35 protein-coding genes and 1 pseudogene (1 of these 36 cut by a window edge) are annotated in these 50,266 nt (G+C 70.4%); 20 read left to right on the forward strand and 16 right to left on the reverse strand.

What is annotated here, in order from left to right:
- Positions 1-1,537, forward strand: partial view of an AAA family ATPase gene (locus tag AB0C30_RS09510; RefSeq protein ID WP_357941383.1) — the 3' portion only. It extends 1,361 nt beyond the left edge of the window; 1,537 of the gene's 2,898 nt are visible here — the last part of the coding sequence; its start codon lies beyond the left edge, outside the window; its stop codon occupies positions 1,535-1,537.
- Here the strand turns inward: AB0C30_RS09510 and AB0C30_RS09515 are convergent.
- Entirely contained in the window at positions 1,534-2,088 is a 555-nt protein-coding gene (locus AB0C30_RS09515) for a hemerythrin domain-containing protein (RefSeq protein ID WP_357941385.1), read from the reverse strand. The two genes, AB0C30_RS09510 and AB0C30_RS09515, sit on opposite strands and share 4 nt — an antisense overlap.
- A gap of 193 nt (positions 2,089-2,281) precedes the next feature.
- Between AB0C30_RS09515 and glnII the strand changes: the two genes are divergently transcribed.
- A complete protein-coding gene (glnII, locus tag AB0C30_RS09520) occupies positions 2,282-3,301 on the forward strand; it encodes a glutamine synthetase (protein WP_357941387.1) in 1,020 nt (339 codons plus the stop codon).
- Positions 3,302-3,365: 64 nt separating this feature from the next.
- On the opposite strand, the gene AB0C30_RS09525 is transcribed toward glnII, so the two are convergent.
- Together AB0C30_RS09525 and AB0C30_RS09530 are read right to left on the reverse strand one after the other, a co-directional pair.
- A complete protein-coding gene (locus tag AB0C30_RS09525; protein ID WP_357941389.1) occupies positions 3,366-4,784 on the reverse strand; it encodes a CehA/McbA family metallohydrolase in 1,419 nt (472 codons plus the stop codon).
- A gap of 107 nt (positions 4,785-4,891) precedes the next feature.
- The gene (locus AB0C30_RS09530; RefSeq protein ID WP_357941391.1) at positions 4,892-6,427 is read right to left on the reverse strand and encodes an aldehyde dehydrogenase family protein; all 1,536 of its coding nucleotides are present in this window, start codon (positions 6,425-6,427) and stop codon (positions 4,892-4,894) included.
- A gap of 346 nt (positions 6,428-6,773) precedes the next feature.
- Between AB0C30_RS09530 and AB0C30_RS09535 the strand changes: the two genes are divergently transcribed.
- Entirely contained in the window at positions 6,774-7,361 is a 588-nt protein-coding gene (locus AB0C30_RS09535; protein WP_357941393.1) for a TetR/AcrR family transcriptional regulator, read from the forward strand.
- The gene (locus tag AB0C30_RS09540; protein WP_357941395.1) at positions 7,355-8,116 is read left to right on the forward strand and encodes an alpha/beta hydrolase; all 762 of its coding nucleotides are present in this window, start codon (positions 7,355-7,357) and stop codon (positions 8,114-8,116) included. The genes AB0C30_RS09535 and AB0C30_RS09540 overlap by 7 nt, the downstream gene beginning before the upstream one ends.
- Before the next feature lie 69 nt (positions 8,117-8,185).
- Here AB0C30_RS09540 and AB0C30_RS09545 read toward each other — a convergent pair whose 3' ends face one another.
- From AB0C30_RS09545 to AB0C30_RS09565, 5 genes are all read right to left on the reverse strand, one after another.
- Positions 8,186-9,451 carry an MFS transporter gene (locus AB0C30_RS09545; protein WP_357941397.1) on the reverse strand — a complete coding sequence of 422 codons (1,266 nt, stop codon included), beginning with the start codon at positions 9,449-9,451 and terminating at the stop codon, positions 8,186-8,188.
- 90 nt (positions 9,452-9,541) lie between these two features.
- Entirely contained in the window at positions 9,542-10,021 is a 480-nt protein-coding gene (locus tag AB0C30_RS09550) for an Rrf2 family transcriptional regulator (protein WP_357941399.1), read from the reverse strand.
- A 136-nt stretch (positions 10,022-10,157) separates the two neighbouring features.
- Positions 10,158-10,559, reverse strand: a complete 402-nt coding sequence (locus tag AB0C30_RS09555; RefSeq protein WP_357941401.1) for a PIN domain nuclease — start codon at positions 10,557-10,559, stop codon at positions 10,158-10,160.
- Entirely contained in the window at positions 10,556-10,780 is a 225-nt protein-coding gene (locus AB0C30_RS09560) for a type II toxin-antitoxin system VapB family antitoxin (protein WP_225289512.1), read from the reverse strand. Before AB0C30_RS09560 ends, AB0C30_RS09555 begins: the two co-directional genes overlap by 4 nt.
- 179 nt (positions 10,781-10,959) lie before the next feature.
- On the reverse strand, positions 10,960-12,468 hold the full coding sequence (locus AB0C30_RS09565) for a serine/threonine-protein kinase (RefSeq protein WP_357941403.1): 1,509 nt from the start codon (positions 12,466-12,468) through the stop codon (positions 10,960-10,962).
- A gap of 551 nt (positions 12,469-13,019) precedes the next feature.
- Between AB0C30_RS09565 and AB0C30_RS09570 the strand changes: the two genes are divergently transcribed.
- From AB0C30_RS09570 to AB0C30_RS09600, 7 genes are all read left to right on the forward strand, one after another.
- Complete coding sequence (locus tag AB0C30_RS09570; protein WP_357941405.1) at positions 13,020-17,009, forward strand: LamG-like jellyroll fold domain-containing protein; 3,990 nt, start codon at positions 13,020-13,022, stop codon at positions 17,007-17,009.
- 21 nt (positions 17,010-17,030) lie between these two features.
- On the forward strand, positions 17,031-23,063 hold the full coding sequence (locus AB0C30_RS09575; RefSeq protein WP_357941407.1) for an RHS repeat-associated core domain-containing protein: 6,033 nt from the start codon (positions 17,031-17,033) through the stop codon (positions 23,061-23,063).
- 140 nt (positions 23,064-23,203) lie between these two features.
- Positions 23,204-25,216, forward strand: coding sequence for an erythromycin esterase family protein (locus AB0C30_RS09580; RefSeq protein ID WP_357941409.1), 2,013 nt, complete (start codon positions 23,204-23,206; stop codon positions 25,214-25,216).
- Between the two features lie 14 nt (positions 25,217-25,230).
- Positions 25,231-25,878 (forward strand): dienelactone hydrolase family protein, encoded by a 648-nt coding sequence (locus tag AB0C30_RS09585; protein ID WP_357941411.1) that lies wholly within the window; start codon positions 25,231-25,233, stop codon positions 25,876-25,878.
- Between the two features lie 106 nt (positions 25,879-25,984).
- Complete coding sequence (locus tag AB0C30_RS09590; RefSeq protein WP_357941413.1) at positions 25,985-26,314, forward strand: hypothetical protein; 330 nt, start codon at positions 25,985-25,987, stop codon at positions 26,312-26,314.
- A gap of 22 nt (positions 26,315-26,336) precedes the next feature.
- Positions 26,337-33,758: a zeta toxin family protein gene (locus AB0C30_RS09595; RefSeq protein WP_357941415.1), complete on the forward strand. Its 7,422-nt coding sequence runs from the start codon at positions 26,337-26,339 to the stop codon at positions 33,756-33,758.
- Between the two features lie 2 nt (positions 33,759-33,760).
- Positions 33,761-34,312: a hypothetical protein gene (locus AB0C30_RS09600; protein ID WP_357941417.1), complete on the forward strand. Its 552-nt coding sequence runs from the start codon at positions 33,761-33,763 to the stop codon at positions 34,310-34,312.
- A 1-nt stretch (position 34,313) separates the two neighbouring features.
- Here the strand turns inward: AB0C30_RS09600 and AB0C30_RS09605 are convergent, their stop codons facing one another.
- Entirely contained in the window at positions 34,314-34,652 is a 339-nt protein-coding gene (locus tag AB0C30_RS09605) for a hypothetical protein (RefSeq protein WP_357941419.1), read from the reverse strand.
- Between the two features lie 248 nt (positions 34,653-34,900).
- Here AB0C30_RS09605 and AB0C30_RS09610 point away from each other — a divergent pair, with 248 nt between their 5' ends.
- Entirely contained in the window at positions 34,901-35,965 is a 1,065-nt protein-coding gene (locus AB0C30_RS09610; RefSeq protein ID WP_357941421.1) for an FxsB family cyclophane-forming radical SAM/SPASM peptide maturase, read from the forward strand.
- Positions 35,962-36,786 (forward strand): hypothetical protein, encoded by an 825-nt coding sequence (locus tag AB0C30_RS09615; protein ID WP_357941423.1) that lies wholly within the window; start codon positions 35,962-35,964, stop codon positions 36,784-36,786. Before AB0C30_RS09610 ends, AB0C30_RS09615 begins: the two co-directional genes overlap by 4 nt.
- Before the next feature lie 15 nt (positions 36,787-36,801).
- Here the strand turns inward: AB0C30_RS09615 and AB0C30_RS09620 are convergent, their stop codons facing one another.
- Positions 36,802-38,031 (reverse strand): transposase, encoded by a 1,230-nt coding sequence (locus tag AB0C30_RS09620; protein WP_357941425.1) that lies wholly within the window; start codon positions 38,029-38,031, stop codon positions 36,802-36,804.
- 86 nt (positions 38,032-38,117) lie between these two features.
- On the opposite strand from AB0C30_RS09620, the gene AB0C30_RS09625 reads away from it, so the two are divergent.
- On the forward strand, positions 38,118-38,357 hold the full coding sequence (locus AB0C30_RS09625) for a hypothetical protein (RefSeq protein WP_357941427.1): 240 nt from the start codon (positions 38,118-38,120) through the stop codon (positions 38,355-38,357).
- Positions 38,358-38,430: 73 nt separating this feature from the next.
- Here the strand turns inward: AB0C30_RS09625 and AB0C30_RS09630 are convergent, their stop codons facing one another.
- Genes AB0C30_RS09630 through manD form a run of 4 tightly spaced genes read right to left on the reverse strand, consistent with a single transcriptional unit; the run spans position 38,431 to position 43,546 of the window.
- Entirely contained in the window at positions 38,431-39,468 is a 1,038-nt protein-coding gene (locus AB0C30_RS09630; RefSeq protein WP_357941429.1) for an L-idonate 5-dehydrogenase, read from the reverse strand.
- A complete protein-coding gene (locus tag AB0C30_RS09635) occupies positions 39,465-40,847 on the reverse strand; it encodes an MFS transporter (RefSeq protein WP_357941431.1) in 1,383 nt (460 codons plus the stop codon). Before AB0C30_RS09635 ends, AB0C30_RS09630 begins: the two co-directional genes overlap by 4 nt.
- 27 nt (positions 40,848-40,874) lie before the next feature.
- Positions 40,875-42,341, reverse strand: coding sequence for a mannitol dehydrogenase family protein (locus tag AB0C30_RS09640; RefSeq protein WP_357941433.1), 1,467 nt, complete (start codon positions 42,339-42,341; stop codon positions 40,875-40,877).
- Positions 42,338-43,546, reverse strand: a complete 1,209-nt coding sequence (gene manD, locus AB0C30_RS09645; protein WP_357941435.1) for a D-mannonate dehydratase ManD — start codon at positions 43,544-43,546, stop codon at positions 42,338-42,340. The genes AB0C30_RS09640 and manD overlap by 4 nt, the downstream gene beginning before the upstream one ends.
- 115 nt (positions 43,547-43,661) lie before the next feature.
- Between manD and AB0C30_RS09650 the strand changes: the two genes are divergently transcribed.
- From AB0C30_RS09650 to AB0C30_RS09675, 6 genes are all read left to right on the forward strand, one after another.
- A complete protein-coding gene (locus tag AB0C30_RS09650) occupies positions 43,662-44,372 on the forward strand; it encodes a GntR family transcriptional regulator (protein WP_357941438.1) in 711 nt (236 codons plus the stop codon).
- Between the two features lie 46 nt (positions 44,373-44,418).
- On the forward strand, positions 44,419-45,390 hold the full coding sequence (locus tag AB0C30_RS09655; protein WP_357941440.1) for a MerR family transcriptional regulator: 972 nt from the start codon (positions 44,419-44,421) through the stop codon (positions 45,388-45,390).
- A 17-nt stretch (positions 45,391-45,407) separates the two neighbouring features.
- Complete coding sequence (locus tag AB0C30_RS09660; RefSeq protein WP_357941442.1) at positions 45,408-46,796, forward strand: amino acid permease; 1,389 nt, start codon at positions 45,408-45,410, stop codon at positions 46,794-46,796.
- A gap of 89 nt (positions 46,797-46,885) precedes the next feature.
- Positions 46,886-47,686 (forward strand): PAS domain S-box protein, encoded by an 801-nt coding sequence (locus AB0C30_RS09665; RefSeq protein WP_357941444.1) that lies wholly within the window; start codon positions 46,886-46,888, stop codon positions 47,684-47,686.
- A complete protein-coding gene (locus AB0C30_RS09670) occupies positions 47,670-48,137 on the forward strand; it encodes a hypothetical protein (protein WP_357941446.1) in 468 nt (155 codons plus the stop codon). Before AB0C30_RS09665 ends, AB0C30_RS09670 begins: the two co-directional genes overlap by 17 nt.
- Before the next feature lie 68 nt (positions 48,138-48,205).
- A complete protein-coding gene (locus AB0C30_RS09675) occupies positions 48,206-48,691 on the forward strand; it encodes a DinB family protein (protein WP_357941448.1) in 486 nt (161 codons plus the stop codon).
- A gap of 11 nt (positions 48,692-48,702) precedes the next feature.
- Here the strand turns inward: AB0C30_RS09675 and AB0C30_RS09680 are convergent, their stop codons facing one another.
- Positions 48,703-50,052, reverse strand: coding sequence for an FtsX-like permease family protein (locus AB0C30_RS09680; RefSeq protein WP_357941450.1), 1,350 nt, complete (start codon positions 50,050-50,052; stop codon positions 48,703-48,705).
- Positions 50,049-50,266: pseudogene (locus AB0C30_RS09685) on the reverse strand (ABC transporter ATP-binding protein); the annotation flags it as partial. The gene AB0C30_RS09680 and the pseudogene AB0C30_RS09685, both read right to left, overlap by 4 nt.

The raw sequence follows: 50,266 nt of genomic DNA on the forward strand, positions 1-50,266 counted from the left end.
GGCCGGACGGGTCCGCACGTACCAGGGCTATTTCGACAAGGTCGACCACGAGCTGACCGAGCAGCAGATCGACAAGCTCGCCACCATCACCCCGTACGCGACGGGTGCCACGATCAAGGACCTGGTGAACGAGTCGCTGATCACCGCGATCCGCGACGGCCGGGAGGTCATCTCCTGGTCGGACGTCCTGCGCGCCAAGCGGCTCAAGCAGCTCGGCCCGCCCGAGGACGTCGAGTACATCGAGCGGGAGCGGCACGCCGTGGCCGTGCACGAGGCGTGCCACGCCGTGGTGGCCTACGTGACCCGCTTCCACCTGGAGATCGACATCGCCACGATCGAGAAGGGCGCCGACTACCTGGGCATGGTCGCCTCGATCAAGCCCGAGGACCAGTTCACCCGGTGGAAGTCCGAGTACGAGGCCGACATCATGGTCTCGCTCGCCTCTCTGGCGGGGGAGCGGATGTTCTTCGGCGAGGACAACTCCTCCGGGGTCTCCAGCGACCTGCACTCGGCGACGTTCCTGACGGCGCTCATGGAGTCGTACTGGGGGATGGGTTCGGGCGTCACCTCCCTTCCCGCGCTGCAGGAACTGGAGATCCACGGCGGCAAGGCGATGCCACGGCGCGGCGGTGGTGGCGGCCCGATCGGCATCACCGAGCGGGAGCCGAGCCGGGGCCAGGCCGAGCTGGCGCCTGACGTGCTGGGCGAGCGGATCGAGTTCAACCTGGTCCGGCTGCTGGAGAAGACCGAGCGGCTGCTGGAGGAGCATCGCCGGGACGTGCTCTGCCTCGCGCACGCGCTGGAGACGCACAAGACGCTCAACGGCGACGACGTGGTGGCGATCATCGAGCGGGCTACCGGGCCGCTCATCGACGGCACGATCTACGCCTCCGACGAGCTGTACCAGGAGTTGGAGGAGTACCACCGGGACGCGGCCAGGGCGCACAAGGAGCACAGCCGGATCGAGCGCGACCTGCCTGGGCAGGCGGAAGAGCCTGCCTACCAGCCCAACGGCCAGACCGCCGGGTGGCCGGTCGGGCCGGTTCTTCAACCCGAGCCGGTAGGGACTGTCCTGGCCGCCGAGCCCGTGGTGGTGACCGCCGAGATCGTCGCCGAGCCGGGCCGGCCCGAGTTCGTGCCGTGGGCGCCTGACCCCGCGCCCGTCTACGCGGCGCCGTCGCCCCAGCCGGTCGAGCCGCCGCCACCCAGGCGCCGGGCGTGGGTCGTCGTCGCCAGCCTGCTGGCGCTCGTCGTGCTCGCGCTCCTCACCGGCCTGGTCCTGACGGGCGCGACCCCGGTCGCCGGGATGGCCTCGCCCGGACTGCTGCTCGTCCTGTTCGTGGTCGTGGTGGCGGTGATCGTGGGCGCGGGCCTGGCGCTCATCGCCATCAAGGCCGTACGAGCGGCGCAGGCCAAGGCGGAACACGAACGCGACCAGGCCCACGCCAGGGCGCAACTGCTGGCCGCCGCGATGGACCCCGACACGGCCATGCGGCTGCTCGGCTACGACGGCAGAGGAACGGACAGGAGGCCCTAGACCCGTATATCCAGCCGGCCGATCGGCTCGACCAGCTCCTCCTCTTCATAGGTGAAGTGCGAGGACAGGACGGCGGCCAGCTGCTCGGCCTCGGCCCGTACCCGGTCGAGGCCGGTGTCGCCGGCCACCAGGTCCACACACGCCTGGTCGAGCCGGGTCAGCAGCCCGGCGATGACCTCGTGCTCCTCCTTGAGCTTTTCGATCACCGGCCCGAGTGAGCCGTCGCGCTCGAGTATCGCCGGGTACATGGCCTCGTCCTCGATCGTGTGATGGACGGTCAGCAGCCGGCAGAACGTCGCGCAGAACGCGCCCAGCGTCCAGTAGTTCTGGCGCATGGTCAGCTGGTTGATCACCGAGCGCAGGGCGGCCGCGTCGAGGGCGCCCGCGGCGACCTGGTCGAGCGCGTCCAGGACCTGCCGCATCTCCTGGCGGTAGCCGTTGTGCACGTCGATCAGGTGCCGGCCGAGCTGCCGCTGTCCCGGCGTGAGAGCCTCGGGATCGTGCTTGTGGCCGCGTGGCCTGCGCGCCTCGTCGAGGTCGGTCACTGTCACTGGCGCTCCAGCCCGGCGGCCTCCGGCGCGGACCACAGGTCGTACATGAAGATCCCCCCATTTTGTAATAAATGATCTTATAGCCCGGTGGACTCTCCGTACTGATTAACACGACGTTCACATTCGGGCAAAAACCGGGAAACGGTTGACCGCAAGACTCGGCGTGGCTGTGAGACACCCTGAAAGGACCGACGTGAGCTACAAGGCTGAGTACATCTGGATCGATGGCACCGAGCCCACCGCCCTGCTGCGCTCGAAGACCAGAATCCTGGCTGACGGAGCCGAGCCGCCGGTCTGGGGTTTCGACGGTTCCAGCACCAACCAGGCCGAGGGTCACTCCTCGGACCGCGTGCTCCGTCCGGTCTTCACCTGTCCCGACCCGATCCGTGGCGGTTCCAGCGTGCTGGTCCTGTGCGAGGTCGAGGAGATCGACGGCGCCCCGCACAAGAGCAACACCCGCGCCCTGCTCCGCCCGATCGCCGAGCAGTTCGCCGACCAGGACTCCTGGTTCGGCATCGAGCAGGAATACACCTTCTTCAAGGGCAGCCGCCCGCTGGGCTTCCCCGAGGGCGGCTTCCCCGCCCCGCAGGGCCCCTACTACTGCGGCGTGGGCGCCGACGCGATCTTCGGCCGCGAGATCGTCGAGCTCCACCTCGACCGCTGCCTCGCCGCCGGCCTCGCGATCTCCGGTATCAACGCCGAGGTCATGCCGGGTCAGTGGGAGTTCCAGGTGGGCCCGGCCGGTCCGCTGGAGGTCTCCGACCACATGTGGATCGCCCGCTGGCTGCTCTACCGTACGGCTGAGGAGTTCGGCGTGGAGGCCACCCTCGACGCCAAGCCCGCCCGTGGCGACTGGAACGGCGCCGGCGCGCACACCAACTTCTCCACCAAGGCGATGCGCGAGGGCTACGAGCCCATCATCACCGCGTGCGAGGCCCTGGGTGAGGGTGACAAGCCGATGGAGCACATCACCCAGTACGGCGTGGGCATCGAGAGCCGCCTGACCGGCGCCCACGAGACCGCCCCGTGGAACAAGTACAGCTACGGCGTCTCCAACCGCGGCGCCTCCGTACGCATCCCGTGGCAGGTCGAGGTGGACAAGAAGGGCTACATCGAGGACCGCCGCCCCAACGCCAACGTCGACCCCTACGTGGTCACCCGCCTGCTGGTCAACACCTGCTGCTCGGCCCTGGAGAAGGCCGGCCAGGTCTGATCTCGGTAAGCGAGTAGAGAGGAACGCGGGCACCCCCGATATGGGGCCCGCGTTCCTCCGTCTCTCACGCCAGGCGGGACTGGTAGACCCTGCGGGCCTCCTCCACGACCGCCAGGTAGTCGGCGCTCACCCGGTTCCTGATGAGCTCTTCGAGCAGTTCCAGCCAGCGCAGGCAGAACGTCACATCCTCTTCCCTGGCCACCCGGCGGCCCTCGACGTCGAGGTAGACCGGGCTGGTGTGCGCCCGTACCTGCCCGCCGCCCTCGGCGACCGCCACCACATAGGTCGGCCAGATCACGGTCAGCTCCGCCGCCACCTCGCCGGTCGGGCCCGCGGCCAGTTCGCCGTCGGCGGTCAGCAGCCGTACGTTCTCCACCAGCGGCCCGATCACCCGCCCGACGACGCGCACCCTGCTGCCGGGGGCCAGGTCGAGGGTGGCGCCGGGGCCGTGGCCCTCGATGGACAGCTCGAGGAAGGGGCCGGTTGTGGCGAACGTGCGGCCGCACCGTACCGCGTCGGCGTAGGACTCGGCGGTCAGCGGCCCGGTTACGTGCGCATAGGTGCGTTCGCGGCCGATCGGCCCGAGCCTATGGCCCGTACCGGCTACGGCGGCGACGCGGTTGCCCGCGCCGATCAGCCTGCGGTAGGCGCGGTCCGAGCCGATCGCCGAGCAGAAGCTGTCGACCAGGCCGAGCGCCGCGTCGACCACCGACAGCCGCGCGTCGTAGCCCGGATCGCCGTCGCCGACGAGCTGCTCGGGTGTCTCGACCGGACCGCGGAAGGCGTTGGCGTAGCCGATGAGCGCGCCTCGTTCGCGCAGCTTGCGGACGTTGTCGTAGCCCTCCTCGGGGCCGAGCGCGTGGTGGGCGAGATCCACCCTGGCCACGTGCGTCTCGTCCGACCACGGCAGATCGCGCCCCGACCAGCGCTCGACGGCGTCCTGGTCACCCGGCAGCAGGTTGATCACGTGCAGGTCCTCGCCGTGCTGCGAGTCGGCCACCCACTGGGACGGCCGGTTGAGGGGGACGTCGAGGTCGGCGCCGTACCAGCACGGCTGGTTGAGGGGGACGTGGAGGTCGGCGCCGTACCAGCCGCGGGCCGCCGCGTCGTAGATGCGGCGCGGCGCCAGTTCGACCAGCGTCTCGCCGTCGCCCGGCACGAGGGTCGTCTCCGCCCAGTCGTACTCCATGCCTCTGGCCGCCCTGACCGTCAGCGGTTCGCGTGGGACGTCGAGCACCAGGTCGTCGCCGTGGAAGTACGGCAGGCCGTCGAGGTCGCGGGCCGGCGGGGTGTCGCGCGGGAACCAGCCCTTGCCGTCGGCGCTCCAGACGCTCCAGCGGCAGGGGAAGCCGGCCCGCAGCCGGATCGTCTGCTGGGCGGTTTGTTGAGCAGCCCCTTGGGTCGTCCGTCGGGCAGTCCGCGCCTTGGTCGACGGCACCGTGGTGGTCGGCGCCTCGGTTAATGGTGTCGGATCGTCACGCATCGGCTTCTCCCTGTAATCGAAGGCGCCGTTATCGTGACACGACCATCACCCGCCGGGAAGCGCGTGCTTCCCGGCGGGGTGGTTTTCTTCCCTCAAAGTAGAAGGACCTAGAGCCGGAAGTTCATATCCGGTGCGATGTCCGCGACGTCCATCTGGGCTTTCTGCAGGTGGCCGGAGTGGTCCCAGTTCATCGCCTGCCAGCGGGTGAACTGGTCGAGCACCCACATGCCGGACTGGCGGCTGCCGTTGCCGGACTTGCCGTTGCCGCCGAAGGGCAGGTGCGCCTCGGCGCCGGACGTCGAGTTGTTGACGCTGACCATGCCGGCGGAGATGCCCTCGCGGAACTTCCACGCGTGGCGGGCGTCGGTGGTATAGATCGAGCTGGACAGGCCGTAGCCGGGCAGGTTGGCCAGCTCGATGGCCTCGTCGATCGTCTCGAAGGTCGTCACGCCCACGATGGGCCCGAACGTCTCCTCCAGGAACAGCTGGTCGGTTGCCTTGACGCCATCGACCACGACGGGGTGGTAGTAGAGGCCGCCGTCGCCGGTGAAGTCGCGGCGCGGGGCGTCGTCAGTAATTTTCCCGATATTTCCGGACACGACGCGGTGGTGGGGCTGGATCCAGGTCAGGTACTCCTCGTACCGATCCGCGAACTTCTGGTCCAGCAGCGGGCCCGCCAGCACGTCCTGCTCCGGGGCACCGATCTTGGCGTTCTGTACGGCCTGGGCGAACCGCTCGACGAACTCATCGTGCACGCTCTCATGCACGATGACCGTGCCCAGGCTGGTGCAGCGCTGACCGGCCGTACCGAAGCCGGAGAACAGCGCCCCCTCGACGGCCAGATCGAGATCGGCGTCCGGCATGATCACCATCGGGTTCTTCCCGCCCAGCTCCAGGCAGGCCGCCTGCAGATGCCGCCCGGTGAGCTCCCCGATCTTCCTGCCGACCTCGCTGGACCCGGTGAACCCGACCTTGTGCACCGTGCCCTCCTCAAGGGCCAGCTCCAGCCCCTGGAAGGTCTGGACGCCGTCGGCGAACACGATGTTCAGCACCCCGTCGGGCAGCCCGGCGGCGGCGAACAGCTGGTACATCGCATGCGCGGACGCCGCCGCGTACTCGGCCGGCTTCCACACCACGGCATTGCCGCAGAGCAGCGCCGGAACCAGATACCAGGACGGCACCGCGACCGGGAAGTTGCCGGCGGTGATCACCGCCGCCACGCCTACCGGGTTACGGAAGGTGAAAAGCTTCTTGTCCGGCATCTCCGACGGCACGGTCTGCCCGTACAGCCGGCGGCCCTCGCCGAGGAAGAAGTCACACGTGTCAACGATCTCCCGCACCTCACCCAGGGCTTCGGCGTACGGCTTGCCGATCTCCCGGGTGACCAGGTGCGCCAGCGCCTCGGCATTGGCCTCGACCAGCCGCCCGATCGACGCGATCACCCGCCCCCTCACCGGAGCCGGCACCTTGGCCCACTCCCGCTGCGCCTCCTTGGCGGTGCGGCAGGCGTCGGCGAAGGTCTGGGCATCGACCAGGCCGACGCGGGCGACGACCTCGGCGATGCGTGCGGGGTTGGTCGATTCGTACGTGTCGGTGCCGGCGGCATCCTTGCCACCCACAACGGAGACGATCTGACGAGTCACCGGAGCCTCCTCATTTGGTCCTCAGCCACAGCCCATCATCCCTCAAGCACGGACTTCGCTGCGCTCAGGCTGTTTCCCCTGCTCGCAAGCATGGGCTTCGCTGCGCTCAGGCGGTTTTCCCAGCTGAACAGGCATGGCCTTCGCTGCGCTCAGACTGTGCTCATTGGGGCCCCGGCCCCTCGTGCTCCCCGGGGGTTGACCGTCTGGGGCCAGGAAGTGCCTGGCAAGGTCATCAGCACGTCCTTTGACCGGCGGGCCTCTCAGGGCGCAGGTGGCGGCTTGCGTCGGGCTGCTCGCCGAGCGCTACACTGTGAACAAAAAACCAATCTGTTCATATGGAGATACTGTGCCATCGGCATTCTCCGCGGAAGAGCGGTCGCGGATCACCGAGCAGCTACTCGACACCGCCACCCGCCTCTTCTCGACCCAAGGGTTGCGCAAGACGTCCCTGGAAGAGCTGACCGCTCCTGCGGGCATCGCCAAGAGTTCGCTGTACGCCTTCTTCGCCTCGAAGGAAGACCTGTACTTCGAGGCGATGCTGAGGCAGAGCGAGGAGGTACGGCGGCGCGTGATCGACGAAGGCCTCAACCGCGGCAGTGACACTCGCGACGCGCTGCGGCGCTTCCTGCACGCCACCGTCGCCGAACTCGACACCAATCCGCTCTACCGCCGCTTGATGTCCCACCCCCAGGAAATGGCCGCTGTCGCGGCCAAGCTCACCCCTGAGCGCATGGCCGCCGCGGCGGGCGGCCCGATGGCCGACCTGCTCCAGTTCCTCAACGCCCATCTGGAAGGCGACCCTCAGATACTGCTAGGCGTCCTGCGCGCGGTCCTGCTTACCCCGCTGCACGCCGAACAGCTGGGCGCCGAGATTTACCCGGCCGTGATGGACCGCCTGATCGACGCGGTCACAGAAGGGATCACCACATGCTGAACGGCCTGCCCTACCTGTCGGCCGGTGAAGGATCGCCCCTGGTCGTCCTGCTCTACACCCCGCAAGCGGCCAACCCGACGGGCCTGGCGCGCTGGTCCACGATGCGGATGGTACGACCGTTCACCAAGGAATTCACCGTCTATGTTGTCAACCGCCCGCCAGGGCTGCCACCGACCACGACGATGCCCGACCTCGCCGCCGTCTATGCGCAAGCGATCAAAACCACCTTCGAGGGCCCGGTGAACATGCTGGCCATCTCCACCGGCGGCTCCATCGCCCTGCAACTCGCCGCCGACCATCCCGACCTGGTCGACCGCCTGGTCCTCGCGGGCACGGCCTGCACTCTCGGCCCGGTCGGCAAGCGAGCCCAGCGCGCCTACATCGAACGCGCACGCCAAGGCAGGCGGCCAAGCCCCGCGCTGGCCGAGATCGTCACCGAATCGGCCACTGGGCAAAGACTGCTCAAAGGCCTGCTGTGGCTGTCAGACAGCGGCCAGAAAGACCACGCGGACGCCGTCACCGTGCTCAACGCCGAGGACGGCTTCGACCTGTGCGGCCGGTTGCACGACATCAAGGCGGCCACGCTGCTGATTCAGGGAGGCAAGGACCTCGTCTACCCTCTGGAACTGGCCCGGCGGACAGTCGAGGGCATTCCCGGCGCTCAACTCGTCGTCTACCCAGGCCGCAGCCATAGCGGAACATTCACCGACAAGCGCTTCGCCCCCGACGCGCTGGCCTTCCTGACAGGTACTTGATCACAGCCGGCCATCGTCCGCACCGAGCGCGCCGAGAACCAAGCGCCCACAGACTGAGCACCAAGCCGGTCAGGGGGTGTCTTCGGATTTCTTCCCCCGAGCTTTGCCGGCGGTGGCCAGGAGGTAGGTCAGGGCGAGGATGGCCAGGGCGGTGGCGGTGGCGTACATGGTCGTGGTGCCCGAGGAGATAGTCAGTCCGCCGAGGAGGGTTCCGGCGCCGATGCCCACGTAGATGGCGGAGGAGTTCAGAGCCACGACCAGCGGAGCCTCGTGGGGGGCGACGGCGATCAGCCGGTGCTGTTGCGGCGGTGTCTGGCACCAACTGCCCGCGCCCCAGGCCATGGCGAGTAGGCCGACCATGGCCAGGGAGGTGGTGTGGGTGGCGGCCATCGCGCCGAGAAGGCCCAGGCCCGTGGCCATCGTCAGGTAGCCGGTGGTCAGGACGCGGACGCTGCCCCAGCGGTCGGTGGCGTATCCGGCGGTGAGATTGCCGGCGACGGCGCCCACCCCGTACAGGGCCAGGACCCAGACGGTGGCCGAGGGGCTGATCCCGACGGCGTACAGGGCGGGGACGCTGTAGGCGTACACCGTGTAGGCGGCTGCCATGCCGAGCACGGTCAGCGGGAGAATGGCGCGGACTGCGGGGTTGCCCAGGACGGACAGTCGGGTGCGTAGCGGGACCGGCGGGTTGGCGGGCAGGGTGGGCAGCAGGAGGGCCACGCCGATCGCGGTGATCAGGCAGAGGCCGGCGACCAGCGTGAGGGCGGAGCGCCAGCCCAGCCAGTGGCCCGCCAGGTCGCCGAGCGGCACGCCGAGTGCGGTGGCGATGGTCAGCCCGCCGATGACCACGGCCAGTGCTCGGGCTCGTCGTTCCGGGTGTACGAGGGTGGCGGCGACGGCGCCCGCGTTCGGGGTGAACGCGGCGGCTCCTGCGGCGGCGGCGATCCGGGAGGCCATCAGCAGCGCGAAGTCAGGGGCCATGGCGGAGCCGAGGTTGGCCAAGCCCAGGATGAGCAGGGCGGTGACCAAGAGCGCGCGGCGTGGGGCGCGGGCGGTCGCGGTGGCCAGGAGCGGGGACAGTAAGGCGTAGGCCGCGGCGAAGACCGTGACGGCCTGTCCGGCCGTGGCGGTGGATATGTCGAGGTCGGCGGCGGTGCTGGGCAGGAAGCCTGCCATGACGAAGGCGTCGGTGCCCACGGAGAAGGTGCCCAGGGCCAGGACCAGGACCGGGCCCAGTCCGCCCTGCCGGAATGGGCGCTGGTGGGCCGCCCTGCCCCGGCCGACACGATCGGTAGGTGCGGCGGCTTGGCCGCCCATTATCGAGACATTTGGCATCCCGATTCTCCTTCGTAAGAGAGCCTGGCCGATCGGCCAGGCTGTGTTGTCAGTCGTAAGAGAGCCCGGCCGATTGACCGGGCCGAGCCGTCAGCTGCCGAGCCGCTGGTGGAAGCGTTGTACTCGGCGGGGGGCGCCGGCAGGGCTGGCGGCGATGAGGTCCGCGAGCGTCTGAGCGGCCAGCTCTCGCCGCCAGGCCAGCTCGGCGCGGCGCATCGCGGTGGCGATGCCGCATGGACGCTCGAACTCCCGGGCCGGGGTCTCCGCGCCGGCGCCGCGCTGCCGGATCTCGGTGCAGCGGAACGCCTCGGCCGACCCTTCGATCGCGCTCACGACGTCCATGAGCGTGATGCGCTCGGGCGTACGGGCCAGGCGGTAGCCGCCGCGCGCGCCTGGGGTGGACGCCAGGATGCCCGCCCGGACCAGCGGCTGTAGCCGCTTCTTGAGGTAGGCGGGCGGGAGTTCGAAGATCTCCGCCAGTTGGCTCGTGGCCACGGGAGCCTGTTCTTCCAGCCATGCCAGTGCCAGACAGCAGTGCAGGCCCCACTCGACGCCCTCGCCCATGAACATATCAGGGATATTACATGTCCCGATTCGCCGGCCTCGTCGCGGATGCGGGCGCATGTCCCGGAACGGGTCCGGGGCGCGATCAATTAACCGGCGAAGGGCGATATAGGGCGGTTTCGCGGCGACAGGGGACGATCGGTCAGCTGATCCAGCGCGCCGGCTGTCCGGTCAGGCGGGAGATGGTGTCGAAGTCGGCGTCCGCGTGCAGCACGGTGAGCTTGTGGTGCCGGGCCGTTACCGCCATGAGCAGATCGACCGGCGAGGCGCATTGGTGCCAGCCCTTGTCGGCGAGTTCGCGCTGCAACTCGCCGGTCTCGTTCCAGGCCGATTCGGGGATGAAGTAGTACGGAAAGGTCTCGTGGAGGAGATTGCCGACCTCATAGAAGGCGGGTCGGCCGCCGACGGCGCGAAGATACTCCTGTCTGACCGGCTCACAGATGCCGACGAGCCCGGCGGAGACGGTCTGGTCCCATTCTGTCCCGACCTGGCGGCGGTAGAAGCGGACCAATGCGCTGGTGTCGATGAGGTAGAGCTCCGTCACGCCACGCCCTGTTGCGCGCTGTCACCCTTGTCGATGACGGAGAAGTCGATCTCTCCAGCGGCCACCATCTCGCGCATGCGAGCCACGGCCGCCGCCCGTCTGCGTCGGTCGACGATCTCTCGTAGGGCGGCGTTGACCGTGTCCTTCTTGGACGAGGTGCCGAGGAGCTTCGCGGCCTCGGCCAAGGCTTCGTCGTCGAGGTCGATCAGGGTCTTGGTCATGACACCACCTCGCCTGTATATACGAATCAGAATTAGTATATCAGCAGCGGGCTTTTGTGGCCGTTCGCCGCAACGGGTCGCCCTGCGGACCATCGCGATCGGCGTGGATGTCGACGTGTGGTGATCGAGTGAGAAGCGGCAGGTCGACAGAATCGGCTACTGGACGTGCGGATACCGGGCTACCGATATCTGTTGACGGACGCCGCGACGAGCTTGGCCGCTCGATCGGCAGTGGCGTGACCGGGCTGCCGGGCAGAGACGTCGATGACCACCGAGACGTTCAACAGGCGGAAGGCGGTGTGGGTTTGGTAGGGCGCGAACCCCCAGGTGCGCCGTTGGGAATAGCTGTACGCCTCGTCGCCGACCTTCGGCCCTTTGCGGAGCTTGGTCCCCGGGTTGCGCTTCGGTTCGTCCTTCATGTACTTGACCAGGCCCTCGTAGTAGAGACCGGCTGCCGAGGCATTGGGCAGACGGAACGCCATGACGCGCAGGCCGGTGCCGTCCGCCGCGGACCAGCCGCAGGAAGAGTCGAGCACGTACTGGCGCTTCATCGCAGTGCCGAACAGCGAGCGCGTCTGGGCGTTGGTCAGCAGGTCACATGCCTCGAAGTCGCGGGTGATCAGCGGTGTGGCCGTCGTCGGCGACGACGGGCTGAACCTCGGTGTCGCAGAGTAGGTGGTCCGGGGTGTGAGCGCGTAGCCGAGTAGGCGGACGATGTTCGGAAACAGGATCGGCACGACCACGACCCCCGCTGCCACGGTCAGCACCACCGCCAGCGCGGCCCCCACGAGGACCTGGGGTCGGACGAGTCGAGGCGGGCGCTGAGGCGAGCGGCCCGGCAAGGTCCGCTCTTGTCTCGGAGCCGGGCCCGTCGCGGGATCTCCGCGCGAGATGGCCTCCAGCCACCCGGCCACCTCGTCCGGGGGACAGCGGCGTTCCGGGTCCTTGTCCAGGATCGCGGCCAGCACGGGGGCGAGCGGGCCGGCCAGACGGAAGGGGGCAGGCTCCTGCATCAGCACCGCGGCCAGCACCGCGGCCTCGTTCGGGCGGGCGAACGGCGGGCCGCCCTCCACCGCCGTGAACAGGGTGGCGCCGAGCGACCACAGGTCGGCGAGCGGGCCGTCGGCCTCACCTCGCAGACGCTCCGGGGCGATGTAGCCCGGCGAGCCGGTCAGCATCCCCGTCTGCGTGAGCCCGGTGTCTCCGGCGACGGTCGCGATGCCGAAGTCGGTCAGCAGCACCCGTCCGTCGTCGGTGAGCATGACGTTGGCGGGTTTGACGTCCCGGTGCAGGATGCCCGACGCGTGCGCCGCCGTGAGGGCGTCGAGCATCCGCAGGCCGATTTCGGCCACCCGGTGCGGCGGCAGCGGGCCGTCGTCGCGTACGGCCCGGTCGAGGGAGCGGCCGCGGACCAACTCCATGACGATCCACGGCCGGTCGTCGTCGAGGACCACATCGTGCACGGTGACGATGGACGGGTGGGAACGCAGCGTCGCCGCGGCGCGCGCCTCACGGAGTGTGCGTTCGGTCAGCTCGGCTCGCGATGCCTCGTCGAGGTCCGACGGGAGCCGCACCTCCTTGATGGCCACTTCCTGACGAAGGAGCTCGTCCGTCGCCCGCCAGACCGTGCCCATGCCGCCCTGGCCGAGCTGCGACAGCAGCCGGTAGCGACCCGCGAGCCGCCTCACAGTGCCATTGCCGACGTTCCGGACTTTCCGACCATCCGTCGTCTCCTGTCGATATCCGGCTCAGCGCGGGCACATCAGATAGTAAAGGGATCGGGTCGCGAGCGTCAGCGAATGGTGATCAGAGCCGGACTGGACGTAACCACGGCCACCAACCGAGCCACCAGCCGAGCCGGAAAGCGGCTACCGGGACACGACGTGTCCCGTACGTCCTGAGATCACCGCGAGTGATGTCACGGCCCCCGGCCAGGCCTGGTGCATAAGGCAGGACAAAGTCCGCCAAATGTCCGGTGTATGCCCTGGCTCAAGGATCTTCGGCGGCTGACACTGAGCCTGGCCGAAACGTGCGGCCTCTTCTGTCGAACCGGCAGCTCAACAGGGCCGTTTCAGGCTGCCCCCGATTACCTTTTGGAGACACAGTGTGGCGATGTTTGCGTGCTCCGCTCGTGGGATTGACGGCCGTATGCGCCGGCTTATTACCCGTGGCGGCACCGGCTGGCGCGAGCGCGTCGGCGGTTACGGCGAGTTCAACAAATTTCACCGTCAACGATCCGGTGGGCTCCGCGTCCTGGGCGGTCGGTGAGGCGAAGCGGTCCGGTAAGCGGGTCGCGGTGACCGCGGAGCAGGCCGAGAGCCGGGACGTCTACGCCAACCCGAACGGATCGTTCACGGCCGAGCTGCGGACCATCCCGGTCCGCGTCAAGCGGGACTCCGGGTGGGTGCCGGTCGACACGGCGCTGCGGCAGCGGGCCGACGGCGGGGTGGAGCCGGGCGCGACCACGGTTCCCGTCGTCTTCTCCGGCGGCGGCGACCAGCCGCTCGTACGACTCGGGCAGGGCAAGGCACAGGTCGAGCTGCGCTGGCCGGCGCCGTTGCCGAAGCCGGTGGTGAGCCGCGATTCCGCGACGTACCCCGGCGTCATCCCGGGGGTGGATCTGCGCATGACCGCCACCGCACAGGGCTTCACCGAGGTGCTGGTGGTGAAGGACAAGGCCGCGGCGGCGAATCCGAAGCTGGCCGAGCTGACGTTCGGCCTGGCGGCGAAGGGCGTGTCGGTACGCGACGACGGGCACGGGAACATCGGCGCCTACGACGACAAGGGGAAGCAGGTCTTCGGGTCCGGCGCGCCGATGACGTGGGACTCGACGCCGTCGGCCACCAGGCGGGCCGTGGGCGAGCTCGAGCTGGGCAAGGACACGCTGGTCCTGCGGCCGGACAAGAAGCTGCTGACCGATCCGGCGGCGACGTTCCCGATGTACATCGATCCGGACTTCGCCGCCGGCCAGACGGGGTTCGCCATGGTGCTGTCCGGCCATCCGTCGCAGGCCTATTGGGGCGGTGACGGGGAGAACCTGGCCAAGGTCGGTTACTGCAACTGGGCGGGCTGCAACGGCATCGGGGTGGCCCGTTCGTACTTCCAGTACGACGCGTCGTTCATGGTCGGCAAGCACGTTCAGGTGGCGGAGTTCAACGCCTTCGAGAACTACGCCCCCTCATGCTCGGCCCGGCCGGTCGAGGCGTGGGGGACGAACCCCGTCAGCGCGGGGACGACCTGGAACAACCAGCCCTTCGCCGGTGGCGGCCCGATCGGCCTGGGGACGGTCAACGTCGCCTACGGCTACAGCTCCGCCTGCCCCGGCAACTGGGTCGGGTTCGACGCGACCGCCGCGGTCAACGCGGCGGTGACGTACAACAACGGCCTCACGGCGATCATGCTGAAGGCGGCGAACGAGGGCGACGCGTACGCCTGGAAGAAGTTCAACACCAACCCCAGCCTGGTCATCACGTACAACAGCTACCCCAGCACGCCGACCGGCCAGACGGTGGAGAACACCGCGTGCGCCGTGCAGCCGAACGAGCCGTACATCAACCCCTACATCGACAACGACCCCAACAAGGGACCGCGCGGGCCGCAGATGTCGGCGGTCGTCTCCGACCCTGACGGCGGCCCGGTGCAGGCCCAGTTCGAGTGGTACACGAGGTTCGGCGCGCGGCTCGGGGTGGCCGCCACGGAGTACAAGGCGTCCGGCTCCACCTTCACCATGGACGTGCCGACGGCGAACGCCGCGGACGGCGCCAATCTGGCCTATCGCGTACGGGGCGCCGACGGCGTCGACTTCGGGCCGTGGGGACAGTGGTGTGACGTCACCATCGACAGAAAGGGCCCGGACAAGGCGCCGAAGGTCACTTCGGTGACCTACCCCGAATGCCCGCCACCGGACTACGACCCCTGCCCCAGAGGCGGCGGCATCGGACGCACCGGCGGATTCACGCTGAGCGCCGACGGCGTCAGTGACGTGAAGGGGTTCGAGTACTCCCTGTACGGCCAGGAGAACACCTTCTCCTCCGTCACCGCCAGTTCGGGCAGCGCGAACATACTGGTCACACCGCCGGAGGACGGCTCATTGGACCTGTACGCCCGCAGCGTCGACCGCGCGGACAACCTGGGGCCGCTGTACCGCTACCACTTCATCGTCGGGCCGGGCACGCCGCCGAGGGGACACTGGAAGCTCGACGGGTACGTCGAGACCAAGGCCGTCGACGAGTCGCCCGCCCAGCACGACGCGACCATCTCCGCAGCGGCGCGCTGGCGGACCGGCCGCCATGGTGACGCGCTCTGGCTGGACGGCGGCACCGCTTACGCGGAGACCACGGGCGGCGCCACCGTGGACACGGCGAAGACGTTCAGCGTCTCGGCCTGGGTGAAGCTGGACCGGCTCGACACCGCCTACCGGACGGCGGTCAGCCAGGACGGCACCCGGATCAGCGGGTTCTTCCTGCAGTACAACCCGAACACCAAGAAGTGGAACTTCATGATGCCGGCCTCCGACGCCGACGCCGCCGCGCGTCACGTCGCGGAATCGGCGGGCCCGGCGGTCGCCGGGCGGTGGACCCATCTGGTCGGCGAGTACGACGCCGCCGCCAAGGAGATCAAGCTCTATGTGGACGGCGTCGCCGGCGCGCCCGCCGCTCACACCACACCGTGGAGCGCGAGCGGGACGGTGCAGCTGGGCCGGGCCCGATACGCCGCCGGGCCGGTCGACTACTGGCCGGGCTCGCTGGACGAGGTGCGCATCTACGACCGGACCCTGGCCACCGAGGAGATTCACGACCTGGCCGGCAGCCCGGCGGCCGAGGAGCTGTTCCTGCCGCTCGACGACGGGACGGGCACGACGGCGCAGGAGGTGTCCGGCGGCTACCGGGTCGGCGCCCTGGGCAGCGCCGCCTCCTGGACCACCGGCAAGGTAGGGAGCGGGGCGCTGCGGTTCGGCGGCGGCACCGAGACGCTGGCGACCGGCGTGCCGGTGCTCCGTACCGACGCCGGTTTCACCGTCACCGCGTGGGCCAGGCTGGACGCGGCCGACGATCAGTGGCGGACGGTCCTCAGCCAGGACGCCGGCCAGGGGAGCGGCTTCCAGCTGCGCTATCGCGGTGACACCCACAAGTGGTCGTTCGCGCTGCCGCAGTCGGCGACCGACACCCAGCTGACCGCCCTCAGCGCCGATTCGGGCGAGAGCGCGCAGGCCGGAGCGTGGACGCATCTGGCCGGGGTCTACGACCCGGCGGCCCAGGAGATCCAGCTCTATGTCGACGGCGCGAAGGTGGCTTGGAAGAAGGCCACGGCCACGGTGAACGCCACCGGCGCCTTCCAGATCGGCCGGGGCCGGCAGAACAGCGCGGCGGCGACACCGTTCGCCGGAGACGTCGACGACGTGCACGCGTGGACCGGCGTTCGTACCGCCGACCAGATCAAGGCGGACAAGGCGCAGCCCGTCACCAAGCGACGCAGCCTCTACGGGGGCCAGATCGCCCGGTACGTCAACCTCGCCGGGCCGCACATCGTGACGGACGGGCCGGTGCCGGCGGGTTCGCACTTCGAGTTCTCCCTCGGCCTGCCGGCCGGGGCGGACGAGCCCAACACCCGCGTGATCTATTCGTGCCGTAGCGGGACGGCGGACTACTTCCTCAACCCGGACAACTGCGGCACCTACCTCAACCTCGGCAGCGTCGGGCGCTTCTACATCACGCCGCCCGCCGGTGTGCCCACGCGCCTGGTCTACCGGTGCCAGTTCCCCGGCGTGGGACATTTCGCCTCCACGGACCCCGGGTGTGAGGGCCAGACGAAGGAGTTCGAGCTCGGCTACACGCGCGCCTACACCCACCTGATCAGGCACAACACGACGGGCTACCCGTACGACCACGCCAGCGATACCGCCCGGCTGCCGGCGAACTACCGTCCGGAGGGCAACATGGGGACCCTGTCGATGACCCAGCTGCCCGGTACCACGGCGTTGATGAGCTGCCAGGACGGCACCGACACCTTCACCTCCGCCGACGCCGCCTGTGAGGGCAAGACGGTCGTGCGCAGGCTCGGTTTCATCTGGACCAGCGCGCCGCAGTCCGTGCCCGGGGCGCCGAACGCCGTCGGCGTCGAGCTGTTCCGCTGCCGGGCGAGCTGGGGCGACCTGTTCGACTCACGTGATCCCAAGTGCGAGGGACAGACGCAGGACCGCTCCCTCGGTTTCGCCGTCACTGGACTCTGACCCGGAAAGGGATCTCGACTGATGCGCCGTAACCGATGGCGGCTGTGGCCGATCACGGCCTTGGCCTGCTTGTTCGTCGTGCTCATGGCGAGCACTCCGGCCGGGGCGACACCGGCCCAGGTCGTGGATGTCATGGCCCTCCAAGGGCCGATCAAGCCGAGCGAGCCGGACAAGGTCGAGTCCGTGCCCGGCGCGGACTTCGCGCCGCCGGCCGCCCGGCCCGACCCGGAGGCGGCGTCCGGCCGCCGGCCCGCCGCCAAGGCGGACTGGCCGGAGACGGGGGCCGCCGAGGTCACACTGTCGGGTCGCTCAGCGGCGGCCGCCAAGACGAGGGCCGGGTCGCTGCCCGTGTGGGTGGCGGCCACGGGGCGGCCTGGGCCGGGGCGGGTGAAGGTCGAGGTGCTCGACAGGAGCGCCGCCGACAAGGCCGGCGTGTCCGGGCTGCTCGTGTCCATCAAGCGATCGGATGGCAAGGCCGAGCGTGGGCCGGTGACGGTCACGGTCGACTATTCGGCCTTCAAGGACGCGTACGGCGCTGACTGGGCGTCCCGCCTGCGGCTCGCCCCGGCCTCAGGCGATCAGACACCGGTCACCGCCGTACGCAACGACCTCAAAGCCGCGACGGTGTCGGCCGAGGTGTCGGTCGGCGACGCGGGCGGCACGTTGGCGCTGACCGCGGCGCCGAACGGGCCGAAGGGCGACTACAAGGCCACCTCACTGTCCCCGTCGAGTCAGTGGCAGGTCTCGACCCAGAGCGGCGACTTCGCCTGGTCGTACCCGATGCGGACGCCACCGGTGCCCGGAGAGCTCGACCCGCCCCTGGCGCTCTCCTACTCCTCCGGCGCGGTGGACGGGCACACCGTGGCGACCAACAACCAGCCGTCGTGGGTGGGTGAGGGCTGGAACCTGGCGCCCGGGTTCATCGAGCGGTCGTACAAGAGCTGCGCGGAGGATCTCGGCGGGAACAACGGCCAGACCAAGACCGGCGACCTGTGCTGGGAGACCGAGAACGCCACCCTGTCCTTCGGCGAGCAGTCCGGGCCGCTGGTCTACCAGAACGGCGTGTGGCGGCCGGAGGACGACGACGGCACCCGGGTCGAGCACCTGTTCCGTGCCGATCCCCAGGCCAACGGCGACGACAACGGCGAGTACTGGAAGGTCACCACCAGCGACGGCACGCAGTACTTCTTCGGCCTGAACCGGTTGCCCGGCTGGGCGACGGGGCGCGAGATCACGCAGTCGGCCTGGACGGTGCCGGTGTACGGCAACGACACCGACGAGCCGTGCAAGGCGACCACGTTCGCCGCCTCGGCGTGCCAGCAGGCCTACCGCTGGAACCTCGACTACGTCGTGGACGCCCACGGCAACTCGATGAGCTACTTCTACAACCAGGAGAGCAACCGGTACGCCCAGAACAACGGCGCGAGCACGGGCACCTACACCCGTGGCGGCACCCTGGCGCGCATCGACTACGGCACCCGCGCCGGCCAGGAGTACTCCGGCCCGGCGCCGGCCCGGGTGGTGCTCGACTCCGCCGACCGCTGCGTGCCCGGCCAGAACTGCGCCACCCACACCACCGCCGTCTGGCCGGACGTGCCGTGGGACACCGACTGCGCGTCGATCGCCTGCGCGGACAGGTACTCGCCGACGTTCTGGTCCACCAAGCGCCTGGCGAAGGTGACCACCCAGGTGTCGACCGGCGGCGGGAACTACCGCGGCGTCGACCAGTGGGAATTCGCCTACACCTATCCGCCGGCCAACGACGGCACCGGCGACAAGGCGCTGTGGCTGAACAGCGTCACCCAGACCGGACTGGCCGGTACGGCGATCAAGCTGGACGCGGTGACGTTCGACGGCACGATGATGGCCAACCGGGTCAACTTCGTCGCCGACGGCCTGCCCGCCCTGAACAAACCCCGGATCACCAGCATCGTCTCCGAGTCCGGCGGCGCGATCAACGTGAGCTACGCGCCGCCCGACTGCGCCACCGGCGCCCTGCCGACGGCGGCGGAGACCAACATCAAGCGCTGCTTCCCGCAGCGGTGGACGATGCCGCCCGCGACCACGCCGGTCAACGACTGGTTCCAGAAGTACGTGGTGAGCAAGGTCGTCCAGGACGATCTGGTGACCGACACCAAGGACATGGTGACCAGCTATGACTACGTCGGGGGCGGCGCCTGGGCGTACAACGACAACCCGCTGGTGCCCGAGAACCAACGTACCTGGTCGGACTGGCGCGGGTTCCAGAAGGTCACGGTCCGTAAGGGCGACCCGGCCAACGACGAGAACAAACCCGAGTCCAAGACCCAGTACCTGTACTTCCGCGGCATGAACGGCGACCGGCTCAACACCGGCGGCGGCGCCAAGCAGGCCAACGTCACCGACTCCGCGGGCGTGGCGCTGGCCGACGCCGAGCCGCTGAAGGGCTTCCTGCGCGAGCAGATCACCTACGACGGCGTCAACGAGGTCACCGGCGCGATCAACGACCCGTGGACCCGGCTCACCGCCACCCAGGGCAGTCTCCAGGCCAATCAGGTGGAGACCGCCCGGACGGAGACCCGCGAACGCTACACCACCGGCACCTACCGGGTGACCCGCGTGGAGACGACCTACGACGACTACGGCAACCCCACCAAGGTCAACGACCTCGGCGACGTCGCCGTGACCTCCGATGATCAGTGCACCGTCACCACGTACGCGCAGAATGTCGCCTTGATGCTGGTGGAGCTGCCGAGCAGGACCACGACGGTCGGGGTGGCCTGCGGCACCGACCCGTCCTACCCGGCCGACGCCATCTCCGACACGCGGCTGTCGTACGACGGGCAGGAGTTCGGCACGGCGCCGCTCCGGGGAGACGTGACCAAAACAGAGGAGGCCAAGTCCTACAACGGATCCACGCCCGCCTATCGGGTGAGCGACACCTCCACGTTCGACTCCTACGGCCGGGTCAAGGAGGCGCGCGACGCGCTGCTCCGGCTGACCACGACGTCGTACACCGAGGTCAACGGGCTGACCACCGAGACCAAGGTGACCAACCCGCTCGGCCACACGGTGACCACCACCCTCGACCCGGCGTGGGGGAGCACCGTCCAGGAGAAGGACGCCAACCAGCGGACCACCTCGCTGACCTACGACGCGCTCGGCCGGCTGGTGAAGGTGTACCAGCCGGGCCGTACCGAGGCGGGCGGTGACACCCCGAACACGCGCTATGAGTACGGCCTGCGCCGGAGCGGCGGGCCGAACTGGGTGCTCACCAGCACGCTGGGCCCCAACGGCAACCGCGTCGTGACGTACGCGCTGTACGACGGCTTCCTCCGCCCCCGGCAGACCCAGGCCGCCAGTCCCGGCGGGGGCCGGATCCTGACAGACACCTTGTACGACTCGCGCGGCCTCGTCAGCGTGAAACGGGCCGCCTACCACCACGCCGACGCCCCCGGGACGACGCTGTACCAGCCGGAGGGCGGCAACGTGCCGAACGCGCTGGTCACCACCTACGACGGCGCGGAACGCAAGCGGGCCGAGATCACCATGACGCTCAAGCCCGATGGCACCATGGGCGAGCGATGGCGCACAGAGACGTCGTACAGCGCCAACTGGGTCAGCGTCATCCCGCCCGAGGGCGGGACCGTGACCACCACGTACACCGACGCCCGCGACCAGGTCTACGCGCTGGTGCAGTGGCAGGGCAGGACCCTGAGCGGCCCGAACGACGTGACCCGCTACGCCTACACCAAGGCCGGCGACCTGGCCAAGGTCACCGACCCGGCGGGCAACGTGTGGCGCTACACCTACGACGTGCTCGGCCGCAAGACCAAGGCGGAGGACCCGGACAAGGGCCCCTCGACCATGACCTACGACGACGCCGACCAGTTGCTGACCACCACCGACGCGCGCGGCAAGACCGTCGTGTCGGTGTACGACGACCTCGGCCGCGCAGCGGAGACCCGGTTGACCTCGGCGACCGGGACGCTGCTCACCAAGACCGTCTACGACACGCTGGCCAAGGGCGCCTTGACCTCCTCGACCCGGTACGTCAACGGGCAGGGCTATGTGAACGCCGTCACCGGCTACGACGCGGCCGGACGCCCGGAAGCGACGTCGGTGACCATCCCGGCGGCGGAGAACCAGCTCGCCGGCACCTACACCACGACGTTGACGTACGCGGCCGACGGCAGCCCCGCGACCAAGACCCTCCCCAAACTGGGCGATCTCCCGCAGGAGACGCTGACCTACGGCTACGACGACCTCGGCCGGCCGGACACGGTGGCCGGCGACCTGACCTACGTCACGGACACCGAGTACAACGAACTCGCCGAGATCGCCCAGCGTGAGCTCGGCCCGGCCGGGCAACGGCTGTGGAGCACCACCTACTACGAGGAGGGCACCCGCCGGGTCACCGAGACCCTCACCGAACGTGAGAAGTCCAACGGCGTCATGGTGAACGACCTCACCTACGGCTACGACCCGATGGGCAACGTCACGCGCATCACCGACCGCACCGTGGGCGCGGCGAAGGACAGTCAGTGCTTCACGGTGGACTACCTGCGCCGCGTCACCGAAGCCTGGGCCCAGGGCACCGACACCTGCGCGACCACCCCGTCGGCGTCCGTGGTCGGCGGCCCCGCGCCCTACTGGCAGCAGTACGGCTACGACCAGACCGGCAACCGGCGCACCATGACCGCGAAGGGTCTCGGCGGCGCCGCGGACGTGGCGACGACCTACTCCTATCCGACCGCCGGCGACGGCGTGGTCCGGCCCCACGCGGTCACCGCCACGACCACCGGCTCGACGAACGCGGCGTACGCCTACGACGCGGCCGGCAACACGATCACGCGGCCGGCGGCCGGCGGCGCACAGACCCTGACCTGGGACGACGAGGGCCTCCTGGCGTCGATCACGGCCGGCGGCAAGACCACCTCCTACCTGTACGCCGCGGACGGAGACCAGTTGATCCGCCGCGACCCCGGCTCGGTGACGCTGTTCCTCGACGACGGCGAGCTCCGGCTCAACACCGCCACCGGCTCCACCACCGGAACCCGCTACTACGACGGCCTGGGCACCCGCACTGGTGACGGTTTCACCTGGACGGTCGCCGACCACCACGGCACTTCCCAGACCGCCATCAACTCCACCACTCTGGCCGCGACCTCCCGGCGCCTGGACCTGTTCGGCGCCCCACGCGGCGCGGCCACCGCCTGGCCCGCAGGCGACCGCGGCTTCGTCGGCGGCACGATCAACCCGGACACCGGCCTGACCCGGCTGGGTGCCCGTGAGTACGACCCGGCGATGGGCAGGTTCCTCTCGGTCGACCCGGTCATCGACCCACTCGACCCGCAACAGATGAACGCCTACGCCTACGGCAACAACAATCCGGCCACGATGAGCGACCCCGACGGGCTCAGGTACCTGGAGGGCGACAACCCGCCCGTGAGCCACAAGCCCACTCCGGCGAAGAAGCCGAAGAAGCCGATCAAGAAGCTGAAGAGGCCGGCGAAGAAGCCGGTGCGGATGCCACTGAAGAAGGCGAAGAAGCCGAAGTCGATCGCCCATCTGAAGGACTTCGGCGGCAGCTGCGTGGCGGACCGGCTCTACTGCGAGAGCCTGCCGGCGCTGCTGGCCGCGCGGAGCCGTGCCGCACAGCACGACTGGAACGGCGCGGGCGGCCCACGCGGACATGTGGGCGGCGCACCCACGGGAACGACCACCACGTATTCGGACAAGGGGAGCACGAAGACCGTGGTCACCAAGGTCGATGGCATGACGACCAAGGAGAGCAAGTACATCAAGCTCGGGTTCGGGGACAACCCCTGGATTCTCGACTACGAGGCCGATTACCTCAACCACAGCATTAAGAATCCGGGCGGTGTCAGCACCACTACTTACATGGATATAGCGATGAGGGCCCCCAAGGACTACAGCTGGGAGAACATCAAAAAGGGCCTGAACTGCTGGGCCGCGGTGGTCGGAGGCACTGCGGGCACCGTGGCATCGGGTCCTGCCGCCGTGCTGGTCGGTCCCGTCGCGGCAGTGACAGTCGCGACCACTTGTTACTGAACGATCCCTGGCTGAAATCACCGATCCACTGGGACGAGACACGAGTGATTAATCCACGGAAGGGACTGATTGTCCAAGGGAGGGAAGGGAGGGAGTAGGAGCAGGTCACATGCTCTGTCACGAGATGGGATGGGACGGTTATGGCAGATCACACCTTTCGTGATCGCCGGGACGCCGGACGGGCACTGAGCGGTCTACTGACTCAATACCGCGATCGTGACGACGTGATCGTGCTCGGGCTGCCGCGCGGCGGCGTACCTGTGGCCTACGAGGTGGCCGCCGCGCTGGAGGCCCCGCTGGACGTGTTCCTCGTGCGCAAGCTCGGCGTGCCGGGGCACGAGGAGCTCGCGATGGGGGCGATCTCCAGCGGCGGGGTGATCGTGCTCAATGAGGAGGTCGTCCGCGGGTTCGGCATCGAACCGTCGGTCGTGCGGCGGGCGGCCGAGCGGGAGGGCCGCGAGCTGGTACGGCGGGAGCTGGCCTATCGCGAGGGGCGGCCGATGCCGGAGCTGAGCGGACGGACCGTCATGCTGGTCGACGACGGCCTGGCCACTGGTTCGAGCATGCGGGCGGCCCTGCTCGCGGTGCGGCGGCTGCGGCCGGAGCGCATCGTGGTGGCGGTGCCGGCCGCGCCCAGCTCGACCTGCGAGGAGCTGCGGCTGGAGGTGGACGAGGTCGTGTGCGCCACGACGCCGTCCCCGTTCTTCGCCGTCGGGCAGGCGTACTGGGACTTCGACCAGGTCACCGACGAAGAGGTCCGGGAGCTGCTGCGGGCGGCGGCACGACCCGGGAACACGAACAGTACGCGCGCGGGCGGCGGGCGGTCAGAGGCGGCGATCATCCGCATGGCCGCCGCGGTCGTCGAGAACGGCGTGCCCCCGGACGAGACCCTGTTCGGGCTGGTCGGGGATGCCCGGCTGGTGCTGATCGGGGAGGCTTCGCACGGCACCGCCGAGTTCTACGCGGCACGGGCGGAGATGACCAGGAAGCTCATCGAACAGCGCGGCTTCCACGGCGTGGCGGTCGAGGCCGACTGGCCGGACGCCTACCGGGTGAACCGCTACGTACGCGATCGCGGCGAGGACGAGACGGTGGAGGAGGCGCTGCGCGGTTTCGAGCGCTTCCCGACCTGGATGTGGCGGAACACGGCCGTCGTGGACTTCGTCGGCTGGCTGCGCGATCACAACGACCGGGTCGGCGACGAGACGCGCAAGGCCGGCTTCTACGGGCTGGACCTGTACAGCCTGTACCGGTCCATGCAGGACGTCATCGACTACCTCGACCGGGTCTCCCCTGAGGCCGCCGCGCGGGCCCGCGAGCGGTACGCGTGCTTCGACCACGCCGACGGAGACGCCCAGTCGTACGGGCTGGCGGCGGCCTTCGGCGCGGGGGAGTCGTGCGAGGAAGAGGTGGTCGCCCAGCTCGCCGACCTGCAGCGGCACGCGTACGACTACGCCAGGAAAGACGGTCTGCCGGCCGAGGACGAGCTGTTCCACGCCCAGCGCAACGCCGTGAGCGTACGGTCGGCCGAGCGCTACTACCGCTCGATGGTCACCGGCCGGATCTCCTCCTGGAACCTGCGCGACGAGCACATGGCCGACGCCCTGGACGCCCTGGCCGACCATCTCGGCCGCGTCCGTGGTGAGCCCGCCAAGCTGGTGGTGTGGGCGCACAACTCCCACCTCGGCGACGCGCGGGCGACCGAGATGGGCGCCCGGGGCGAGCTCAACGTCGGCCGGCTGATCCGCGAGCGCCACCCCGGCGAATGCCGCCTGATCGGCTTCACCACCTATTCGGGTACGGTCACCGCCGCCGACGACTGGGGCGGCCCGGCCGAGCGCAAGATGGTCCGGCCGGCGCTGCCCGGCAGCGTGGAGGAGCTGCTGCACCAGGCGAGCAGCGGGGAGTTCCTGCTCTGGTTCGACGTGGCCAAGCCCGCCGCGGACGTGCTGCGGACGGCGCGGCTGCAACGGGCCATCGGGGTGATCTACCGGCCTCAGACCGAGCGGCAGAGCCACTACTTCCAGGCCCGGGTGGCCGACGAGTTCGACGCGTTGATCCATATCGACGACACCCGCGCGCTGGAACCGCTCGAGCGGACCGCCGTCTGGGAGCGGGGCGAGGCGCCCGAGACGTACCCGTTCGCGGTCTAGCCTCGGGAGGGATCATGAACATCGCGGAAGCCGGCGTGCGGATCCCGATCGGTGACGTGGCCCTGGACGCCGACGTCGCCGTGCCCGCCGAGCCGCGCGGAGCGGTGCTGTTCGCGCACGGCAGCGGCAGCGGGCGCCACAGCCCGCGCAACCGCTACGTCGCGGGGCGGCTCCAGGCCGCTCGCCTGGTCACCGTACTGGCGGACCTGCTGACCGCGGCGGAGGAACGGCGCGACGCCGTGACCGGCGAGCTCAGGTTCGACATCGGCCTGCTCGCCGACCGCGTGGCCGCGCTGACCGACTGGGCCAGGGCCGACACCAGGACCGCGGAGCTCGGCATCGGCCTGTTCGGCGCCAGCACCGGCGCCGCGGCGGCCCTGGTCGCCGCGGCGGAGCGGCCCGACGCGGTGCGGACCGTCGTCTCCCGAGGCGGGCGTCCCGATCTGGCGGACGACGTCCTCACCCGGGTACGCCAATCCACCCTGCTCATCGTCGGCGGCGAGGACCCGGCGGTCATCGACCTCAACCTCCGGGCGATGCGGCGGATGCCCGGCGAGGTCCGCATGGAGATCGTGCCGGGCGCGTCCCACCTGTTCGTGGAGCCCGGCACGCTCGAGCAGGTGGCCCGGCTGGCCACGGACTGGTTCGTCACCCGCCTCTGAAGTGTCAGCAGATCGTTTCGACGATCGGTGAAGCGTGGTTCCGTCGGGTCCGTCGCGCACTAGCGTCTATTCGCGGTACAGGCGTACGCGCGTAAAGGACAGGCCCATGGGGGAGCGGCTGGAAATCCATCGGCACGTGGTCGATGGCGGGGTGGCGCGATGGACGGACGCGGCCGTCCAACTGCGGGACAAGCTGGCCGAGGCCAGGGGCAGGATCGAGAGCCTGCACGCCGCCGCGCCGTGGGGGCACGACTCGGCCGGTCGGGAGTTCGAGCAGGCGTACCTGGCCGACGACGGCCCCAACGCCATGCTCCGGGCGGGCGCCGAGTCGGCGGACTTCGCGGTGGCGGCCGGTCCCGCGGTGACGGAGAACGTGGCCAACTCGGCCGGGGCCGACGCCGACCTGGTGGCGCCCAGACGCGTGATGCCGTCCTGATCATGCGTGGGGAAGGGAAGGCGTGACCCGAAACGTCAGCACCCCGGTCACCAGCCCTCTGGCCGGGCAGGACGACACGATCGGCAGCGGCGGTTATGCCACGGACATCACGCCCGCGTGGGGGACGAGTCTGCCCGCGTGGTGCGACGCGCTGATCGCGCTGCTGTCCTCCGGACAGATGTGGCCGGAGGCCAGCGAGTCCGGCGAGGCGGCGCTGGCCGTCGCCTTCGAGGACTGGAGCCAGGCGGCGCTGGAGTTCGCGGCGGCCGGGGGCACGGCGCGTGACCTGATCATGCAGGGCTACTTCGGCTCGGCGGCCGAGGAGTTCAAGAGGCAGGCCGACCAGCTCCTCGCGGAGGGGAAGGGCATCCCGGCCCTCGCCGCGCTGGCGCACGCGTACGCCCTCCAGCACGACAGTTACGCGCGTGAGACGCAGTACGCCAAGTTATTGATCAACGCCGGATTCTGGATCACGGTCTCGTCCATCGCCATCTCCGCGTTCGCGACGGCGGCCAGCGCGGGCGTTTTGACGCCGTTGATCGGCAAGTTCGCCGGACGGCTGCGGACGTTCATGGACAAGGTGTTCACCTGGCTGGAACGGGTGGCGAAGGGCAGGTACGCCGGGTCGGCCGCCATCAAGCAGGCGCCGAAGCTGGCCGCGCTGGGCGGACGGCAGGCCGGCAAGGGGCTGCTGGCCAGGGCGGCGGCCAGCCATATGCTCAGGGAGATTCCCGAGGAGATCGGTGAAGGCTTCCTGATGGACTACGTCGCCCAGAAGGAGCAGATGGATCGGGGCACCCGTACCCAGTGGGACGGGCAGAAGACCGCCTCCACGATCCTGGGCGACGCCTCGGGCGCGGTGCTCGCGTCGAAGGTGGCCGGGCCGGTGGCGGGGCTCGTCGGGCGGCTGCCCGGAATCAGATCGCTCAACGCCGCCGCGGGCGATGCTCCCGGAGCGCTCAACGCCGTCATGCGCTTTCCCGGCAGGGCGTTGCAGACCGGCCTCACGAACGCGGTGATCTCGACGCCGGCCGGCCTGGTCTCCAACGGCATCGTGTACGGCAAGTGGGACATGCCGACCGCGGAATCGCTGCTCGGCGGCGTCGTGGCGGGCGTGGGGCGGACGAACACGATCAGCCCGTTCAGCGTCGACGTCATGAGCGCGATCATCCACCCGCGCCAGGCCCTCGACACGGCCACCACCGCCGCACTGGCCGGCGACACGGCCCGCGCCGCCGCGACCGCCGCGCCGCCCGCTCCGGCGTCGCCCGTCTCGGCGCCGCCGGACACACCTGCTGGTCTCGGTGGGCCGGTCGAGGCCAGGGGCTTCCCGGCGCAGGACGTGGCCGCTACCCGGGAACGTGCGGAGGTCCCCCGGGGCGTACCGGACACCAAGGTGCCGACGTCCAGGCCGGAACCGGCCGGTAGCACGAGGACGTCACACCGCCCGGAACCGGCACAACAGGCACCAGAGCACCGGGAACCGGGACAGCAGCCCCGACAGGAGCCACAACAGCAGGCGGACCCGACGGACCCGACGGACCCGACGGATCCGGCGGGCCAGGCGGACACGACCGAGCACGTGGACACGCGCGAGCACGCTGAGCCGTCACCTCCCGCCGACCCGCTAGCTCCCGCCGAGATAGCGGATCCTACGGTCAGCCCGCAGGCCAGACCGGCCGAGGCGCCCTCTGTCCCGCCGGACCACACCCCCGTCCACGACGATCCCTCGTTCGACCACGTCCGCGACAACCTCAGCTCCACCCAAACCGACGCCGTTCATCGGGCCGAGCCGACAGCCACGGCGCAGGCGGACATCCCGGGCGGCACCCCGAGTGACGGCCCGCGCACCGCCGAGGACATCCCCACCCGGCGCCCGCAGGCGAGCACCGCCGATCCGGTGACCGGTGGCCGGAGCTTCTTCGACCTCCTGAGCGGCAAGGACGCCGTCCCCCCGCAGATGTACGGCCCGGCCCAAGACCGGAGCCAAGGGCGGCCGTACCAGTACGAGACCAGCGGCCCCGACCAGTGGAAGCTGACCGAGGAGGACAACGACCTCATCTTCCGGCGGGACATCGTCCCCGACCTGATGGCGGGCGTCAGACGGCCGGAGCACCCGCGCATCGTGTTCATCGGTGGCCAGGCCGCGTCGGGCAAGACCACCGCCCAGCAGTCGGCCATGGACGGCATGGGTCCCGACCGCGCCCTCATCGCCGACTTCGAGGGCCTGCTGAAGTACCACCCGAGGTACGCCCATCTGATGGCCGAGAACGACCGAATAGCCGCCAAACAGGCCGGCGGCGACGCGTACGCGTGGATGAAGAAGGTCATCGCCCTGGCCGCCGAGCTGCGGGTCAACCTCATCCGCGAAGGCGCGATGAACAGCAGCGAAGGCGTCGAGGCCGAGGCCGCCCAGTTCCACGCCCTCGGTTACCGCGCCGAGGCCCACGTCATGGCCGTTCCGGCGCCGATCAGCCGCCTGTCCGTGCTCAACCGCTACCAGCAGATGCGCGACCGGGACGGACACGGACGCCTCGTCTCCCAGGACATCCACGACCAGGGCTACGGCGGCATCCCCGACACCATGCGAGCCATCGACCGGGCCAGGTACCTGGAAGCGATCACCCTCCACCAATGGGGCGGCGAGATCGTGTACCGCAACTCCCTCGACGACACGGGACACTGGCGCGGCCCGGCCAGAGCCGAGGAGATCCTGCGGGAGGCGCGTGAGCGCCCGTTCACCCAGGAGGAGACCGACTGGTTCCGCAGGACGTACGCGGACCTCGACGGCAGGCTGCCGGAAGAGTTGCGGGCCCAGCTGCCCGAGATCGCCGACATGGCCGCCGCGCACGGCGTGGATCTCGATCCGGAGGGCCGGGCGGAGCGGCTTCGGGAGCGCTACACGGCCCAGGCGGACGGCGTCCTGCGAGATGAGCAGGTCGAGCAGCGCGAGCGGCTCTGGCAGGAGCACCAGCGCCGGCTGGCCGAGGCGGCGCCCGCCGAGCGCGAACGGCTGAGCCGGGAGCTCGCCGAGGAGTGGGACCGCCTGGCCGAGCAGCATGAGCTCGGCCGGGCCGGGCTGCGCGTGCTCGCGTACTGCACCGAATGGGACCCCCACAAGGGCGGCATCATCGCCGTCAACCGCAAGCTGGTCGAGGGGCTCGCGGAGGCGGGGCATGAGGTGTACGTCCGCGTGGGGCACGAGGTGCCGAGCGGCACGGGCGGCGAGCGGCTGCACGTGATCGGTCCTCGGCAGTACGACCCGGGGCGCAGCGAGATGGACCAGCTGGCGTTCGACGGCGAAGAGCTGCCACCGGACGTGGACGTGGTCATCGGACACAGCCGCTACTCCGGCCCGGCGGCCCTGCGGGCGCGTGACCAGCTGTATCCGGACGCGCCGCTCGTGCACGTCCTGCACATGGTGACCGGCGCGCTCGGCCGGATCGCGGACATGGAGGCGCTGGGCCGCGACTTCGAGGGCATCGAGCGGGCGCTGGTCGCCGAGGCCGACATGCTGGCCGGCGTCGGCCCGGTGCTCGCCACGGAGGCGCAGCGGCTCGCGGACTCCAACCCCGGCGATCGTGTGCCGCCCGTCCATGAGCTCCTGCCCGGCGTGCCGTTCGAGCTGTCCCGGCAGCGGCCCTTCTTCGGGGAGCGGACCCGTACCGTCCTGCTCATCGGCCGCGCCGACGCCGCCCAGAAGGGTGGGCACGAGGCGGCGCTGATGATCCGGGAGCTGCAGAAGGACCTGGACGTCCGGCTGGTCATCCGGGGCGCGGCCTCGGAGACCGTGCCCGAGGTGAAGGAACGGCTGTCGAACGTGGCGGGCCGTGAGGTCGAGATCAAGCCCTTCACGCTGGACCGCGAGGAGATCCTGGCGGACATGCGGAACGCCGACGTGGTGATCATGCCGTCGCGGGGCGAGGGGTTCGGGCTGGTCGGGCTGGAGGCGGCGGGCGCGGCGGTGCCCATCCTGGTGCCCCGGTCGAGCGGCGTCGGCGCCCTGCTCGGCGATCCCGGCCGCTTCCCGCCGGAGCTCACCCGCGCCAGCCTGGTCGAGCAGGGGTTCGAGGACAGGGTGCCGGTCGAGCGCTGGGCCACGCACCTGAAGGAGATCCTGGGGGACCTGCCCAGGGCGCAGGAGAAGGCTCGTCAGCTGCAGCAACTCCTGCGCGAGGCGAACGCCACGTGGAAGGGCGCCGGCGAGTCCCTGGTGGCCGCGGTGCAGGACCTGGCGACCCGGCAGGGACTCGCGGCGGGGCACGCGGCGGCGCCCGAGCTGCCGCCGATGCCGGGCGAGGGGTGGGTGAACTGCGCGCAGGGCCACGCCCACTGGGGCCTCTTCGGCGGGGCCGGGCTGCTGGTCCACCACCGCGCCCCCGGCGGCGAGACGCACGTACTCATGCAGCAGCGCGATCCGTCCGTCGACCAAGGGGGGACCTGGTCCCTGCCCGGCGGCGCGCGGGACAGCCACGAGTCGGCGGCCGAGGCGGCCCTGCGGGAGACCGTCGAGGAGAGCGACCTGCCGCCCGGCGAGGTCCACGTCGAGGAGGTCGTCAGGGACGACCACGGCGGCTGGTCGTACGACACGGTGATCGCCTCTGTCGCCGAGCGGATGCCCGTCGCCGTGAAGGGGAGCGAGTCCGGGGCGATGGCCTGGATCCCGATCTCCAGGGTCACGGAGCTCGACCTGCACCCCGGCTTCGCCGCCAGCTGGCCGCGCGTCCGAGCGGTGCTGGAGGGCGAGTCCCCCGTCCCGGCGGAGAGCGAGCCCGTCTATCCGGCGGCGGCCAGGTACGGGTTCGCCGACGCCCCGGCCCTGACCCTGCCCGCCCATCCCGTCACCGGCGCCCGGGTGACGAGGAGAGAGCCGCTCGCCCACGGCGACGGCCTGCTGAACCGGGAGCTCGTCACGTTCGACGACGGCACCCAGGCGACCTACGAGCGGTACGCGCGCGCGGGCGACGCCACGGTCAAGGTGCTCGACTCGCATGTGGGCCGCGCGGTCGGCGCGCGGGTCCCGCTGTCGTACGCGCTCGGCAGCCGGGACGTCTACAGCGACCACATGCCCGGCGAGCAGGCGACGGACCAGTCCTGGCAGCGCGCCGCCACCCGTGACGGCGTGTTCCTCGGCCTGTATCACGCGGTGACCGCCAAGCACGGCGTCACCCTCCAGGATCTCGCGCTCGGCCGGGGCGGTGCCCTCCTCGGGGTCGGCGACGGGGCCGCGTCCCACCTGCTGCTCCCCGACGCGGCGAACCCGTTCGTCCGCACGTTCTTCCGCGAGACCGAGCCACGCGTGTTCAGATGGGTTGACAACCCGATCCCGCCGAACGACATCGCGATCATCAAGCGGCAGCTGGACGGTCTGCGCCCGCTCTTCGAGCGCATGAACCGGCTCCACCTGCACGAGGCGATCCTCCAGCGCCTCTGGCACGTCGCCGAGCACGCGCGGGGCACCGGGCCGCTGCTGCCCAGGGCGGCGGACCACGCGGTCACGCTGCCCGTGACGGAGCCGGTCGGGCACTACGCGCCGCCTCCGCCGCCCGGCTCCCCGGAGCGCACGCACCACCGCCAGGTCGCCGAGGCGCTCCTGACCGGGGACGGCGCGTTCACCGACACCAGCCCCGCCAAGACGCACACCATCAACGCCCTCGCGGGCAGCATGCGGTCCTCGACGCCGGAGCTGGTCCTGGCCGCCGTCGGCCTGCACGTCGGCTCCGACATGGTCAACCGCCTGGGCGACGGCGACTACGTCCTCGCGCCGTTCAACGAGCGGTATCCGTCCATGGGCGCGCGGGTCCTGCACGTCGACGCGCTCGACCCCGCCGACCCGGCACACGCGCCGGACAGGGTGGTACGGATGGACGATCCGTTCGCCGAGATCCTGGTGCGGCGGATCGCGGTGAGCGAGCTCCTCGGGGCCTGGGCGCATCGCAACGCCAACAGCAACGTACGGGTGCTGGCGCTGCAGGAGGTCGTCCAGGAGGAGTTCGGTCTCACGGAGGCGATGTCCTGGCCGATGGACGGCAAGACGCGCAGCGCGGTCGACATGGAGCTCCTGTACAACCGCAAGACGCTGCGCGAGTTCATCCGCCGCCAGTACGAGCTCACCCAGGCCGAGCTGGCCCGGCGCGGCATCGAGGAAGTGATCGCCTACCGGGGCATGGCGTGGCCGGAGGGCGAGCACTCGGCGTGGGCCGGGCTGCGTCCGGGGGACATGTTCGAGATGCGGCACCGGCCGCTGGCGAGCTGGTCCGCCGACCGCCAGGTGGTCATGGACTGGCTGGACTCCCTCCCCGGCCGCGGCGTGCTCCTGATCGACAGGAAGCCCGCGCGGGACATCATCTCCGTGCCGCTCACGGGGATGGGCTTCTTCGGGCAGCGCGAGTTCGTCTCGCTGCCGGGCGATCGGCTGGCGACGCTGGACCACATCTCCGCGGGGATCGGCGGGTCCTTCGGGGAGGCCGAACCACCGATGGCCGTCGGCGACCACGGCGGCTGGACCCTGCGGCCGACCCCCGTGACCACGGGCGAACTCGACCTCACCGACCCGCTGAGCCACCGGATCGACCGGGTGCTCAAGGGGCAGGAACCCTATCCGTCGTGGTGGCCGCACGACGACTCCGGCTACCACGTCACCAAGCGCGATCTCGACTTCCTCGGCATGTCCCCCATGCAGCTCAAGTGGCTCGTCACCCGGCAGGCCCCCATGGGCATGACACCGGAGCGGTATCACCGCTACGCCGGCGAGCTGCTCGACGCGATCGGGCGCGACGGCATCGGACCGGCCGAAGTGGACATCCGGCTCAAGGGGACCGGCGCCGAGTTCTTCGCCGGGCTGCACAAGACGTTTCCCGCCGAGGACGAGCTGGCCGGCAACCCGGAGGCGCTGCGCAGGCTCCGGGAATGGTTCGGCGACGACCCGAACCGTCCGTTGCGCCGCCCGTTCGACTCGATGTACCGGCTCGGCCTGGAGCAGCCGCCCAGCGACTATGACATGGACATCTCCAGCAGCGCGATGGTGCAGGTGGCCCGCTCGCACTGGCCGCCCGGCCGCTATCCGGGCGACTTCATGGGCGGCCACGGCTACATCGACAAGGACAGCCTGATGAGAGCCTTTCCCGAGCTGGCGGCGTGGAAGAATGACTGGGAGACGGCGCTGGGGCGGCCCATATCGCTGGGCCTGTTCGAGTCCAGCGGGCCGTTCGACGGGACGAGCATGGGCTCCGAGCTCTCGTCGCACTTCCGCGACACCGACTGGATCATCCACCGCCCGGCCAACCCGAGAGCCTGGCTGACCACCTGGCCGTCACCCGACACGGGCGGGCCGTTGGCGGACGTGCCGCCCGGCCGGCCGTCCACTGACGGGCCGTCCACCAACCGGCCGTTCGTCGATGGACCGTTCACCGACGGGCCGTCGACCCGACGAGAGGGAGAGTGACGATGCTCTGGCCGGCACTCCGTGTCCTGGCCCACGGGCACCTGGCCGCCGATCAGGTGCGGCAGCTGATCGGCGCCCTGGACCTGGACGAGGTCCCGCGTGCCGAAGGGCCGGGGGAGGAGGCGAGCCTGGCACACCGTACCTTCACCGACGACGCCGGGGCGCGGCTCGTTCTGGACCTCTCGCGGGTCGGCGAGTCGGGCTGGCTGCTGGCCCTGTTCTCCGATGGGGCGCCGCCGCCGGAGACCGTCGAGAGCCACCGTCGGCTCCTCCGCGACGCCGCCGAACGCCTCGGCCTGACGATCGTCCAGGTCGACCCGCCGCAGACCGCTGACGAGGTCTTCCTGACGCCGACCCCGCCGGAGGGCGCGATCGGGGAGTCGTGGGAGCTGCCGTACGACGAGCTGGACCAGCTGTGGCAGCACCTCGGAGTGCGCGACGACGCGCCCCGTGAGGTGAAGAAGGTCAAGCTGGCGGCGATGACCCGGGCCCCCGTCTGGGCCGCTGCCCCGGACCGGCTACGCCGTCAGGCCGCCGACTTCCTACGCGACTGACTCACCGAGTGCCGATGAACGTCTGGCCGAGCAGTTCCTGAGACAGGTCCCTGGCCAGACCCGCGAGCGCCTCCCCGCTGTCGCCCGGCCCGAAGGCGGCGCCGGGGGACAGGCGCGCGGCCAGCTCGTCCAGCAGGTCGGCGATGATCATCGCCTGGAGCTCCGTGACGGTCACGTTGCGGGCCGGCTCGCCGGGCTGCCGGTCGTCGAGCCCACGATCGCCGGCCAGCCGCTGCCGCAGGTCCGCCGCCCGCTGCTCCAGAGTGATGGGCTCTCCCGGACCGTCCCCCTCATAGCGCAGGGACGTCAGGCAGTGCCGGAACGGATCCAGCTGCGACATTCGGGGTTTCGTCCTCTCAGCGGGCGACATCGTCAGGACCGCCATGCTACCGATTAATGCTGGACGCCGCCGAATGGCGGGGTAGGTTCGGCCACGTGCCACGCTCGCATGAAACCTGGCTGGGCGAGATAAAGCCCCAGGTCACGCCGCTGCCGCCGGAAGGATGGCAGCCATGGCCTTTGTGCCAGTTCATCCTAAAAATACATAGTAGATGCGACTTGAGGTGCGATTATTGTTAGGTCTACGAAATGGCCGATCAAAGCTGGAAAGAGCAGCCGCGTCGGGTTTCGAAAGACGTCATCGCGCACACCGCCTCCCGGATCGCCGAGCACGCTCACGCGCACCGGATGCCGTCCGTCCACCTGATCCTGCACGGCGGGGAGCCGCTCCTGGCCGGTGCCGACCACATCGCCCATACCGTCCGGGCCGTCAGGCAGGCCCTGGGGCCGGGCGTACGTCTCGACGTGAGCCTGCAGACCAACGGGATGCGCCTCGACGAGACGTACCTGAAGCTGTTCGACGATCTTGGGGTCCGCGTCGGCCTCAGCCTGGACGGCGACGCCGCCGATCATGATCGGCATCGGCGGCGGGCCGACGGGAGCGGTAGCCACGCGACCGTCTCCGCCGCGCTCGACCTGCTCACCGAGCGCTACCTCCACCTGTACGGCGGGCTCCTCTGCACGGTCGACCTCGACAGCGACCCCCTCACCACCTACGAGGCGCTGCTGGAGTCCGGGCCGCCGCGGATCGACTTCCTCCTGCCGCACGGCAACTGGGCCGAGCCGCCGCCTGGCCTGCCCGCCGAGGACGGCGCGACGCCGTACGCCGACTGGCTGATCCCGATCTTCGACCGGTGGTACGGCGCGCAACAGAGGGAGACCGAGGTACGGCTCTTCGCCGACATCCTGCACCTCCTCATGGGCGGCACGTCGTCGAGCGAGAGCCTCGGGCTGGGCCCGGCCCGGATGGTGGTGATCGAGGCCGACGGCGGCATCCAGCAGTCCGACACCTTGAAGTCCGCCTATCCCGGCGCTCCCGTCACCGGGTTCCACGTCGCCCGCGACACCTTCGACGCCGTGCTCCGGCATCCGGCCGTCATGAGCCGACAGCTGGGCGCCGAGGCCCTCGCGAAGGAATGCCAGGACTGTCCGGTCCTGTCGGTCTGCGGCGGCGGCCTCTACGCGCACCGCTACGACCCGGACAGCGGTTTCGGCAACCGTTCGGTCTACTGCGATGACCTGTTCCGTCTGATCACCCATATCCGCGGCGAGGTCGAACGCGACGTCGCCGCCCTGCTGGAAGGGCGCCGATGAGCCTCAAGCACCACAGCATCCCGGACGAGCACTTCCACGCGCTGGGCTCGGGCGCGGGCGGCGCGCCGGCGGCCCGCCTGCTGCTCAGCGCCCAGCACAGCAAGCACGTCCTGCTCATCCACGGGGTCGGCCGCGCCGCCCCGGAGGCGTACCGGCTGCTGAGCGAGGCCCAGAGGCATCGCCCGGAGGCGGTGGCGGCCGTGCTTCGTCATCCCGCCGTCGGCGCCTGGGCCTGGCGTACCTACCACGCGCTGGCTACAGGGTCCGGCGGGCACTCGCCCGCCCGGCTGGCCGCCGTGGCGGCCGCGGCCGCCGTCCGTTCGGGCATGGACTTCGAGATCGAGGTGCCCGCCGAGGAGGGCGGCATCATGCTGCCGTCCCTCGGCCGCGCCGTACTCGCCGGCTCCGCCGGCTCCTCGGCGACGGTCAGGCGCGCGGGCGGCCCGGCGGAGGTGATCGGCGACGAGACGGTACGCATCCCGGACGATCCCCATCAGGACGCCCCCGGCTGGCAGGCGCTGCGCCGCCTGGAGGCCATGGCCCAGGGCGCGTCGAGCTGGAAGCGGCCCTGCTCGGGGGGCGTGACCAGGGGCTGGTGGCGTACCTGTGCGCCCGTGCCCTGTCCCGGATGGGGGACCGCGCCCGCGCCGCCCAGGTCGTGCGCGAGGCGACCCGGCCGCCCCTCACCTCCTACCAGCGGCGGATCTTGGCGGACCTGCGGTAATTGCCAGCATTGTCCGGCGCCTCGAACCTGCTGCTCGGTTACCCCAGCAACGGCAACGGCGGTCGTACCCTGCAGCACTGCAGCGGCGCCTCGGTGACGCCGAGCTACAACATCAACTACCACCGGGTGAGGCTGGTGGTTTGCTCTCGCGGTCCCGTCTGGGTGAGGGGAGGCCGGTAGCGTGTGGCTGGTTGATGGCAGCCCAGCCCGCTATGCCGCGTGTGGCGATGTTGCGGGCTGCGATGTGGTCGGCGTGCCCAGCGAGGCCACACCTTGTGCAGATGAACCGGCCCCGCGCCGGCCGGTTCGCCCTGCTGATATGCCCGCACTCCGGACACGCCTGCGACGTATACCCGGGGTCGACCAGGACGAAGGCGATCCCGGCTCGCGCGGCCTTGTAGCGGGTGAAGGTGATCTGCTGGGCGAAGGCCCAGCCGTGCAGGGTGCGCCGCTGGAACCGATGAACCCTTACCCGCCCGCGGATACCCTGCAGATCCTCCAGGGCGACACCACGGCCGGTGCGTTCGGCTTCGCGCACCACATGCTTGCTGATTTGGTGGTTGAGGTCGGTCATCATCCGGTGTTCACGGCCGGACAGGCGGCGCAGCACCCGCCGCGCCGCAGAAGTCCCCTTCTTCTGCAACCGCCGACGCTGGCGATGCCGCCGCTCCCGCAGGGTGCGGACATGGCCGTTACCGCCGACCGGCCCCGACAGCGCCGGACCGGGCAGCACCGCGCCATCGGAGGTGACCGCCAAATTGGCCACCCCTTGATCCACGCCGATGAAGCCGCTGACCGGCTCACGCAACGCCGGCTTGGGCAGGGTGAGGGCGACCTGCAGCAGCCACACGCCGCGCCGGCAGATCAGGTCGGCCTCCCCGAGCGGCAGGGCGTCCACGGCTTTGAGGTCTTCCGGCCGGCCGACGTAGGGCACGGTGACGCGGCCGGTGGGGGTCCACAGCGACATGCTGCGGGCGTCCCGGTTGAAGCTCATCAGTCGGGCGTCGTAGGGGACGGCGCCGTGCGGGCGGAAGATGTGGGCGCGTTTCTTGGTGGCGCGCCGGTTGGCGTAGGCGCCGGCGACCCGGGCGATGGCCCGCACGGCCGCTTGCGCGCCCAGCCCGGCCACCTGCGCCCGCACCTCGTAATAGGCCAGCCGATGCAACTCCACCACAGCGAAGACACGGTGCTGCCAGGCCAGGCGGGAGACGACGGTGGCCGCCTGATTGCACAGCAGCACCGCTGCTGCCAGCGCGTCGGCCTGGGCGGGTGCGGGTGTGAGCCGCAACTGTACGACCGTGGGCAGGCCGTTGCGTTTGGTGGTGGAGCGGCGGATCGCCATCGTGCACCTCCTGTCACAGGACCATCACCCACCGTACATATTACCGAACGTGACCGAGTCTTTCCATACTGTTTTCGAAAGGAGGGGTGGCGTTTTCTCCCGGCCCTGAAGGACCGGGTCTCCGCGCCACCATTCAGATGAAGTACGCGATGGTGTGCGACATGGGCGGCGGCTCCAGCGGCGGGCCGTGGTTCCAGGACTTCAACAAGGTCACCGGCACCGGCTACCAGATCTCCGCGCACGCGCTGCGCAACACCACCACGAGCTACGGCGCCTACTTCGGCCCCGAGGCGCTGAAGACCTTCCGCGCCGCCGAGGCCGCCTGACGCCTGTTCACCGCCCGGGCCGAGCCTGCCTGACCCCTGTTCACCGCGCGGGCCGAGGCCGCTTGGCCCGCGCTCATCGCGCCGCCCCGCCGAGCCGCAGCATCACCTTGCCGCTGCCGCTCGCGGGGTCGGCGGCGATGGCGAGCGCCTCGGCCGCCCGGTCGAGGTCGAAGCGATGGCTGATGATCGGGGAGACGTCGAGGCCGTCCCGCATGGCGCTCAGGGCCTCGTCGATCTCCTCGGCGAAGCGGTAGGAGCCGATCCAGGTGATCTCCCTGGTCACCAGGTCGCCGAGGGCCGCGGAGACGGCCGTGCCGGGCAGGCTGCCGACCTGGACGAGGGTGCCGCCACGGGCGGTCGCCCGCAGGACGGAGCCGAGCGCGGCCGGGCTGCCCGATGCCTCGAAGACCAGCTCGACGTCCTGGGGGAGCGTGGCGTCCCCGCCGACCTGGACGGTCTCGTCCGCGCCCATCGCGCGGGCGACGGCGAGCGAGGTCGCGGCGATGTCCGAGGCGATGACCATGCCCGCCCCGCGGTGTTTCGCGGCGGCCACGACCAGTGAGCCGATCGAGCCGGAGCCGTTGACCAGCACGGTCTTCCCGCGCAGGTCCCCGGCGCGGTGCACGGCGTGCATCGCCACGGCGAGGGGCTCGGCGAGGGCGCCGCGCTCGGTGTCCACGCCCTCGGGCAGCGGCCGGATCTGATCCGCGCGGACCACCCTGTACTCGCTGAACCCGCCGTCGGTGTGCGGGTCGAAGGCGGCCGACCCGAAGTAGCGGACCCGGGGGTAGAGGTTCGTGCGGCCGGCGAGCCGTTCGGGCAGGCGGCCGTCGCCGACCAGCTCGGCCGGGTGCACGGTGACCGGCTGCCCGACCGTCAGTCCGCTGACGCCCGCGCCGATCCCGGCGATCCGGCCGGCGACCTCGTGCCCGAGCACCAGAGGGTGCTTGAGCACGGCGGTCCCGGACGCCCCGTTCTTCCAGTACGAGATGTCGGAGCCGCAGATCCCGCCCCACTCCATGGCGAGCAGGACCTGCCCTTCGCCCGGCTCCGGATCGGGGCGCTCGTCGATCCGGAGGTCACCGGGACCGTGTACGACGGCCGACTTCATACCGCGTCCTCCAACCGGACCAGGTCGCGCCCGCGGGTCTCAGGGGAGAGGACGGCGGACAGCAGGGTGATGAGCGAGTAGACGACGAGCATCGCCGCGATGGGCCACCAGCTGCCGGTGACGGCGGTGAGGGTGGCGGCCACGACCGGGCCGATGGCGGTGGCCAGGATGCCGCCGATCTCCTTGGCCAGGGCGAGCTGGGTGAAGCGGGTCCGGGAGCCGAACAGCTCGGCCATCGTGACGCTCTCCAGCGAGAACAGGCTCAGAACGCCGACGTTCAGCCCGAGGATCATGCCCAGCATCAGGGCCGCCGTGCTGCCGGAGATGATCATCAGCATCATCGGGAACGCGAAGGCGATGGTCAGCAGCGTGACCGCGATGTACATCGGGCGGCGGCCGAAGCGGTCGCCGAGCAGGCCGACCACCGGCACGGTGACGAAGCCCACCAGCGAGCCGTAGACGATGGCGCTGGTCGGGATCGACCGGTCGACGAGCAGTGTGGCGGCGATGTAGCCGACGAGGAAGGTCTGGACCAGGCCCGAGTTGCCGGCCTGGCCGAACCGCAGGCCGAGGGCCAGGAAGAACGCCTTGCCCTTGCGCTGGCGGAGCCCGGCCTCGAGCACGCCCTCATCCTTCTTCTGGAAGACCGCCTCGGCCTGCGTACGGGACATCGCGACGCCGTCCACGACGTCGGGGCGTTCCTCGAAGACCGGGCTCTCCTTGAGATTGCGGCGTACCCAGACTGCGAAGACCATGACCACGAAGCTCAGCAGGAACGGCACCCGCCAGCCCCATGTGAGCAGCTGATCCTCACTGAGGACGGCGAGCAGGATCGCCCACAGGCCCGACGCCGCCAGCGTGCCGGTGTTGGTGCCGAGAGACACCAGCGAGGAGATCAGGCCGCGACGCTTTACAGGGGCGTACTCCGCGAGCATGACGGTCGCCCCGGCGATCTCGGCGCCGGCCCCGAAACCCTGGATGAGCCGCAGGGCGACCAGCAGGATCGGGGCGAGGATGCCGATCACCGCGTAGGTCGGCAGGACGCCGATCAGTGTGGTCGAGGCGCCCATGAGCAGGATGGTGATGATCAGGACCTTCTTGCGGCCGATCCGGTCGCCCATCCGGCCGAAGTAGATGGCGCCGGCCAGCCGGGCGACGTAGCCGACGCCGTAGGTGGCCATGGCGGCGATCAGGCCGATGGCCGGGCTGACGTCCGGGAAGAAGATCTTGTTGAAGACGATGGCGGCCGCCAGCGAGTACAGCTGGAAGTCCATGAACTCCATCGCCGTGCCGAGCCAGCCGGACATGGCCGCCCTGACGAGGTCGCGGGTCGTTCTGGTCACGGCGCCCGCGGGCTCCATGTGGGTGCTGTCTGTCATCGTGAACCTGTCATCGTGTACTCCGGATCAGATTTCGACGTGGCCGGCCCGCAGAGCGGGCAGCCGGTCGGCGATGCCGGCGACGAGCGCGCCGTCACCGGCCAGGTCCGCCGCGCCGAGCACGTGAAGCAGGCGGCGGATGGTGTCTTCGTGGTCGGCCGCCTCATGCCAGCAGGCCGCCAGCTGCGCGGCGGCCGGATCGGTCGTGCCGAACAGCTGGCCGTCGTCGGCGGGGCGGGTGGCGTTCGCCCAGGCGGCGAGCGCTAGTTCGAGCGCCGGGGTGGCGGCGCGGGCGGCGCGCAGCGAGCGCAGGGCGCCGAACCAGCGTTCCGGGATCTTCCGGGAGCCGTCGGAGCCGATCTGCCGGAGCAGGTGCCGGATTTTGCGGTTACGGAACCGTTTGACCAGGTCATCAGCGTAGGCGACCGGATCGGGGCCGCCCTCGGGCAGCGTCGGCGCGACCTCCGCGCTCAGCGCCCGGACCAGCCGTTCACCCCAGCCGGTCTCCAGGACGTCGGCGATCGTCGCGCAGCCGGCCGCCGCGCCCAGATAGGCCAGGGCCGAGTGGGACCCGTTGAGCAACCGCAGCTTGGTGAGCTGGTACGGCACGACGTCGGGGACGAACAGGGCGCCGTCGAGCTCCCATGACGGCCGGGGCCCGGCGAAGGAGTCCTCCAGGACCCACTGCCGGTACGGCTCGCCGACCACCGGCACCTCGTCCCACACGCCGAGCGCGGCGCGGGCCGCCTCCCGGTCCGCGTCGGTCGTCGCCGGCACGATGCGGTCGACGATCGTCGAAGGGAAGGCCACCGACGTCGCCATCCAGTCGAGGACGGCCCGCCGGTCGGGCCACGAGGAGGCTTCGACGAAGCCGCGTACCACCGTGCCGAGCGCGGCGCCGTTGGCGGCCATGTTGTCGCAGGACACGACGCTGATCGGGGCACCACCGGCGCGCATCCGCGCGGCGAGCCCCACGGCGAGCCCGCCGACGACCGTGGTGATGTCCGCGGTCCGCGCCGCCGCGAGGTCCGCCGCGATCTCCGGGGCGCCGGTGTCGAGCCCGTCGGCGCCGGGGCGGCGGTAGTGGCCCGCCTCGGTGATCGTCAGGGTCACCACCGTGACGCCGGGATCGGCGAGCAGCTCGTCGACCCGCTCGGCGTCCTGGCGCATCCCCAGGGCGCCGACGATGGACCCGATCGCGCGGGTGGTGGTAGCCGTGGGGCGGCGCTCGGCCACCGAGTACAGGCAGTCCTGCACGCGCATCGCCTTGACCACCCGCGTCGAGCGTGGGGCCACGGCGACGATCCCCCACGGCTCGCCGCTCCGGGCCGCCGCGCTCTCGGTGTAGACCGCCTGGTGGGCCCGATGGAACGCGCCGAGGCCGAAGTGGACGACCTTCGGGCGCAGTTCCCGGGGATCGACGGCCGGGCGCAGGTCAGGAGCGATCCGGTCGAGCGTGGCGAGGCTCAGCGAGGGCAGGATCGAGGTCTTCACCAGTCATGCACCGAGCCGTCGAGGCGCCGCGCGACGGGCAGGTAGCGAGCCTCATAGGGGAAGCGCGCGGCCTCCTTCTCGTCGTACTCGACACCGAGACCGGGCTCCTCCGACGGGTTGAGCATGCCGTCGGCCAGCGTCACCCCGCTGCGGAAGACCTCCGCGGCCTCGTCGGGGTGGCCCATGTACTCCTGGATGCCGAAGTTGGGCACCGAGAGGTCGACGTGTACCGCGGCGGCCAGGGTGATCGGTGAGAGGTCCGTCGCCCCGTGGGAACCGGTTCTGACCTGGTAGAGCGCGGCCAGGTCGAAGATCCGGCGCAGGTGCGTGATCCCGCCGGCGTGGACGACGGTGGTGCGCACGTAGTCGATGAGCTGCTCGGTGATCAGGTGCTGGACGTCCCAGATCGAGGTCAGCGCCTCGCCGACCGCGATCGGCGTCGTCGTGTGCTGACGGATGAGCCGGAACGACTCCTGGTTCTCGGCCGGTGTCGGGTCCTCCATCCAGAACAGCCGGCAGTCCTCCACCCGCTTGCCGAAGCGGGCCGCCTCGATCGGCGTGAGCCGGTGGTGGATGTCGTGCAGGAGGTGGAAGCCGAAGCCGAAGCGCTCGCGTACGGCTTCGAGGTAGGTCGGCGCGAACCCGAGATAAGCCTCGGTGTCCCACGGCTGCTCGTCGGGCAGCGAGGACGCGGCCGGTTCGTACACCTTGCCCTTGCGGATCCCGTAGGTGCCGCCGACGTCCGGGACGGCGGCCTGGGCGCGGACCGCCTTGTAGCCGAGATCGAGGAACCGCTCGACGTCGTCGAGCAGGGAGGGGACGTCCATGCCGCTGGCGTGTGAGTAGACCATGACGCCGTCACGGGAGCGTCCGCCGAGCAGCTGGTAGACCGGCAGACCGGCGACCTTGCCCTTGATGTCCCACAGGGCTGTGTCCACGGCGGAGATGGCCGTCATCGTGACGGGGCCGCGGCGCCAGTACGCGCCACGGTAGAGGTACTGCCACATGTCCTCGATCCGCGCCGGATCCTTGCCGATCAGCAGCGGTACGAGGTGCTCCTGCAGGTAGCTGGCCACGGCCAGCTCGCGGCCGTTCAGCGTGGCGTCGCCGAGGCCGGTCACACCGTCCGAGGTCGTGATGCGCAAGGTGACGAAGGTCCGCCCCGGGGAGGCCACGAACACCTCGGCACGCTCGATCTTGCTCACAGGTCCACTCCTTCGGACGATCTCCGACACTCTGTAGTCGAGCAGTACTGATATACAAGCATCTGTCGCACAGATGCGCAATACTAGTTGTGCGATGACCGGGTAGGGTGAGCGTGTGGCCGGATCGAACCAGCGGCGGACCAGTCGTCGCACTGTTTACGAGGCCCTGCGCCGCAAGGTCCTGACCCTTGAGCTCCCGCCGGGGACGGCCCTGTCCGAGAACGAGCTCGCGGCCGCGCTCAAGGTGAGCCGCACGCCGGTCCGCGAGAGCCTGATCCTGCTGTCCGAAGAGGGCCTGGTCCAGATCTTCCCCCAGGTCGGCTCGTTCGTCTCCCGCGTCGACCCGGCCAGAGTGGCCGACGCGCAGTTCCTGCGTGAGGCCGTGGAGCTGGCCTCACTCGACGACCTGCCCGCCGAGCTCGACACCGACCTGGTCGAGGAGCTGCGGCAGAACCTCAGGGACCAGCAGCGGCCCGACCTCGACATCGAGGGGTTCTTCGCCCTCGACGAGGCCTTCCACCAGGGCCTGCTGCGGCTGAGCGGGCACGGCAGCGCCTGGACGACCGTGGCCTCGGCCAAGGGGCATCTGGACCGCGCGCGCCGGCTCGGCCTCCATGTGACCTCCCCGACGAGCTTCGCCGCCCAGCACGTCGAGATCCTCGACGCGGTGGTCCGCGGCGACGTGGTGCTGGCCCGCACGGCCATGCGCACCCACTTGAGGGCGGTCTTCAACGACGTCGAACGCATCCGGGAGCACTCCCCGGAGCTGTTCGCCACGGACTCCGGCTCGGCTCCGGTCCGCCGCAACGTCGTCGTCTGGGAGTAAGGGCGGGCTTGAGTCTCCACTTAGGGGAGGCGCAAGGGTGGAAGGCATGGACGGCGACACGCTCTACTCGATCGGCGAACTGGCGCGGCGGACCGGCCTGACGGTCAAGGCCATCCGGTTCTACTCCGACCGCGGGATCGTGCCGCCGACCGGCCGAAGCCCGGCCGGCTACCGCCGCTACGACGTCGACGCCCTCGCCCGCCTCGAACTGGTGCGGACGCTGCGCGACCTGGGGCTGGACCTGCCCACGATCCGGAAGGTCGTGGACCGGGAGGTCTCGCTCGCCGAGGTCGCCGCGGCGCACGCCGACGCGCTGGCGGTGCGGATCCGCACGCTGCGGCTGCGGCGCGCGGTGCTGACGGCGGTGGCCAGGCGCGGGTCCACCCCTGAGGAGATGGATCTCATGCACAAGTTGGCCAAGCTCTCCGAGGACGAACGCCGCCGGTTGATCGGCGACTTCCTCGACACCGCCTTCGGCGGCCTGGACGCCCACCCCGGGTTCGCGGGAGTCATGCGCTCGATGACCCCCGAACTGCCCGACAATCCCGAACCCGAGCAGGTCGAGGCGTGGGTGGAGCTCGCCGAGCTGTCCCAGGACCCGGACTTCCGGGCCGGCGTGCGGCACCTGGCCGAGCAGTACGCGGCCGAGCGGGCCCAGAGCGACACCACGCTCCCGCGCCGCGACTCCGCCGCGATGGTCCGCGACGAGGCGGGTCCGGCCCTGGCGGCCGGCATCGACCCCGCCTCGCCCCGAGCCGAGGCGGTCGTGGCGGCGGTCACGGCCCGATACGCGCACGTCTACGACTGCCCCGACGACGCCGATCTCCGGCGCCGCCTGCTGGTACGGCTGGAGAGCGCGAACAACCCGAGCTGGGAGCGCTACCTGCGGCTGCTCGCGGTGATCAACGGCTGGCCCGCCCCGGAGAGCCTGGCGCCGGCGCTCGACTGGTTCATCCGCGCCCTGCGGGCCAGCGGCACGCATAGTGCCAGTTCAGAGGGGAAAGAGGGACGCATGTAGCCATTGATGGGGGCGTCATGGTCTCTTCGCAAGGTGTCTTCAGGCGCAAACCGGTGGAGCAGATCGCCACCGAGCACGAGGGGGAGCTGTCCAGGTCACTCGGTCTGTGGCAGCTCACCGCCATCGGGGTGGGCGGCATCATCGGCGCGGGGATCTTCGCCCTGGCCGGCGCGGTCGCCAACCAGACGGCGGGGCCGGCGGTGCTGGTGTCCTTCCTCATCGCGGGGGTGGCCAGCGCCGCCGCCGCGTTCTCCTACGCCGAGTTCGCGGGCATGATCCCGAAGTCGGGCTCCGCCTACACCTACGGGTACGCGGTCCTGGGAGAGATCGTCGGCTGGTTCATCGGCTGGGACCTGCTGCTGGAGTACACCGCCATCGTCGCGGTCGTGGCCATCGGCATCTCGGGCTACTTCGGCTTCCTCGTCCAGCAACTCGGCTTCACGCTGCCCGCCTGGATGCTCGGCGCGCCCGGCACCGGCACCGGGCACGTGGTGGACCTGTTCGCGGTCCTGTTGTGCCTGCTCATCGCGTACCTGCTGAACCTCGGCATCCGCGCCGCCGCCAGGTTCGAGACGTGGGTGGTGGCCATCAAGATCGCCGTCGTGGTGCTGGTGATCGTGGTCGGGTTCTTCTACATCAAGCCCGCCAACTACACGCCGTTCTTCCCGTTCGGGATCGGCGGCGCGATCACCGGGGCCGCGACCGTGTTCTTCGCGGTGTTCGGCTACGACGCGATGAGCACCGCGGCCGAGGAGTCGCGGGACGCCCGGCGGCACATGCCGAGAGCGATCATCTACTCGCTGACCATCTCGATGATCCTGTACGTGCTGGCCACGCTCGTGCTCACCGGCATGCAGAACTACCGCGACATCGACCCGGAGAGCGGCTTCGCCACGGCGTTCGCCTCCGTGGGGCTGTCCGGGCTGGCCTCGCTGATCGCGGCCGGCGCCGTGGTGGGCATCCTCACGGTCATGTTCACCTTCATGCTCGGCGTCACCCGGGTCTGGTTCTCGATGAGCCGCGACGGGCTGCTGCCGCAGTGGTTCGCCAAGCTGCACCCGGTACGCCGCGTGCCCACGAGGGTCACGTGGATCGTGGGGGTCGCGTCGGGGGTGATCGCCGGGTTCCTGCCCATCCGGGAGGCCGCCGAGCTGACGAACATCGGGATCCTGCTGGCGTTCGTGGTCGTGTGCGTGGCGGTGATCGTGCTCCGCTATCGGCAGCCCGAGCTGCCGCGTACGTTCCGCACACCAGGCATGCCGGTGGTGCCGGCCCTCGGGGCGCTCTTCTCGATCTGGCTGATCACGTTCCTGGACCCGCTGACGTGGCTGCGGTTCGCCGTCTGGTTCGTGCTGGGGCTGATCATCTACTTCACCTACAGCCGCCGGCACTCTCAGCTGGCCTGACGCTCCCTGGACCAGATGCCCGAGGGGGCCGCGCGGGTGGGGTGTGGATAACCGCTCGATCGCTAACTATGTGCATTAACCTAACCACCGTGAGTAACAGAGCCGCTGCCGGCGCCCCCCTCCTTCGCCGTACGATCGCTCGCGTTCTGCACCGCATCGGGCGGCGCGGCGCCTCCCTGGCGTTCGTCGGTCTGCTAAGCATGGCCATCGCCGCGTCCCTCGCGTTCGTGCCGGCCGATCAGCGGGTCGCCCCCGGATACGCCATGCTGGCCTCCATCGCCCCCTTGACCGTCTGGGCGCTGGTCTGGTGCGCCACCGGCGCTCTGTGCCTGGTGCAGATGTTCATGCGCTCGGACCGGGTGGCCTTCGCCGCCGCCACCGCGCTGCTCATGATGTACGGCCTGGTCTACCTGCTCTCGACGTTCACCGGCGTCAACCCACGCGGGTGGGTAGGCGGCGCGGTCTGGCTGGCCTTCGGCGGCTGGATCGCGCTGATCGCCACCTGGCCCGAGGCCGTCGTGGTGAGCCGCTTCCCGGGTGGCCGGGCCGACGCGGCGGCCGTCATCGTCGCCGACGGCGCCGGAGTCATCCAGTCGTGGAACCCCCAGGCCGCGACCCTGTTCGGCTGGACCATCGACGAGGCGGTCGGACGGTCGCTGACCATCCTGATGCCGCCCCGCTTCCGCGGCCAGCACGCCGCCGGCCTGGCCCGGGTCGGCTCCACCGGCCGCTCCGACCTGGCCGGGCGGGACATCCCGCTGGTCGGCCTGCACCGCGACGGCAGCGAATTCGCCATCGCCCTGACCGTCAACGCCTGGCACAGCGATGACGGCGTCACCTATACCGGCGTGGTGCGGCCAGTCGGAGGCGGCAGTGTCCAACCTGAGTAACATCCTCATCCAGCTCTCCGTCGGCATCGTCCCGCTCGGCGTGGCCTACCTCGCCTTCCGCTCGGCCACCGACGCCAACAAGAAGACGCAGCAGACGGCGCTGATGCAGGCCGAACGCCACGCCGAGCTCGAACGCTCCAAGGTGGACGCCGACGCCTTCGTCCGCGCCAAAACGATCTACGAAGACGCGTTGACCCAGATGGAGAAGCAGGTGGCCCGCTTGCAGGGCCAGGCCGCCCAGGTCAGCGCCGACCTGGCCAGCGAGCAGACCGGCGCGGCCGCGATGCGCGAGCAGATCCGCCAGTTCCAGGCCCAGATCCGCGCCCTCGAGCGTACCGTGATCGCGCTGCGCGCCCAGCTCATCGCGGCCGGGCTCTCTCCCGTGGCGGTCTCCGAGACCACCGGGCCGTTCATGATCGGACATCCGCCGCGCCCCCGAACGGCGGAATGAGGCGGTCTGTCATCACTTCGCGGGCGGTCGCTAAGATCGGCGCCACCTCGAACGGTGGAGGACCGATCATGACCAAGGAGACGGAGACGCTCCTCGCGTCCCTGAACAGCCAGCGTGAGCACGTGCTCGGAATACTGGACGGCCTTCCGGCGGACGCGCTGCGGCGGCCGGTGCTGCCGTCGGGGTGGACGTGCCTGGGACTCGTCCGCCACCTCGCCCTCGACGTCGAGCGGTTCTGGTTCCGCGCCGTCGTGGCCGGCGAATCGGTCGAGCTCGAAAGCGGGGACGCCGCCTGGCAGGTCGCCCCCGACGAGCCGGTCGAGACCGTGCTGAACTTGTACCGGCGGGAGATCGAGCTGGCGAACGCCATCATCGCCGCCACCCCGCTCGACGCCGGACCGGCCTGGTGGCCCGACGAGCTCTTCGGTGACCAGCCGCCCCGGGACCTGCTCACGGTCATCCTGCATGTGATCACCGAGACGGCGTGTCATGCCGGGCACCTCGACGCGGTCCGTGAGCTGACCGATGGCCGAACCTGGCTCGTCCTGACGTAGCCCTCTGCCCGTCACTCGGTGCGGAGTTCGTCCGGGTGCAGGGTGCGGCGGAGGAGGGGACGGGCGGCTCTGGCCACCAGGAGAGCCGTCAATACGCCGATCAGCACCGTGAGGATCGCGCGGGTCGTTCCCCAGAGGATCGCTTTCGGTAGTTCCTGGAGGACGGACGCGTCGGGGATGAGGAAGACGGGGATGAGGACGACGCCCATCCCGGTGAGGGCGGCGATCAGGCACACCGGGATCGACGTGGTGAGCGCCTGGCGGATGAGAACCCGGCCCAAAGCGGGCACGGGCACGCCGGCGCCGGCCAGGGCCGCGAACGAGCGTCGATGATCCAGCAACGCCTCCGCCTGATGCACGATGAGGGCGGCGGCCGAGGTGGCCAGCGCGATCAGCAGGGCGATGTCTATCAGCAGGTAGGCCGTCATGAAGTAAGAAGGGACGACGTCGGCGCCATGCGAGAAGATGATCCCCTGGTTGGCGCCCTCGGCGGCGCCGAAGAACACGGTCAGCCCCACCACTGACAGTGCGCGGGCCCAGCCCCGTGGGTCGGCTTCCACGAGCCGGGCCGCGAGCAGGGTCTCGGCCGTCCGTGCGCGCCGCCCTATCCACCGTGCGGCCGCCCTGATCAGCCAGGCGGTGGCGAGGACCAGGCCGAACAGCAGGAGCACCATGCCGATGGCGATGATCAGCGGCGCGCCGTACGGCACGATCAGTTCGACGTACTCGCCGAGGAAGTCTCGGCCCTCGTTCGTCCCTACGGTGGCGAACGCCCCTAGTCCCGCCGCGACGAGCACCAGGTCGAGCACCCTCGGGCCGGTCGGCTGCGCCCGCCGGACCACGCCCAGCGGAGAGGACACCACGTGCCGTCCCGCCTTCAGTCCTGAGTACGTGCCGCTGAAGGTCACTACGGCGAGGATCGCCGGCATCAGGAGGGGGCGGTTCAGCGGCAGCGGCCATGACAGTGCCAGGTCGATCACCAGGTACACCGCGATGCCGATCAGCCCGCCCAGTGCCGCCCGCCACCCGCTCTCGTACGCCCCGAGCAGGCGCACGTGGCGCGGCGTGGCCCCGGCCAGCCGGAGGGCGGCCAGCCGCCGCTCCCTGGTGGCGCCGGCCAACCGGCTCACCTGGTAGAGGAAGGCCATCGCCGGGAGGATCAGCAGGGCGAGCCCCAGCGAGGTGAGGGCGCGCCCCTCGTCGCTGAAGACGGCGTCGACGCGGGCGTCCCACGCCTGGAGCAGGCTCACCGCCACGCAGAACAGGAAGGTCGCGAGCGCCGCCCCCGTGGTCATGAGGCGCCCCCGAATCCGTTCGCGTCGCGACCCGCCCTTGGCGAGCATGCGCATCACGGCGATCATGCGGCCACCTCCGCCGCGAGTTCGCCGTCGCGCAGCACGAGCTCCCGGTCGGCGTAGGCGGCTACCCGGTTGTCGTGCGTGACGATCACCAGGGTGATGCCGTCGGCGCGGGCCGTACGGGTGAGCTCGTCCATCAGCTGTTCGCCGGCCAGCGAGTCGAGCGCGCCGGTCGGCTCGTCGGCGAAGACCACGCGCGGGCCGGTGACCAGCGCGC

This window comes from Nonomuraea sp. NPDC048901 (genome assembly GCF_040649695.1).
In the GTDB taxonomy this organism is placed as follows: domain Bacteria; phylum Actinomycetota; class Actinomycetes; order Streptosporangiales; family Streptosporangiaceae; genus Nonomuraea.

Coding starts and splice junctions, on each gene's coding strand:
- AB0C30_RS09525 (WP_357941389.1), bottom strand. CDS start 4,784: ATGCGTGACGATCCGACACCATTAACCGAGGCGCCGACCACCACGGTG.
- AB0C30_RS09540 (WP_357941395.1), top strand. CDS start 7,355: ATGCTGAACGGCCTGCCCTACCTGTCGGCCGGTGAAGGATCGCCCCTG.
- AB0C30_RS09545 (WP_357941397.1), bottom strand. CDS start 9,451: ATGCCAAATGTCTCGATAATGGGCGGCCAAGCCGCCGCACCTACCGAT.
- AB0C30_RS09550 (WP_357941399.1), bottom strand. CDS start 10,021: ATGTTCATGGGCGAGGGCGTCGAGTGGGGCCTGCACTGCTGTCTGGCA.
- AB0C30_RS09560 (WP_225289512.1), bottom strand. CDS start 10,780: ATGACCAAGACCCTGATCGACCTCGACGACGAAGCCTTGGCCGAGGCC.
- AB0C30_RS09575 (WP_357941407.1), top strand. CDS start 17,031: ATGCGCCGTAACCGATGGCGGCTGTGGCCGATCACGGCCTTGGCCTGC.
- AB0C30_RS09580 (WP_357941409.1), top strand. CDS start 23,204: ATGGCAGATCACACCTTTCGTGATCGCCGGGACGCCGGACGGGCACTG.
- AB0C30_RS09585 (WP_357941411.1), top strand. CDS start 25,231: ATGAACATCGCGGAAGCCGGCGTGCGGATCCCGATCGGTGACGTGGCC.
- AB0C30_RS09590 (WP_357941413.1), top strand. CDS start 25,985: ATGGGGGAGCGGCTGGAAATCCATCGGCACGTGGTCGATGGCGGGGTG.
- AB0C30_RS09600 (WP_357941417.1), top strand. CDS start 33,761: ATGCTCTGGCCGGCACTCCGTGTCCTGGCCCACGGGCACCTGGCCGCC.
- AB0C30_RS09605 (WP_357941419.1), bottom strand. CDS start 34,652: ATGTCGCAGCTGGATCCGTTCCGGCACTGCCTGACGTCCCTGCGCTAT.
- AB0C30_RS09610 (WP_357941421.1), top strand. CDS start 34,901: ATGGCCGATCAAAGCTGGAAAGAGCAGCCGCGTCGGGTTTCGAAAGAC.
- AB0C30_RS09615 (WP_357941423.1), top strand. CDS start 35,962: ATGAGCCTCAAGCACCACAGCATCCCGGACGAGCACTTCCACGCGCTG.
- AB0C30_RS09620 (WP_357941425.1), bottom strand. CDS start 38,031: ATGGCGATCCGCCGCTCCACCACCAAACGCAACGGCCTGCCCACGGTC.
- AB0C30_RS09630 (WP_357941429.1), bottom strand. CDS start 39,468: ATGAAGTCGGCCGTCGTACACGGTCCCGGTGACCTCCGGATCGACGAG.
- AB0C30_RS09635 (WP_357941431.1), bottom strand. CDS start 40,847: ATGACAGACAGCACCCACATGGAGCCCGCGGGCGCCGTGACCAGAACG.
- AB0C30_RS09655 (WP_357941440.1), top strand. CDS start 44,419: ATGGACGGCGACACGCTCTACTCGATCGGCGAACTGGCGCGGCGGACC.
- AB0C30_RS09660 (WP_357941442.1), top strand. CDS start 45,408: ATGGTCTCTTCGCAAGGTGTCTTCAGGCGCAAACCGGTGGAGCAGATC.
- AB0C30_RS09675 (WP_357941448.1), top strand. CDS start 48,206: ATGACCAAGGAGACGGAGACGCTCCTCGCGTCCCTGAACAGCCAGCGT.
- AB0C30_RS09680 (WP_357941450.1), bottom strand. CDS start 50,052: ATGATCGCCGTGATGCGCATGCTCGCCAAGGGCGGGTCGCGACGCGAA.